At 36.5% G+C, this 57,671-nt stretch carries 52 protein-coding genes, 1 other RNA gene and 2 pseudogenes (1 of these 55 running past the window's edge); 42 read left to right on the top strand and 13 right to left on the bottom strand.

The features are described 5' to 3' along the window. The 6 genes from polA to NGR58_RS03140 all read left to right on the top strand — a co-directional run. On the top strand, positions 1-1,097 hold the final stretch of the coding sequence (gene polA, locus NGR58_RS03165; RefSeq protein ID WP_258088229.1) for a DNA polymerase I. Its footprint begins 1,603 nt before the window's first position; 1,097 of the gene's 2,700 nt are visible here — the last part of the coding sequence; the start codon falls outside the window, past its left edge; the stop codon is at positions 1,095-1,097. Between the two features lie 172 nt (positions 1,098-1,269). Continuing rightward, positions 1,270-3,159, top strand: coding sequence for a glycoside hydrolase family 2 TIM barrel-domain containing protein (locus NGR58_RS03160; RefSeq protein WP_258088228.1), 1,890 nt, complete (start codon positions 1,270-1,272; stop codon positions 3,157-3,159). Further along, positions 3,140-4,105 (top strand): beta-galactosidase small subunit, encoded by a 966-nt coding sequence (locus NGR58_RS03155; RefSeq protein WP_258088227.1) that lies wholly within the window; start codon positions 3,140-3,142, stop codon positions 4,103-4,105. Before NGR58_RS03160 ends, NGR58_RS03155 begins: the two co-directional genes overlap by 20 nt. 192 nt (positions 4,106-4,297) lie before the next feature. Then, entirely contained in the window at positions 4,298-4,939 is a 642-nt protein-coding gene (pnuC, locus tag NGR58_RS03150) for a nicotinamide riboside transporter PnuC (RefSeq protein ID WP_258088241.1), read from the top strand. Between the two features lie 542 nt (positions 4,940-5,481). After that, a complete protein-coding gene (locus NGR58_RS03145) occupies positions 5,482-5,616 on the top strand; it encodes a hypothetical protein (protein WP_258088226.1) in 135 nt (44 codons plus the stop codon). Positions 5,617-5,848: 232 nt separating this feature from the next. After that, positions 5,849-6,103: a hypothetical protein gene (locus tag NGR58_RS03140; protein WP_075269685.1), complete on the top strand. Its 255-nt coding sequence runs from the start codon at positions 5,849-5,851 to the stop codon at positions 6,101-6,103. 22 nt (positions 6,104-6,125) lie between these two features. Here NGR58_RS03140 and NGR58_RS03135 read toward each other — a convergent pair whose 3' ends face one another. Together NGR58_RS03135 and NGR58_RS03130 are read right to left on the bottom strand one after the other, a co-directional pair. After that, positions 6,126-6,452: a YjgN family protein gene (locus tag NGR58_RS03135; RefSeq protein WP_258088225.1), complete on the bottom strand. Its 327-nt coding sequence runs from the start codon at positions 6,450-6,452 to the stop codon at positions 6,126-6,128. Positions 6,453-6,524: 72 nt separating this feature from the next. Next, positions 6,525-6,743, bottom strand: coding sequence for an SHOCT domain-containing protein (locus NGR58_RS03130; protein WP_258088224.1), 219 nt, complete (start codon positions 6,741-6,743; stop codon positions 6,525-6,527). 749 nt (positions 6,744-7,492) lie between these two features. Between NGR58_RS03130 and NGR58_RS03125 the strand changes: the two genes are divergently transcribed. From NGR58_RS03125 to yidC, 19 genes and pseudogenes are all read left to right on the top strand, one after another. Continuing rightward, a complete protein-coding gene (locus NGR58_RS03125; RefSeq protein ID WP_258088223.1) occupies positions 7,493-10,855 on the top strand; it encodes a BREX-1 system adenine-specific DNA-methyltransferase PglX in 3,363 nt (1,120 codons plus the stop codon). 27 nt (positions 10,856-10,882) lie between these two features. Then, positions 10,883-11,197, top strand: a complete 315-nt coding sequence (locus tag NGR58_RS03120) for a hypothetical protein (RefSeq protein ID WP_258088222.1) — start codon at positions 10,883-10,885, stop codon at positions 11,195-11,197. Positions 11,198-11,404: 207 nt separating this feature from the next. After that, positions 11,405-11,752: a RinA family protein gene (locus NGR58_RS03115; protein ID WP_258088221.1), complete on the top strand. Its 348-nt coding sequence runs from the start codon at positions 11,405-11,407 to the stop codon at positions 11,750-11,752. A 260-nt stretch (positions 11,753-12,012) separates the two neighbouring features. Next, on the top strand, positions 12,013-12,147 hold the full coding sequence (locus tag NGR58_RS03110; RefSeq protein ID WP_258088220.1) for a hypothetical protein: 135 nt from the start codon (positions 12,013-12,015) through the stop codon (positions 12,145-12,147). Further along, positions 12,140-12,964, top strand: a complete 825-nt coding sequence (locus NGR58_RS03105; RefSeq protein WP_258088219.1) for a hypothetical protein — start codon at positions 12,140-12,142, stop codon at positions 12,962-12,964. The genes NGR58_RS03110 and NGR58_RS03105 overlap by 8 nt, the downstream gene beginning before the upstream one ends. 20 nt (positions 12,965-12,984) lie before the next feature. Beyond that, the gene (locus NGR58_RS03100; RefSeq protein WP_258088218.1) at positions 12,985-13,527 is read left to right on the top strand and encodes a hypothetical protein; all 543 of its coding nucleotides are present in this window, start codon (positions 12,985-12,987) and stop codon (positions 13,525-13,527) included. Positions 13,528-13,788: 261 nt separating this feature from the next. Beyond that, positions 13,789-13,956, top strand: a pseudogene (locus NGR58_RS03095) (terminase gpP N-terminus-related DNA-binding protein); the annotation flags it as partial. Positions 13,957-14,272: 316 nt separating this feature from the next. Next, entirely contained in the window at positions 14,273-14,446 is a 174-nt protein-coding gene (locus NGR58_RS03090) for a hypothetical protein (protein ID WP_258088217.1), read from the top strand. A 48-nt stretch (positions 14,447-14,494) separates the two neighbouring features. Further along, positions 14,495-14,902, top strand: coding sequence for a phage portal protein (locus NGR58_RS03085; RefSeq protein ID WP_258088216.1), 408 nt, complete (start codon positions 14,495-14,497; stop codon positions 14,900-14,902). A 750-nt stretch (positions 14,903-15,652) separates the two neighbouring features. Next, the gene (mutM, locus tag NGR58_RS03080; protein ID WP_258088215.1) at positions 15,653-16,489 is read left to right on the top strand and encodes a DNA-formamidopyrimidine glycosylase; all 837 of its coding nucleotides are present in this window, start codon (positions 15,653-15,655) and stop codon (positions 16,487-16,489) included. Then, positions 16,489-17,088, top strand: coding sequence for a dephospho-CoA kinase (gene coaE, locus NGR58_RS03075; RefSeq protein WP_258088214.1), 600 nt, complete (start codon positions 16,489-16,491; stop codon positions 17,086-17,088). Before mutM ends, coaE begins: the two co-directional genes overlap by 1 nt. A gap of 18 nt (positions 17,089-17,106) precedes the next feature. Beyond that, the gene (locus NGR58_RS03070) at positions 17,107-18,453 is read left to right on the top strand and encodes a replication initiation and membrane attachment family protein (RefSeq protein ID WP_258088213.1); all 1,347 of its coding nucleotides are present in this window, start codon (positions 17,107-17,109) and stop codon (positions 18,451-18,453) included. Positions 18,454-18,456: 3 nt separating this feature from the next. Next, complete coding sequence (gene dnaI / locus NGR58_RS03065) at positions 18,457-19,431, top strand: primosomal protein DnaI (protein ID WP_258088212.1); 975 nt, start codon at positions 18,457-18,459, stop codon at positions 19,429-19,431. Continuing rightward, a complete protein-coding gene (locus tag NGR58_RS03060) occupies positions 19,431-20,546 on the top strand; it encodes a YibE/F family protein (RefSeq protein WP_258088211.1) in 1,116 nt (371 codons plus the stop codon). Before dnaI ends, NGR58_RS03060 begins: the two co-directional genes overlap by 1 nt. Continuing rightward, positions 20,543-21,319, top strand: coding sequence for a YibE/F family protein (locus NGR58_RS03055; RefSeq protein WP_258088210.1), 777 nt, complete (start codon positions 20,543-20,545; stop codon positions 21,317-21,319). Before NGR58_RS03060 ends, NGR58_RS03055 begins: the two co-directional genes overlap by 4 nt. Before the next feature lie 91 nt (positions 21,320-21,410). Beyond that, positions 21,411-22,100 carry a response regulator transcription factor gene (locus tag NGR58_RS03050; protein WP_258088209.1) on the top strand — a complete coding sequence of 230 codons (690 nt, stop codon included), beginning with the start codon at positions 21,411-21,413 and terminating at the stop codon, positions 22,098-22,100. A gap of 15 nt (positions 22,101-22,115) precedes the next feature. Then, complete coding sequence (locus NGR58_RS03045) at positions 22,116-23,594, top strand: HAMP domain-containing sensor histidine kinase (RefSeq protein ID WP_258088208.1); 1,479 nt, start codon at positions 22,116-22,118, stop codon at positions 23,592-23,594. Between the two features lie 84 nt (positions 23,595-23,678). Beyond that, the gene (locus NGR58_RS03040) at positions 23,679-24,680 is read left to right on the top strand and encodes a nucleoid-associated protein (RefSeq protein WP_258088207.1); all 1,002 of its coding nucleotides are present in this window, start codon (positions 23,679-23,681) and stop codon (positions 24,678-24,680) included. 103 nt (positions 24,681-24,783) lie between these two features. Then, the gene (gene yidC, locus NGR58_RS03035; RefSeq protein WP_258088206.1) at positions 24,784-25,737 is read left to right on the top strand and encodes a membrane protein insertase YidC; all 954 of its coding nucleotides are present in this window, start codon (positions 24,784-24,786) and stop codon (positions 25,735-25,737) included. A 50-nt stretch (positions 25,738-25,787) separates the two neighbouring features. Here the strand turns inward: yidC and NGR58_RS03030 are convergent, their stop codons facing one another. The 5 genes from NGR58_RS03030 to mvk all read right to left on the bottom strand — a co-directional run bounded on the left by NGR58_RS03030 (position 25,788) and on the right by mvk (position 30,495). Continuing rightward, on the bottom strand, positions 25,788-26,339 hold the full coding sequence (locus NGR58_RS03030) for a TetR/AcrR family transcriptional regulator (protein WP_258088205.1): 552 nt from the start codon (positions 26,337-26,339) through the stop codon (positions 25,788-25,790). Positions 26,340-26,447: 108 nt separating this feature from the next. Next, positions 26,448-27,488, bottom strand: a complete 1,041-nt coding sequence (fni, locus tag NGR58_RS03025; protein ID WP_258088204.1) for a type 2 isopentenyl-diphosphate Delta-isomerase — start codon at positions 27,486-27,488, stop codon at positions 26,448-26,450. A gap of 6 nt (positions 27,489-27,494) precedes the next feature. Next, complete coding sequence (locus tag NGR58_RS03020) at positions 27,495-28,562, bottom strand: phosphomevalonate kinase (protein ID WP_258088203.1); 1,068 nt, start codon at positions 28,560-28,562, stop codon at positions 27,495-27,497. Beyond that, positions 28,559-29,539, bottom strand: coding sequence for a diphosphomevalonate decarboxylase (gene mvaD / locus NGR58_RS03015; protein ID WP_258088202.1), 981 nt, complete (start codon positions 29,537-29,539; stop codon positions 28,559-28,561). Before mvaD ends, NGR58_RS03020 begins: the two co-directional genes overlap by 4 nt. 17 nt (positions 29,540-29,556) lie before the next feature. Further along, entirely contained in the window at positions 29,557-30,495 is a 939-nt protein-coding gene (mvk, locus tag NGR58_RS03010; protein ID WP_258088201.1) for a mevalonate kinase, read from the bottom strand. Positions 30,496-30,754: 259 nt separating this feature from the next. Here mvk and NGR58_RS03005 point away from each other — a divergent pair, with 259 nt between their 5' ends. From NGR58_RS03005 to NGR58_RS02990, 4 genes are all read left to right on the top strand, one after another. Continuing rightward, on the top strand, positions 30,755-33,586 hold the full coding sequence (locus NGR58_RS03005) for a helicase C-terminal domain-containing protein (RefSeq protein ID WP_258088200.1): 2,832 nt from the start codon (positions 30,755-30,757) through the stop codon (positions 33,584-33,586). Positions 33,587-33,669: 83 nt separating this feature from the next. Beyond that, positions 33,670-34,182 carry a cell wall elongation regulator TseB-like domain-containing protein gene (locus NGR58_RS03000; RefSeq protein WP_075269661.1) on the top strand — a complete coding sequence of 171 codons (513 nt, stop codon included), beginning with the start codon at positions 33,670-33,672 and terminating at the stop codon, positions 34,180-34,182. Between the two features lie 27 nt (positions 34,183-34,209). Beyond that, a complete protein-coding gene (gene asnS / locus NGR58_RS02995; protein WP_115470428.1) occupies positions 34,210-35,505 on the top strand; it encodes an asparagine--tRNA ligase in 1,296 nt (431 codons plus the stop codon). Between the two features lie 177 nt (positions 35,506-35,682). After that, complete coding sequence (locus tag NGR58_RS02990) at positions 35,683-36,423, top strand: DnaD domain-containing protein (protein WP_258088199.1); 741 nt, start codon at positions 35,683-35,685, stop codon at positions 36,421-36,423. Positions 36,424-36,610: 187 nt separating this feature from the next. Here NGR58_RS02990 and NGR58_RS02985 read toward each other — a convergent pair whose 3' ends face one another. Together NGR58_RS02985 and recU are read right to left on the bottom strand one after the other, a co-directional pair. Continuing rightward, the gene (locus tag NGR58_RS02985; RefSeq protein ID WP_258088198.1) at positions 36,611-38,944 is read right to left on the bottom strand and encodes a PBP1A family penicillin-binding protein; all 2,334 of its coding nucleotides are present in this window, start codon (positions 38,942-38,944) and stop codon (positions 36,611-36,613) included. Then, a complete protein-coding gene (recU, locus tag NGR58_RS02980; protein WP_258088197.1) occupies positions 38,941-39,567 on the bottom strand; it encodes a Holliday junction resolvase RecU in 627 nt (208 codons plus the stop codon). The genes NGR58_RS02985 and recU overlap by 4 nt, the downstream gene beginning before the upstream one ends. A 113-nt stretch (positions 39,568-39,680) precedes the next feature. On the opposite strand from recU, the gene NGR58_RS02975 reads away from it, so the two are divergent. The 9 genes from NGR58_RS02975 (at position 39,681) to uvrB (ending at position 50,869) form a co-directional block, all read left to right on the top strand. Next, positions 39,681-40,250 (top strand): DUF1273 domain-containing protein, encoded by a 570-nt coding sequence (locus tag NGR58_RS02975; RefSeq protein ID WP_258088196.1) that lies wholly within the window; start codon positions 39,681-39,683, stop codon positions 40,248-40,250. Positions 40,251-40,337: 87 nt separating this feature from the next. Beyond that, on the top strand, positions 40,338-40,772 hold the full coding sequence (gpsB, locus tag NGR58_RS02970; RefSeq protein WP_258088195.1) for a cell division regulator GpsB: 435 nt from the start codon (positions 40,338-40,340) through the stop codon (positions 40,770-40,772). A 24-nt stretch (positions 40,773-40,796) separates the two neighbouring features. Next, positions 40,797-41,170: RNase P RNA component class B (rnpB, locus tag NGR58_RS02965), an RNA gene on the top strand. Between the two features lie 103 nt (positions 41,171-41,273). Beyond that, a complete protein-coding gene (locus NGR58_RS02960) occupies positions 41,274-42,407 on the top strand; it encodes a THUMP domain-containing class I SAM-dependent RNA methyltransferase (protein WP_258088194.1) in 1,134 nt (377 codons plus the stop codon). Between the two features lie 35 nt (positions 42,408-42,442). Next, positions 42,443-44,722 (top strand): DNA helicase PcrA, encoded by a 2,280-nt coding sequence (gene pcrA / locus NGR58_RS02955; protein ID WP_258088193.1) that lies wholly within the window; start codon positions 42,443-42,445, stop codon positions 44,720-44,722. Positions 44,723-44,736: 14 nt separating this feature from the next. Continuing rightward, positions 44,737-46,764, top strand: coding sequence for an NAD-dependent DNA ligase LigA (ligA, locus tag NGR58_RS02950; RefSeq protein ID WP_258088192.1), 2,028 nt, complete (start codon positions 44,737-44,739; stop codon positions 46,762-46,764). Positions 46,765-46,805: 41 nt separating this feature from the next. Continuing rightward, positions 46,806-48,005, top strand: coding sequence for a CamS family sex pheromone protein (locus NGR58_RS02945; RefSeq protein ID WP_258088191.1), 1,200 nt, complete (start codon positions 46,806-46,808; stop codon positions 48,003-48,005). Positions 48,006-48,106: 101 nt separating this feature from the next. Beyond that, the gene (locus NGR58_RS02940) at positions 48,107-48,742 is read left to right on the top strand and encodes a YfbR-like 5'-deoxynucleotidase (protein WP_075269650.1); all 636 of its coding nucleotides are present in this window, start codon (positions 48,107-48,109) and stop codon (positions 48,740-48,742) included. 111 nt (positions 48,743-48,853) lie between these two features. Then, a complete protein-coding gene (gene uvrB, locus NGR58_RS02935; RefSeq protein WP_258088190.1) occupies positions 48,854-50,869 on the top strand; it encodes an excinuclease ABC subunit UvrB in 2,016 nt (671 codons plus the stop codon). Positions 50,870-50,958: 89 nt separating this feature from the next. Here the strand turns inward: uvrB and NGR58_RS02930 are convergent. From NGR58_RS02930 to NGR58_RS02920, 3 genes and pseudogenes are all read right to left on the bottom strand, one after another. After that, positions 50,959-52,424: pseudogene (locus NGR58_RS02930) on the bottom strand (peptide MFS transporter). A gap of 237 nt (positions 52,425-52,661) precedes the next feature. Further along, positions 52,662-52,916, bottom strand: a complete 255-nt coding sequence (locus NGR58_RS02925) for a hypothetical protein (protein ID WP_258088189.1) — start codon at positions 52,914-52,916, stop codon at positions 52,662-52,664. A gap of 3 nt (positions 52,917-52,919) precedes the next feature. Continuing rightward, entirely contained in the window at positions 52,920-53,345 is a 426-nt protein-coding gene (locus NGR58_RS02920; RefSeq protein ID WP_258088188.1) for an HIT family protein, read from the bottom strand. 119 nt (positions 53,346-53,464) lie between these two features. On the opposite strand from NGR58_RS02920, the gene NGR58_RS02915 reads away from it, so the two are divergent. The 3 genes from NGR58_RS02915 to trmB are packed head-to-tail and all read left to right on the top strand — an operon-like array spanning position 53,465 to position 55,924. Continuing rightward, positions 53,465-54,163 (top strand): ABC transporter ATP-binding protein, encoded by a 699-nt coding sequence (locus NGR58_RS02915; RefSeq protein ID WP_258088187.1) that lies wholly within the window; start codon positions 53,465-53,467, stop codon positions 54,161-54,163. Positions 54,164-54,168: 5 nt separating this feature from the next. Beyond that, positions 54,169-55,278 carry an ABC transporter permease gene (locus tag NGR58_RS02910; protein WP_258088186.1) on the top strand — a complete coding sequence of 370 codons (1,110 nt, stop codon included), beginning with the start codon at positions 54,169-54,171 and terminating at the stop codon, positions 55,276-55,278. Further along, complete coding sequence (gene trmB / locus NGR58_RS02905) at positions 55,262-55,924, top strand: tRNA (guanosine(46)-N7)-methyltransferase TrmB (protein WP_258088185.1); 663 nt, start codon at positions 55,262-55,264, stop codon at positions 55,922-55,924. Before NGR58_RS02910 ends, trmB begins: the two co-directional genes overlap by 17 nt. Positions 55,925-56,000: 76 nt before the next feature. On the opposite strand, the gene NGR58_RS02900 is transcribed toward trmB, so the two are convergent. Further along, positions 56,001-56,426 (bottom strand): YslB family protein, encoded by a 426-nt coding sequence (locus NGR58_RS02900; RefSeq protein WP_258088184.1) that lies wholly within the window; start codon positions 56,424-56,426, stop codon positions 56,001-56,003. A 107-nt stretch (positions 56,427-56,533) separates the two neighbouring features. Here NGR58_RS02900 and NGR58_RS02895 point away from each other — a divergent pair, with 107 nt between their 5' ends. After that, complete coding sequence (locus NGR58_RS02895) at positions 56,534-57,439, top strand: ADP-ribosylglycohydrolase family protein (protein WP_258088183.1); 906 nt, start codon at positions 56,534-56,536, stop codon at positions 57,437-57,439. Positions 57,440-57,671 lie beyond the last annotated feature (232 nt).

Here is a 57,671-nt window from a genome sequence, read left to right as displayed (position 1 = left end):
GTGAACTTGAGCAGAAAATTTATCAACAAGCTGGCCATGAATTTAATGTGCAATCCCCTAAGCAACTTGGGGTCGTTTTGTTTGAAGAAATGAAATACACACCCATTAAGAAAACAAAAACTGGCTATTCGACGAGTGTCGAGGTTCTAGAAAAAATGGGAGATGTCCCAATTGTTGCTTCTATTTTGGCTTATCGACAAGTGGCTAAGATTCAATCAACTTATGTCGAAGGATTGTTGCGTGTGATTCATGGTTCTGATTCAAAGGTGCATACTCGATACTTACAAACCTTAACTCAGACTGGTCGTTTATCTTCAGTTGATCCTAATTTGCAGAATATTCCCGTACGAATTGAAGAGGGACGACAGATCCGTAAAGCCTTTGTGCCAAGTCAAGACGATTGGCAAATTCTTAGTGCTGATTATTCACAAATCGAATTACGTGTTTTGGCGCATATTACGGGTGATAAAAACCTACAAGCTGCATTTATAAATGGTGAAGATATCCACGCAGCGACGGCACGTCGTATTTTTGGTATTAAAGATGACGAACCAGTAGAAGGTAACATTCGCCGCCAAGCGAAAGCCGTTAATTTTGGAATCGTGTATGGTATTTCTGATTTCGGACTTTCAAAAAATATCGGTGTATCACGTAAAGAAGCCAAAGCCATCATTGAAACCTATTTTGACCAATATCCCGATGTTAAAAAGTGGTCAGATGACATTATTGCTTCTGCTCGTGACAAGGGTTATGTTGAGACGATTGCTCATCGTCGTCGTTATCTGCCAGATATCAAGGCAAAAAGATTCAATGCTAGGTCATTTGCAGAGCGTACAGCGATGAATTCACCAATTCAGGGTTCAGCTGCTGACATTATTAAGATTGCGATGATTGAAGTTCAGGACGCTATTGCAAAAGCAGGGCTGCAAGCTCATATGTTATTACAAGTTCATGATGAATTGATTTTTGAAGCACCTGAAAGTGAAATGGCCGACTTGGAAGAGCTCGTGCGAAACGTTATGGACAGTGCCGTAACATTAGACGTACCTTTGTTGGTTTCTTCTCATGTGGGTGCCTCATGGTATGACGCGAAATAAATTAGGATTTATAGATGTTATTCATTTGCTTTTCAAGTGAGTAGCATCTTTTTTTATTGATAATGTCTTATGATACAATTTAGGGGAATTAAAAGACATTGCATCAAATTTAAGTTACAATAGATAATTGAAAACGTTTCCAAGAACGTTGTATTTATTTTAGGGGGATACTATGACAGCAAAGTTAGAATGGTTAGATGATCCAACTGTGTTTAGAGTAGGTAAATTGCCTGCGCATAGTGATCACACAGTCTATCGCTCAGCAGCTGAAATAACGCAAGGTGAATCAAGTTTGATTAGTAGCTTGGATGGTACGTGGCGGTTCCATTTTGCAAAGACACCTGCCGAACGATTGCTTAATTTTGAAGATGTAAATTTTAATACCGAAAATTTTGATGATATTCAAGTGCCAGGGCATATTGAATTGCAAAACTTTGGTCAAATCCAATATATTAATACCTTGTATCCGTGGGAAGGAAAAATTTATCGTCGACCACCTTATGCATTAGGTCCCGATAAGACATATCCAGGTATTTTTAGTGAGGCCAGTGATAATACAGTTGGTCAATATGTCAAAACATTCACTCTCCCAGAAAACTTTAGTGGGCATGATGTGCATATTCAATTCGATGGTGTCGAAGAAGCCATGTATATTTGGTTAAACGGTCAGTTTATCGGTTATTCTGAAGATAGTTTCTCGCGTGCAGAGTTTGATTTAACACCATACTTAGTAGCTGGTGAAAATAAACTAGCAGTTGAAGTGTTTAAGTATAGTACAGCTGCTTTTATTGAAGATCAGGATATGTTCCGTTTTTCAGGTATTTTCCGCAGTGTTAATTTAATTGCTATCCCACAAGTTAACGTGGTAGATGTCCATCTGAAGCCGGTTGTGGCTGCTGACTTACATTCAGGAGACTTATCAATTGGTTTAACATTAGCGGGTGATTTAACTGATACAACAGCCCAAATTACTGTTAACAATCCGCGCGGAGAGACCGTCCTCGATCGCACAGTAACAGCAGAGCAGCACATTCAGCTTAGCGAGGCTTTTGATGATGTTGCACTTTGGTCGCACCGACAACCTGATTTATATGAATTAATGATTACTATTTTTGATTCAGATAAGCAGATTGTTGCGGTGGTACCATATAATTTCGGTTTCCGGCGTTTGGTTAAAGACGATGATAATCGTGTGACAATCAACGGGGTGCTTTTGCACCTAAATGGTGTCAATCGCCATGAATGGAGTCCTGTTGGCGGGCGCAACGTTACGCTTGATGAGATGGAAACTGATATTGAAATATTTAAAGAAAACAATATCAACGCTGTCCGAACGTCACATTATCCTAATCAAATCCCTTGGTATGGTATGTGTGACGAAGCCGGTATCTATATGATGGCTGAAACTAATTTAGAATCACATGGTAGTTGGCAAAAAATGGGGGCGGTTGAACCATCTTATAACATTCCTGGTTCAATACCAGAGTGGTTAGATGTTGTTTTGGATCGTGCAAAATCAAACTTTGAACAGTTTAAGAATCATCCATCTATTTTGTTCTGGTCATTAGGAAATGAATCATATACAGGTGATAATACTGTTGCCATGGATCAATATTTTAAGTCTGTTGATGATTCACGTTTGACACATTATGAGGGTATCTTCCAAAATCGTGTCGACGAGGACCGTATGTCAGATGTTGAAAGTCGTATGTATGCATCACCTGCGGATATTAAAGACTATTTATCAAATAATCCGAAAAAGCCATACCTAAACTGTGAATACATGCATAGTATGGGAAATTCAGTGGGTGGCTTTGACGAATATGTCCAACTATATGATGAATTTGATACCTATTTGGGTGGCTTTATTTGGGATTACATTGACCAAGCTTTGTATGTAACCGATGAAGTAACTGGTAAGCAGGTGCTTCGTTATGGTGGTGACTTTGATGAGCGCCATTCAGACTATGAATTTTCAGGGGATGGGATTGTCTTTGCCAATCGCCAACCTAAGCCAGCAATACAGGAGGTAAGCTATTATTATGGACGCTACGATAACTAATCAGTTACAAATTGTATATGGTGACGGATCCCTAGGTGTACAAGGCGAAAATTTCCATTATTTATTCAGTTATGAAAAGGGTGGTCTTGAATCATTAAATGTTAACGGTAAAGAATGGTTATATCGTGTACCCAAATTAACTTTCTGGCGAGCAACAACTGATAATGATCGCGGTAGTCATTTTTCAACCAAATCAGCAGCCTGGTTTGGTGCTGATATGTTTACTGAAGCAACTTCAGTAACAGTGAACGTTGATGGTAAAGAACTTGGCCTGCCAATTGCACCAGAAAACAATCGCTTTTCAGCGAATGAACATGCTGATTCAGTTTCATTGACATATACATTTTTAACAGCGACAACGCCGGAAACGACAGTTAAGGTTATTTACACAGTTGTCGCCAATGGACAACTCAATATCCAAGTTGATTATACTGGAAAGGCCGGATTACCAGAATTACCGACATTAGGATTACGATTTGTGATGCCAACAGTTGCGGATGGTTATAGCTATGCCGGATTATCTGGTGAAACATATCCCGATCGAATGACTGGCGGTCAAATTGGTACTTATGAGGTATCGGGCTTGCCATTAACGCCTTATATCGTGCCTCAAGAAATGGGGATGCATATGCAAACCTCAAGTTTAACGGTTAGTCGTTCAACGAGCTTGAATAATGCTGATACGTCGACAGAGGTGGGCTTACTAACCTTTAAACAATTAAACGAACCTTTTGCATTCTCTGCGTTGCCATATACGGCAATTGAAATAGAAAATGCCACTCATATCGAAGAACTACCAGTTTCAAGAAGAACAGTTGTTACCATATATGGTGAGGTTCGTGGTGTTGGTGGTATTGATAGTTGGGGGACAGATGTACAACCGCCATATCATATCTCAGCAGAAACTGATCACACATTTGATTTTACGATTCAACCAACAAAATAATAAATAAAATTAATAAACTTCATGCCGCTTAAATTTGGCATGAGGTTTTTAATTTCTCGAAATTTCTAACAATTGTACCAAAATTCTGATAAAATATATCTTTGTGTTCAAAAAAGAAAGAGGTATAAAAGATTGGCATATTTTAAATGGCTTTATAGAGAAATTACATCAATCAATACGGCTGGTAGTGTCATGCTGGCATTTATTTTTGGTGTGCAATTAGCATTGTTTTTGAGTAGCCCAATCACACTACTATCTGCGATTACGTTATTAGCGACTTTAATCGGCTCAGCTTGCACGGTTTATATGATGATTGGTAAACCAATAAATGGTTTATTAGGATTGATTAGTGCGCTAGGATATATTTACATTAATTGGCAAGCCGGACATTATGCATCTGTTCTTGACCAATTTGTGTTCATCTTATTGATTGATATTCCTTTGATCGTCACATGGAAATCATGGGGACACCGTATTGTTGGTGGTGTCAAATTCTTGCGCTTGCGGGGATGGGTATTAACGATTATTTGTATGCTATTACTATGGTGGCCAGTCTTTTGGATTTATACACAATTAGGCGATACTAATCCAGTTTGGGATGCGCTTGTCTTAATTATTGGTGGCACTGCCTCATTATATGTGTTCGTTGGCTATGGTGACTCATATACACTTTGGCTATTATCTGATGCAGTAAACATTTTGCTTTGGATCACAGCCCTATTTGCAGGCTATTCAGCCAGCTCTTTACCAATGTTGTTGACAATGTCCTTCTATCTAGCAACAGCATTGTATGGCCGTTTCTGGTCGATTTGGAGTAAGCCTAAGACTAATTAATTTTAGGCAACTTTAACTTTTGCGTATTAAAATTAATTATTGTAGGTAGTGAGATACTGCCTATATTTTTACTACAAGTGTACCTATCTTAGCTTCAGTGGCGGAGATAGGTATATTTTTTTACAAAAAAACGCCTACTCCTTGGCTGTGGGTAGACGTTTACGTAATTAGAATTGGGACTCTATTACACCCATAATATTAACATCAGGACTTCTGGTTTTCAATACTAAATAACAAAGAGTTGATTTGAAACATGATGATAATAGTTATTAGTTTCGATAAATAATAAATGGGTAATGCTATCGTCAGGTAGTTTCATATAAACCATGTTACAATGTATTTATAAGCAGATGATGAGCTTATTAAATAATATAGTGGAGGTATATCTATGAAAAAAAGTAAAGAAAAATCAAAATCAAGCCTTTTGGAAAAGATCATGCTAGCAATTACTGTATTTCAATTTATTTCAAATCTGTATGGAAAGTTTAAAAGGCATTCACAACGTAAACGTAACAAGTAATCTTGATATTTAGGAGAACATAATGGGAAAATTTTTGAAAGTTATATTATCAACTATTTTCATTGCAGGTGGTATTACCGCTCTGGCGACTATTTTTATCGTAAAGAAAATAGACCGTGCTGGTGACAAATTACAAGATAAAATTTACGATGATTAGCTTGTTGTTAATCATTTTATGATGTGTATTTGGGATTCAATGATATAAATAAACATCTAGGAAATTAGGGGACAACGTAAGTCATTTTGCCTAAAATGAATTTGAGTTGTCTCTTTTTATTTTGTTGTAGCAAAATTTTTATGGTGTATATACATTAATTACTATTCTCCATATCATTAATACCTGTTCTATCGTATAATGGTAGTGTTTAAAAATGAGGGGGTATTTTAATATGATTGGATTACATGTATTTTTTGGAGTAATGATTGTTGTAGGTGCAGTGATGTCTGCCGTTTCTTTTCAGGGAGACACTGACAAATTAACGAAATGGCAAAAGGTTTCACTAATTGTGACAACGTCAGCTATTGGCTTGACCATAGTGTCTGTCGTTTCAGTATATGCATCTATATATATTGGCTTGCTACTATTTGTTATGTTAGCTGCCTATGAATATTTTGCATTCTTACGAGTAGTACGTGAAAAGTAATATTTAATAAAGATAAAATGAGCTAGTTAATGAAACGGGTATTCTTAGCCTTCCAATCTTCTAGCTTTATACCGACCCAAAAACTATAAATACCCAATGTGATGATAATTAGAAATAACCACTTAATCCAATTACCAAATAGTCCAACAGCTGAACCATTGAATTGCATCCGATGACCATCAATCACGGTATGATTAATTTTCCATCCGTAGACCATAACTAGTGACCAAGGATACAAAATACTATCTGATAAAACCGTGACTAAAAATCCTAAAATTGTCCAGCCGATTAGGGGTAATAATCCGCCATCAAAAAATGATGATCGACCAAACTTCCTTTCTGAACCCATATCATTACTCCTAGATTGCTTTTAACGTGACTACTTCCTGCGCGTTGATGAGCGTTATCGGTAGGTTAGTTTTTATTTTGGTAATAATTTAGCTTTTTGATCATCAAACTCTTTCTGAGTTAACGCACCTCTATCGAGAAGTTCCTTATATTTTAATAGTTCATCGGCGGGAGACTGATTTGTTTTATTTTTTTCAGATCCATATTTTTTAAGCAACCAGGCAATGTACGGAATAAATATCGCTGTACATACAGTTATAATTGGTTCTATGGTTTTCCATGGTTGTGCCATCAGTTCTACTGAGAAACAAACGGCTAGGAATAAATTGACTACTACTACTAATATTTTTGTTAATTCTTTTGAATTCTTTTTTTTATCTATATAATCTATTAAATAATGCCCTTCAAAAAAAGCTAATTCAATAAAAATAAATATAGGGGCTACAAATGTTATTGAATTTACATGGTTCAGAAGTACACTATTATAAATATTAAGGTTATTATAGTTTTTACTATAAATATTTGAGTAGACATTATAAATTATAATAGCTATCAAAATTATAAGTGAAATTATCGTTATACCGATAAAGCGTTTTGTTCTATGCGAATGTTCCCACAATATTTTCAGTCGTGTTTTAATACCAGAATATTTTGCATAATAAGTATTTATTTGATTATTAGGTGATTTTCATAATCTAAAGTTTGTACGCGTGTGTCTTTTGTTATTGTTGTTTTAGTTTTAGCTTTATCTAACTTTTCTGAAGAACTTCTTAATTTTTTTTGCATATTAATCCTTTCTACACATAAAAGTATATACACTACAAGTATAGTTGCTTTTGTTAGCCTCTCAAAATTTCATCAATAATAAATTTCTTAATTGTTTTGTGACTACTTAGGTTAACATCTATTCCTATTTTAGAAATAACTAAAACTATATTCATATGCTGAGAAGAGTTTACATATTACTTTTTTTAATACATAATAAAAAAATATATAATGATATACTTATTGAGTATGTTTAATTGGAAAAGGAGTTTAGGCATGGCAACTTTGAAACCTGAGAATGTTATTAATAAAATGTTTTATCGTCTTTCATTGAGTGAAAGACAAAAAGCGGAAAACGCTAATTTACTAAAAAATTTAATAACAGATATTAAGATTGAAAATACTGAAGAAACTAATAAGGGCTATATTAGAGATTTTTTGAGAGGGATTGGATTTCAACGAGAAGGCTACAAGGTAAATGCAGAGGGGCGCATTGATCTATCAATTTCCAAAGCAAATGTAAATTATGTATTGCTAGAGACTAAAAAACTAGGTTCTTCTGACATGGTATCAGAGAGTAATCTGAATCATAAAGCTTGGCATGAATTAATTCTCTATTTTATAAGAGAACTGATTACCGGAAACAATACCAAGATGACATATCTCATTATTACAGATGGTATTGATTGGTTTGTATTTGATGCAGTTTTATTTAATAATCTTTTTGCTAAAGATAAACAATTTGCCAAAGATTATATTGACTCACAAGTTGAACAAGCAACATTAGATGTAACAACAGCAGATTTCTATCAAAATATTGCTGCTCCCTTCGTGGCTAAACATGAAAAAGAATTAGAATATGTTCATCTGAATGTCAAAGATATATTTCAAAAAAACAAAGAAATAAATGAATCAAAAGTAAGGGACTTCATAAAAATGCTTGCTCCTGAAACATTAATGAAACGATCATTTGTTGCTGATTCAAATATTTTAGATACAACATTTTATGATGAATTGTTGTATATTATGGGGCTTCAAGAACGTGCAGATGAAAAAGGAATTGAGAGAGTTCCAAAATCGGAACGTCAATCTGCTTCATTAATTGAACTAGTTTATGAGGCCTTTGATTCAACGGATTATCGTTTTAATAATGACGAACAAAAATTTGATTATGCGATTAATATTGTATCTACATGGGTCAATAGAATCTTATTCTTGAAATTACTTGAAGGTCAATTAATTAAATTTAATAATGACGATAAAGACTATAAATTTATGTCTGATGAAAACCTAAGTAATTTTAACAGAGTTAATGAATTGTTTTTTGGTGTCCTTGCAAAACCTGTCAATCAGCGAGGTAGTTTAACAGAACGTTACAAACATGTTCCTTATCTAAACTCATCTCTTTTTGAAAAATCAGTTACTGAATCTAAATTAGGTATTAAACCTTCAGATTTATCTGATGATGAAGAGTTAAAAATTAGGGATAGGTCCATCTTAAATAAGCGTGTATCAAAAGGGACAAAATCCTTACCAACACTTAAATATATACTTACATTTTTAGATTCATATGCGTTTAATACAGACGGAAAATCAACTGATAATGCTCGATTAATCAATGCATCTGTATTAGGATTAATTTTTGAAAAGATAAATGGTTATAAAGATGGATCATTTTATACACCTGGTTTTGTAACGTCTTTCATGACTAAAAAGGCAATAGATAGTGCCATTATCAACAAGTTTCAATCTGAAGGATTTAAAGTGAATTCTATCGATGACATTGCTGAAATCACGCCGGAACATAAAGAAGCGGTTTTAAGCGTGTTGAGAGACTTTAAGCTGGTTGATCCAGCTGTTGGATCAGGACATTTCTTGGTTTCTGCTTTAAATTATTTAGTGAAACTACGTTCTACGTTACGATTGCTACCTGCAGAAATACGAATGGATGTTAACATTGAAGTTGAAAATGATGAACTTGTTGCAATCATGCGTGATGAGGAAACTTATTTTTCTTACATACGTGGTTCTAAAACAAGGCAGTCAATTCAAGAGGCACTGTTCAAAACTAAATTGGATATTATTGAGCATAACCTATTTGGAGTGGATATTAATCAAAACTCGGTTAATATAACTCGGCTACGTTTGTGGATTGAATTATTAAAGAATTCTTACTATGAGGTTGACGGAAACCTTCGAACTATGCCTAATCTTGAAATGAATATTAAAGCAGGAAATTCAGTAGTTTTTAAATATGGTCTAGATAGAAATCTTGGAGATGTGACAGCTCACACTGACTTAACAGTTTCCGAATTTAAAGAGTTAGTCCAAAAATATCGAAATACAGATAATAAAGAAGCAAAGAAAAATATAGAATTTGCAATCAAAGAATTTAAGGATCAAATTATCAATCGAATTTTGGATAGTGGTGAGTACACCAAAATCCGTAATCTATATCAACAAAGAAATGAATTACAAGATGCTATTCCGTTATTTGAAACAAAAGATCAACGTGCGAAGCGTAAACAGAAAATTCAAAAATTAAACAAGCAGATTGCTGTAAAAGAAGCTCGTTTAAAAGAAGTAAATGATGCACCAATATTTGCAAACTCATTTGAATGGCGATTTGAATTTCCTGAAGTTCTAAATAACAAAGGTATGTATACAGGATTTGATTTAGTCGTGGCAAATCCGCCATATATTGGAATACAAGGGCATAAAGAAATCTTTGATGCTGTTGCGAAAACTGATTTTGGTGCTCAATGGGCACATGGTAGGATTGATTTTTTCTATTATTTTATTCACTTGGCAATGGATTTGTTAAATAAGAATGGTTCACTGGCATTTATTACCACGAATTATTGGTTAACTGCAACAGATGCTGCAGGACTACGGAATGATTTGATCAATCGAATGCAGTTAACAGATATATTGAACTTTAAAGAATTTAAAATTTTTAGCTCAGCACTTGGCCAACATAACGTTATTACTTTTGCAAGTAAAGCGCCATACAATAATGATATCAACACATTGGTAACCAATGAAACTGGATCAGCAAACAGTGAGAAATTTGAAGAAATTGTTAGTGGAAGTAATTCAAGTACTGATTATGGCCATGTTTCTCAAGATGATATCCAGGATAGTAGTACTGGATACTTCATATTAGATACAGCTTCGCGTAATGTATTTATTAACAACCTAGTTAATAAAATAAATAATCAAAAATCACTTACTAACTATGCCGAAATTAGTTTGGGAATTACAACTGGTAACAATAAAGTTTTTATTTGGTCAAAAAAGCAAATTAATGAACAGAAATTTAGTGAAAAAGAACAAAATTTATTTAAACCTTTGGTGAATGGTAGTTCATTAACAGACGTAATCGAACCATCGGACCCTGACAGCTATGTTCTATATATTAATAAAAGAATAGTGGAGTCAGATATACCAGGAGTTGTTAAGTGGATTAGGAATAATCCACTGTATCCTAAACTTTTAAAATCCAGGGCAGGTGGAAATATTCGGGATATAGACTTGATGAGGTCAAGAGAGCAGTGGAGATTTGAAAATGAATTAACAATTTATTTCCAAAAACGTTCTAAAACTCCAAGATTTACCCTTAACAATCATGGATATTAAATTAAGGATGATGCCTACTGTATAACTTTGAACAATGAATATACAACAAAGCCAAAATATGTTTTGGCAATTTTAACAATTTTAAATTCAACTTTGACTCATTTTTGGCTGGTAAAATTGGGACGAAAAAAGGGGAAAACTTTGGAGTTATATCCTGAGGTGCTTCGTACTGTTCCAATACCTGACATAGTTTCGATAGATGAAAACGATATAACTCAAATAAACAATGCGATTAACAATGGAACTTTACTTAGTTTAGCTGATACATTTGTTATGAAATGGTTTAATCTTGGTAGTGACGATATTGCAACGATGAAGGAATACATCTCAAACAATCAATAATTTAAAAAATAAGCTTTGAAATAAAGATTGGTACCAGATTGTTTAAAGAAAAAATTCGAAACTTAGTATAAATATTTAGCCGCTACATATTGTGTAGCGGTTTTATTTTAGCTATATTTATGGAATAACAAAGTGCTTGTAGATGTGCATATGCATATAAATTAGACGTAGCTATCCAGTTACGCCAAATGTAATTAACTTATAGACATGGAACAATATGAGAATATTGGCGGTGGCCGGAAACAAAATGATTACAACAACGTTATGGAATCACGAATGATTCATGAACAAAACGATCCTGAATTAAAACGTCTGCGTTATCAAAAGTTCATTATAAAGATGATGTTTGATTGTCTAATTAAAAGCCACCAAGATGTATTGATTGACAATTATGGTAATAAAAAATGTTGGGTGACGATTGGCATAGATAATCATATAGATAAAGGCACCGCCAGAGAGTGGCGAGGTAATTTTAAAGACGGCATTAAAGGTTATCTTTATACGACCTTCGAAGTAGTAGCCACTCGTTTTAGAACTGTTTACGCCCCAGTTTAGACCCGATTGAATACCAAAAACAGAAAAAATACAGGCATAATTAGTATTGTAGAACAGATGAAAAATAGTTGTATAGTTTCCTCTTATTTTGGTGATTACTCAACAAATCCCATTTCTGTTCCACATACATATTACTTAAGGTTATCCAATCGGTAGCCTTTTTATTTTGCAGAAATATAAATATTCCTAATTTGCTAAACATAAATAAATTAATATAAATGGTATAATTATTAAATCAATTGATTTAATGAGGGATTATTATGACTACAATGTTTGTTTTCAAGTTTAATCTGGGACCAGAAGCTTTAAATACTTATAGAGATGATATGGATAAGGCAGTTAAAGTAATTATTCCAGAAGCATTAAAAAAGGTATTTAATGAGATAGATGAATGAGATAGATGATGGAGAAGAATATTTAGTCTTAAAATCTAAAAATAAATATTCTGAAATAGTGGCATCTACTGATTATAAGGCGTTAATAGAATTAAACGAAAAATCACAAAACCTATATAAACAGGTTTTAGAAAAATATCAAAGTACCGGATCCATTAGTTATAGTTCAGACTATATGGATAATCGATCAAAATTAAAAGATGTGATTTTCAAGCTAACAGAAGATTATCCAATGTTAGAAGTAGCATTTAAACGTAAGAACATTCCTTTAATGACCAGTTACAGCGAGGTTAAAATGAACCTTGCATACATTAATAAGGCATTTAAAATACAGAATGAAGTTGAAGATTTAGGTAAAAATGAAGGCCTTTCATTTGAATTTGTCTATGATAAAAATACGGAAAACATTTATATTGATGCACAAATGGGCACTGAAAATGCAATGGAAGTTATATATTCCATTGAAAAAATTATAAATGCTAATATTGTTACGACAGGGATTGGAGAAATAAATATTCGTCCAATATATGGTCAGACAATTTCTATTAAACCTGGTAAATATAACATTGTTGAAGTTGAGACTGTGTTTCCCAATGGTTCTGCAAAACATCGTAGTGATGCAATTAGTAAGTACCGCCGTGCCAATGCAAAGAAAATTACTAAAAGTTATCAGGCAGAAAAGAATGAGTCAATAAATACTTCGGAAATTATTGATGATGAATTACAAAGTGATGCGAGTTCAGGGTATTTAAAAGTTACTTCAAAGGGGAAAAATATTATAAATAATTCAATTAAAATAATTGATATTGATATATAAAAAATTAAGAGGATTGATTTATGGAAAGTAAATATGAAATTAAAATTAACATATTCCAAGTTTTTGTTAAATCTTTTTCTAGTTTATGTAAAAACATTTTATTTTGGATTTGGATTTTATTATCTTTAGGCATATATGTTGGAATGAATCGTATAGGTATACAAAAAAATTTCCATGTATCTGTTTTTTTAACACCTGGAATTACAGGGCTTTCATTCACTCTTGCTTTAATAGCAGCAACAACTAGAATTTTTGATTATGACGATTTGGCGGCAATCTTTTTATATGAAGATCGTGTTAATGACGTAAAGTTAGGTCAAGAATATTATGATTTAATTGCTCCTTATTTACTTTCAAGTTTACTTTGGGTTACTACATCAATTATTGCCTTACTAGATTTTGCCTTTAATTTAGATTTTTACTGGGTAAAATTCACTGAATTGGTTTTTGTTGTAGGAGGAATTTTAAGCCTTTGGCAGCTACTATATGCACACTTGCAAGATGTTTCAGAGAAAGCACAAACTAAAATTAATGAATTTATTGAAGATGAAGATAAAAAGTGAATTACGAAATTATTAATTATAAAGAAATTCACAAAACATAGAAGGTGACAATCATTTAATTGTTGCCTTTTTATTTTGCACAAAATCAGGAGTGAACGAGAAATAGCCCCATGGTATCGAAAGGTTGAAGCATCCATTTTGGCAAATTGGATGAACAAGAATAAAAAATTAAAGAGACAACCCCAGATTAAACAACATAAGTCAGTTAAAAAGAAACGAAGTGGTGATATGTAATGAATCTAAGAATCTAAAAAACAGACTAATCAAGATTACTTAGCTGGTATGAAGATTAAAGATATTGCGCAAAAGATTGATAAATTTACCTCGACAATTCGTTCATGCAAATTACGTTACAAATGGGATGATGTTTCAGATAAAGTGGTTAAAATTGCGACAAAAAGTGTTGCAACATCTCAAAAGACGTGCTAAGTGATCGTGCTAAGTGATTAATGAGTTCCAAAGACGAAGTGCCACCATTAACCAATTAATTTGCTGGTATCGATTGGGGATATGAACATTAAGGCGTTATTCCAAGTACAAGTATAGTTTGAAATCGATAATCATAAATATTACTTAGTTGAAGAACATGCAGCATAACATGAAGAAATTGATTATTGGGTCTATATTGCCTTAGATGTTAAGAAACGCTTTGGCGACATCCCCTTTTGGTGTGATTTAGCGGTACCTGAACATGTCACTAGATTCATTAACGAGGATTTATATGCACATAATGCTGAAAAAAATCATGAAAGGTGTAGAAGATGTCGCCAAGATGATTAAAGCTAATCGCTTATTTGTGGTTCTAGCAGTAGCTAAAGAGTTTGAGAGTGAAATTTTTGATTATGTGTGGGATGAGAAAAAAGGTGTGTCTGTTAAGAAAAATCATCATGCAATGGATAACACGTTACGCAATACATAACCATATCAGCAATCATAATGAAGTTGAGAGTTTGGAGTGTATTTTCTAATGACGATAAATTTTAATAGTGATAGGTTGTCGTCTGACGAAAACCATGTCTTTTATTCTGAAAGAATTGGGGATGACTTGCTAGTTGAAAGTGATGAAAATGAGTTGATTAATGTTCATACTAATCGACTGAATAATCGTTACAATCGTTTGATGAATTATTATTTGGGTAAGCATAGTATCAGCCGTAAATTAGCTAAAGCAAAGGGAAAGCCTGATAACCGATTAGTCATTAACTTTGCTAAAGAGTTAGTTGGGTTCTTTGCTGGAACACCAGTAAAGTTTGACTATGATGATAATGGTCAAAAAAATAATGAACTTTACCAGAGGATTGATAATTTTGTGGCAATTAATGATTTAACAGACATGATTGCTGAGTTAGCCAAGCAGGTTGATATATTTGGTTGACCATATACATTGAGATAGCAATACGAGAGTGACACCGCTTGACCCACGAAATGCCTTTGCGGTTTATGGCACACAAATCGGTGCGCCCATTGAATATGCCGTGTATTACATGCAACGACAACGCAATGAAGCGATCAGTGGCACGCTATAAACGAAATATTCGGTAGGACGAAGTAACCGAAAACCTATTTACTAATGTACCACTGGTTGAGTTCTATGCATCTATTGAGCATTTGAGAAAGTTATTAGATTGGTGCTGTGGATATGGCAATGAGTAACAAGGAAAATGATAATGACTATTTTAGCAACACGAACATGAAAGTTGTGAACGCTAAAATAAAAAAGAAATAGTTAATGAAATGGCTGACAAGCCACTGACTACAGCAACAATAAAGGAATGTCCCATAAATTGTTTGACAATAAAAAGTCTGTGAATGCGTTCTGGTAGTCGTTTGACAAGATACTTGCTATCTTATCGATTGATCTAATTAAATTCGTCAAAGTTGAATGGTCGGTGTTTTCTTTAGTGTTTAGTGCTGCCATGGCTGGTGCTATTCAAACCCACTGAACTATGCTAACTTGCATAACTTGGTGGGCTTTTTTTCATGTATCGGATAAGATAGTATAATACTATATAGGATTAAAATAATAAGGATAAACTTAATACGTTTAGTGTCTCTAATGTGCTAGTACACATGAAATAACACATGAATAAATAAAAACATTGACACAAAGGGGTTTACAAGAGATATGCCGGAGCTACCAGAAGTAGAAACTGTTCGCCGTGGATTGACCAATTTAGTTGCAGGTCGCACAGTTGAAAGTACAGAAGTTAGATGGGAGAAAATTGTTGGCGGTTTGACAACGGAGGAATTTGACCAAGCGCTACATAACCAAACAATTCTAAAAATTGATCGTCGTGGGAAGTATTTATTGTTTAGATTTACTGGTGATATCACGATGGTGTCACATCTTAGGATGGAAGGGTCATATTACACCGTACCAGCTGGGACAGAGCCAGGTAAGCACGACTTAGTGACTTTTCACTTAGATCAAGGTGTTGATTTATTCTACAGAGACACCCGTAAGTTTGGCCGAATGAACGTTGTACCAAATGACCAGGTCATGAGCGTTGCAGGATTAGCGACAATCGGGCCTGAGCCAACAGAATCAGATTTGACGATAGATTATATGATTTCTGAATTTGGCAAGTCAAAAATGCACGTGAAGCCTTTTCTATTAAATCAAAATCATATTGCTGGACTTGGGAATATATATGTAGATGAGACGCTTTGGCAGTCAAAAATCCATCCCCTGACAGCAGCTAACCAATTAACCGTAGAAGAATTAACTATTTTACGTAAAAATATCATTGCTGAACTAGCCAGAGCAACTGAACATCACGGCACGACCGTACATAGTTTTACAAATGTGTTTGGTAATGCTGGTGAATTCCAAAATGAATTACAGGTATATGGTCGTGTCGGCGAACCTTGCCTACGTTGTGGGACACCATTAATCAAAACTAAGGTTGCGCAACGAGGGACGACCTATTGCCCAACTTGTCAGGTTGAAAGGACAAAATAATGTTTAAATTAGGTCTTACAGGTGGTATTGCGACCGGCAAAACAACGATTTCAAATTATTTGAAGTCAACTGGCATTCCAGTATTAGATGCTGATGAGTATGCTAGACAGGTTGTCGAACCAGGTACTCCCGGATTAGCTGAAATTACTAATACTTTTGGGGAGCAAGTCTTACAGCCAGATGGCTCTTTAAATCGAAAGCTTTTAGGACAAATTGTATTTAATGATGCATCAGCACGTCAAAAATTAAACGATATCACCCATCCTCGTATCCAACAGATGATGGCGGACGAACTGTATCGCTTAGCGGAACATCAAACACCATTAGTTATTCTGGACATCCCACTCTTGTTAGAAAATAAGAATGTTGCGGGCGCAGATGCTGTGATGGTGGTGACAGTACCGGAATCATTACAATTAACGCGATTAATGCAACGGAATAATCTAACTGAAAAAGAAGCTCAAAGTAGAATTTCAGCTCAGATGCCACTCGTTGAAAAGGAAAAATTAGCTGATTTTGTCATTGATAATTCAGGATCGATTTCGAGTACGCAAAAACAAGTGGAGCAGGTCATTCAAAAAATTAGACAGTCATTTTAGTAAAGGAGGCAGTGAATCATGGCAGAGTTTTCTATACAGCAGCGTTATCGATTAATATATGATGAATCAATTGATATGACAGCTGTACGGTCATTAACTAAGGTCTACTTACCAATTATTGGTCGTGACGCATACACTCTTTATTTAGCATGGGGAACTGTTGGCGAAACAGCAGAAGCCAAGAATAGACACGTCGATCTTTTAGATCAGCTAGCAATGAGTCAACAATCCTTTATGATTGCTCGTAGTAAGTTAGAGGGGATGGGATTAGTTCGATCATATAAACAGACAACTAATTTTGGCACACAATGGGTTTACCAGCTTTTTCCACCAATGGCGATACGAACCTTCCTGTCTGATGCTTTGCTTTCTAGTCTATTAGCACATTACCTAGGTGATGAGTTGTTCAATGACTTAGTAGCGGACGAATTACCAGATTCACGCCAAATTTCTGGTGAAAATGTGTCAAAGACATTCTTTGACTTAGTCGGGCAGGAAAATTTCATACATCGCAATCATGCACCGCTAACAATGTCTGACCATGATAAAAAATTGCCACATGATATTCGGGAGGCTGCGCAGCCTTTGAATTTAGGGCTGATGGCCGATATGTTGCAATCTTATGGTATTAAACAAAGAACATTACGTGATAATGAAGTTGATTTAATGATTCAAAAAACGTTGTATGGACTGTCTGACCTGGAATTAGTGAGAGTTATCCAAGCAACAACATCACCAAATAAACAAATTGATTTAGCTGCTATAAAAAAGGCATTAGAAGGTAATTTCAAACAGTCTCAGGTCAGAGCCAAGCATGTTGAGACAAAACCTCAGCAAGTCACAACAGAACGACCACAAAATAATGATGATGATCCAGCTACGCGTTTGATTCATACTGCGCAAACTGTAGCACCACTACAATTTCTAAAGAATTTGCGCCAAAAAGATAACGGTTTTGTGGCTGATAATGAGGTGAAAGCTATTTCAGATATTGCAAAAATGAATATTGTGACATCCGAGGTACTCAACATTGTATTATACGAATTAACAGTTATTGAAAAGAAAACAACGTTAAATAAAACGATTTTACAAACGCTTGTGAATGATTGGTCACAAAATCATGTCACTGATGCCCTTAGCGCGTTACAATATCTACAACGTCGATCGCAAAAGCAACAATCTCGACAGACAAAGCAATCATCTAAAAAGTGGTCACGTCAAAATAATGCAAGTAAGCAAGAAACACGACCCGATTGGGAAAATCAGCACGGTACTTCAATATCCAAAGCGGATGCTGCTTCGGCACGAGAAGCGCTAGCAGCAATGAGGGCTCGTCGTAAACAAAATAATTCAGAGGAGAACTAAACGATGGGTGAAAAAGACTTTGAAAAGGAAACGTCAGACGCATCTCCAATGAATGTGGGAGATGCATTACGCGACTTTATGGACCGAAAGCAATTAAATAGCCGATATGAAGCTTTACAACATGAGGTTTTTAAAGATCCGGAGATTCGCCGATTTTTTAATGAGTATAAGGAGAAACTATCACGTCAAATAATCTCGCGTGATTTTGCAGTTCTTTATGAGTACTACTCGCAACGAAATAATGCTAAACATGGTAAACCCGTGGTGCACAAAGGATATACCCCTGCATTAACGGTTGCAGAAGGCCGAATTGTCATTATTTATGAGCCAGATGAAGAAACACTCCTAGCCCAACGTATGAGTATGCAAGCGCATCTAGTTAAATCAATCGGTATGCCAAAGTTAATTAAAAAGGCACGTCTAGATGATTTTTCTGATAATGATGAGGAACGGCTTGCAGCACTCACTGGTGTGCTAAATTTTATCAACCATTACACACAAACACCTGATGATTATCATCGAGGCCTTTATATACATGGCTCATATGGTGTTGGTAAGACACATCTCATGGGTGCTATGGCAAATGAGTTAGCACTAGAGGGTATTCCGGTTACGCTGGTACATTTACCAAGCTTTGTTGTCGAAATTCGTGGGGCAATCGGTACGAACCAACAACCGCAAGAAATGATCAATACGATTAAACAAGTGCCTATTCTTGTACTAGATGATATTGGCGCTGAATCGTTAACAGCCTGGGTTCGAGATGATATCTTAGGTGTTATTTTAGAGTATCGTATGCAGAATGAGTTAACGACTTTCTTTACTTCCAATTTCTCTATGCAACAACTTGAACATGAGCATTTTACTGTCACAAAGGATGGGGCCGAACCGGTCAAAGCCGAACGGTTAATGCAACGAGTTAAGTTTCTATCAAAGGAAGTGCAAATGGCAGGCAAAAATCGGCGGGAGTTTGATTAATGCAACAAAAGAACACAAGTCATATTATTTTGAAATTTCTCGTTGTGTTCGTTTTAATGGTTGCCAGCTTTTTCCTATTAAGGAACAATGCAAGCTGGTATCAAGAGCCCATCGGAGAAGTTACGAGTGTTAAGCAATTGTCGTCTCAAACACTACAAGACCAATATGGTAATAAAATTAAGCAGCATGATGAACGTGTGCGAGTCAAAATATTAAATACTGAGAAAAAGGACCAAAGTATTTCATTTAAAAATACTTATGACGATGCAATGGCTATTACACAACCGTTACATCGACATGATCAGGTATTCCTATCCAAGTCAGAAAGCTCTTGGGGACTAAAAAACTTTAAGCGAGATACTTTTTGGGTACCTATTTTAATTCTAGTGATTGGTGTGCTACTCATTACGACAGGAAAAGCTGGTATGATGATGACCATCTCACTTTTTGTAAACGTCACGTTTTTCATTTTCACGATATACTTAAATCTCATAACAAAGGATGCAAATATTTTTTGGCTATTTATCTTGTTTAGTCTCATTGCATCGGCAGTCACCCTGATGTTTGTTATGGGAGCCAAGAATCGACTAACTTGGACTGTGCTATTGACTGTAATGACATCAACTACAATCGCGATGTTAATCGGTGTGTTGGTATTTAATGTTACAAATGGTAAAGGGCTTCATTTTGAACTGATGTCCTTTATTACCCAATTGCCGCAGCCGATGTTCTTATCAATGACACTTGTTGGTGTGCTTGGTGCTGTCATGGATGAAGCAACAGACATGATTGCAACTTTATTCAGTGTAGAGCGTGAACATCCCAATATCGGACTAAAGGAATTACTAGTTACTGGCCGTCATGTTGGTCAAGAAATTTTTGGTGCTCTAAGTAATACATTGTTCTTAATCTTTATCGCCGAGCAAATCCCGATGGCCGTTTTATATCTTAGAAATGGTAATAACTGGGGATTCACTTACACGATGAACCTTTCGTTGGGGATGATTCAAACATTAATTAGTGCCATTGGGATTGTCCTAACAGTACCAGCCGGTATTTTTTGGGTCTGGATTCTCCATAAACGACAACAAAAGAAGGCAGGTATCCAATCATGAGTGTTTTAATGATGTTATCAGTTATTTTATTTGTCTTAATGTTAGCTATCGGTGGTATTAAGGGAATTGGTGCCTTCATTAGCTTATGGATTAGTTTTGCCATTATGGTCGTGATGATCGTATTGATTAGTTTCCAGTTTAATGCTTTCTGGGTTCTACTTATTGGCGGCGCCAGCTTATTGACAGTAACTGTTTTAAGTGCAAGTGCTGATGAACGAACGACCGCAATTGCGCTAATTGCCAGCCTTATCGTGATGTTCATCTTATTAGCTGTCATTTTACCTACTGAGCAAATCACAATTGCACAAGGCTTTTCAGAAGAAAACTCTGAGGATTTAGAAGGTCTATCACTAGCAATTAATATTGACTTTGGTACGTTAGGGATAGTCGCTGCACTATTAGCTACCTTAGGCGCAATTGCTGAGGCATCGGTTGCCATCGCAACGGGTATTGGTGAATTACTAAATAGTAAACCATCACTTAAAAATAAAGACTTAATTGATGTCGGACAGGTACTTGGTAAGCAAATAATCGGTACTGCTGTTAATACCGTACTTTTTGGGTTTCTAGCAGATTTTCTCAGTTTAGCGGTGTTGTTTAACAAACTAAAATACAGTTTTGTTGAAGTCATCAATTCGAAATTATTTACATCATCAATGTTGTCACTTTTGTACGCGTTATTAGGTGTCATCATCACACTCCCAATTACAATAGGTATCTTTTTACTGTATCAAAAACACCAAAAAGTCGATTATAATAGGGAAGAGCTATGATTTATTAGAAAATCATGGTATGATTAGGTTAAATATGTCAGCGTAACAAATGACATGATAGCCTGTAAGAAAGTAACCAGAGGTATAACGTATGAGTAGTGTGCTTGTGATTGAAGATGAAGAAAACTTGGCTCGTTTTGTCGAGCTAGAGCTACAACATGAGGGATATGATACCCATGTTGAAGATAATGGACGTAGTGGGTTAGACATCGCCTTAGCAAATGATTTTGACTTGATTTTGCTTGATTTAATGTTGCCAGAATTAAGTGGTTTAGAAGTTGCTCGTCGTTTACGTGAAGAAAAAAATACACCAATTATCATGATGACTGCGCGTGATTCTGTTATTGATCGTGTATCAGGATTGGATTATGGTGCAGATGATTATGTTGTTAAGCCATTTGCAATAGAAGAACTATTAGCACGTGTTCGCGCATTACTTCGCCGTATCGATATTGAAACTGAAGAGCACAGCACACATCAAAGTGTTGTTCGTTATCGTGACTTAACAGTTGAAAAAGAAAACCGTATTGCTCGTCGAGGCAATGACATCATTAACTTGACGAAACGTGAATATGAACTATTGTTGATACTAATGGAAAACATTAACGTTGTTCAATCACGTGAAGAGTTACTTAAGAAGGTTTGGGGATATGATTCAGAAATCGAGACTAACGTTGTCGATGTTTATATCCGTTATCTTCGTAACAAAATTGATCAACCTGATTCAAGAGCATCATATATCCAAACAGTTCGTGGTACTGGATACGTTATGCGCCAGTAATTTGGAGGCACTTTAATGGATAGGCAATCATCCGTTATTAAAAAAACACCACAACGTAGAGGCCTTTCTTTAAAGTGGAAGTGGGCGCTCGGATCTGTTGCTGGTGTTTTTTTAATATTTATTATATTTACATGGTTTGTGATGCAGGCATTCGCTACACAAATGATGGACTCTGAAAAAGAACAAGTCTCGAGTTCACTAAATGCTGTAACTAATCGGCTAGAACATATTAATGAATCTCAGATGCTGCCTGCTGAAATTGATAAATTGTTACGTCCAGACAGTACTAATTTTGATCAGGTAGTCAACGATCCTGTTCTTCAGCAAATTGCTCGAAAAGATTATACAGTCCGTGTGTACAATGAAAATGGTGCCCAAATATATCCAGAAAAAGAGGCCAAAATAGCATTTCATGAAACAAAGAAACGGGTTATTAAAACAGAGCGTGTTCAAGGTGTAAAGATGTTAGTCGGTCGTGAAGAATTGCGTGATGATAATCATCAGATTATCGGTCACATTACTGTTGAAAATCATTTGACTAGCTACCATAAAACCTTTAACCGTGTCTATGCAATAATTGCCATTCTAATTGTATTAGGGCTATTTCTCATAGCATTATGGGGCTACTGGTTATCTGGTTTCTTCTTACGACCAATTGACAATATCAAAAAGACCGTCGACACAATCAATCGTGATCCACAGGCTCAGGTGCGTGTGGTAAATGAAGAACGTACACCTGACGAACTAACCGATCTATCAAATTTGTTAAATACGATGCTAGATCGCATGCAACGATTTATCTTACAACAGCATCAATTCGTGGAAGATGTTTCTCATGAATTGCGAACACCTGTTGCCATTGTAAAAGGTCATATGGAGCTATTAAACCGTTGGGGAAAAGATGATCCAAAGGTATTAGATGAGTCAATCACTGCATCGTTGAAAGAGATTAGTAGAATGGAAGTTCTCGTATCTGAAATGCTAGACTTAACTCGTGCTGACCAAGTAGAATTAACTTTCCGCGATGGTGATACCGATGCACAAGAATTGATAAATGGTATTTATACAAACTTTAAGATGATTCATCCAGATTTCACATTTCTAATTGACGATGACTTAAAAGGGCCCACAATTGTTAATATGAATCGCGATCATCTTGAACAAATATTGATTATTTTATCGGATAATGCTGTGAAATATAGTCAGGATCGTAAAGAAATTCATTTTGCTGCATCTCGTTCAGGAAATGTTGTTGAGCTAGCTGTGCAGGACTTTGGTGAAGGCATCAACCCTGAAGATGCCAGCCATGTCTTTGACAGATTTTATCGTGTTGATAAAGCACGATCTCGTAAACAAGGTGGTAATGGTCTGGGATTGAGTATTGCTCAAAAACTGGTTGAAGGATATGGCGGTCATATTCAACTTGAATCAGCAATTGGACAAGGTTCAATTTTCAGAATCACGTTACCGATTAAGCAAAAAGATCAAAATTAAAGAAGAAAGTAGGGCAGGATAGTGACAGGAGCAAGTTTTCTTATCTCTATTTAACCTTACTTTTTTATTGTGAAGGATACTAATATGATTATAAAACACGTCATTTTACACGTTTTAGATAAAAATAGCGGTAATTTGATTGCTTCTCAAAATGAATTGGATTTAAATCAGCCCAATTTACATGAATACATTGAAAAGTTAATTGAAAAATTTGAAAATAGTGATTACAAAGTCGGACAATTGACTGACAATGATGCAATTGGTGCGATTGTATCAGATAATGACACGCGTTCGTTTTCTGAAAAAGCAACATTCTTAGCTGAACAATTGTTTGATATTATTGCTCCAAGTGAATCAATCCCAGCTGGTGATTTACTAGTTGTCGAATTTTCGGAGGGAGAAAATGACTTTTTCTGTATCTTGAAATTAAATTTCACGCCAAGGTACACGCATGCTGTTGAGTATCAAGATGATAAATTAATCAATAATTTGGTATTAAATCAAGCAGTGTTACCGGCTGCTACTCAGACAGTCGATGAGGGTGTTATCATTAATTTAATGTCTGGCGCTTACAAATTAATCGAAAAGCGTTACTTGATTGACGGCCATCGTGTTAATTATTTTTCAGAAAATTTTTTGCAACTTTCACCAGAAAACTCAACCAAAGATAATATCCAAGTGATTAAACAAGCAGTTAAATCAGTCGCTGGTAAGTTTGATCTACCTGAACATGAAGTCTTAGCAGATACACAAAACTCAATTTTTGATACTGTTCAAGATGATGGTGAAATCAATACTGCTGCGATTGCTGAATCAGTCTTTAACGGTAATACTTCAGCACAGCAAGCATATCAGGAGATTATCGATAATAAACATTTGAACACGGATATTAGTGTGCCAAACACTGAGAAAATTGAAAAGAAATACCGATTGCAACGTTTTAAACTTGATTCAGGTATTGAAATATCTATTCCGATGGATATTTATCAAGACAAAAACAAAGTTGAATTTATTAACAAGCCAGATGGTACGATGTCACTGGTTATTAAAGACATTGAATCGGTTATTAATAAATTTAGCTCATAATTTTATCCTAAATTTTAGGACTAATTAAAGAATTACAACATATATTATGTTTCGTGATATAATTATTACTTGAAAAAATGAAATAGGTAGGATGACATACTCCATGAAAATTAAAGGTTTAACACCAATATTATTAATTGTGCTAGTCGTTTTGTTCGTTACGGGGCACGCAGATTTCCTGAAGGGACCCTTAGCTGACTTTATGAGCTGGTCAGAATCAACAATTGGGGGAGTAAATGCAGTTGGCTGGTCAATTATTATTTTGACTTTGGTAGTACGATTGATTTTGTTACCAATGATGGTACATCAACAACGTAATGCCACAATTCAGCAAGAAAAGATGCGTTTACTACAACCACAACTAAAAAAAGTGCAAGATGCACAAAAAAATGCGCAAACACAAGAAGAACAAATGTTAGCTTCACAAGCAATGATGACAATCTATCGTGAAAATAATGTCTCTTTGCTAGGTGGTATGAACTTTGCAACATTAATTATTCAATGGCCTGTATTTATGGGGCTGTATGCAGCCATTAGAACTTCTAATGACATTGCTAATGCATCATTCTTTGGCATTAGCCTTTCATCACATGCACCTGTCCTAGCAATTGCTACGGCTATCGCATATGGTGTCCAAGCATATCTATCGATGATTGGTATTCCTGCAGAGCAAAAGAAGCAGATGCAAATGATGATGTATGTTATGCCAATTATGATGTTGTTCATGACTTGGGTAACTAACGCTGGTATTGCGCTATACTTCTTTGCTGGTGCATTAGTTATGATCTTGCAAACATTGATTATCATTGTTTGGCGTCCAAAGCTAAAAGCACAAGTTGCTGAGACATTTGAAGTTAAAGATGTCGCTGATGATGCTTTAGCTGGTAAGATTAAGTCAAAGCCCACAGGAAAGTTTGCTGAAGCCATGCAAGCTGCTCAAGAGCAGCAACAACAGCAACAACAAGCTGCCGATCGTAAAGATATTACTAAATCAACGCAAGAACGTCAGAGTAACTCAAAGGGCGGTCGTAACGCTGGTAAACAACAACGAAAATAACATAATAAAAAGACTTGATGAATGTATGCCATCAAGTCTTTTTATTATGGTTAAATATTTGCATGTTGCGCAGTTGTCATTTCATTAGCAATTTCTACCATTTGATCAATAGATTCATGGGCACCAGTTGCAATCCAGCGAATAGCTAATGCAAGCATACCAGATGCAGTAAAGTCGGAAACGTAATCAATTGAACGATTAAACGAGACCTTACTTTGCAATAATTCAGCATATAATCCGTGTAGAATATCACGTAATGGTGGGTAGAATTGTTCACGTAAACCAGCATTAAGCAAAACAGCGATAGCAATACCATTCGCTTTGACAAAGCCAAAGAATGCTCGTGAAATTTCATTAGTGTCTAGGGGTAATGAGGCTGCCTCTGTTTCAAAATCTTGTGTTAGTTGAACAACAATAGCTTTAATGACTGCTTCTTTTGTACCAAAGTGGCGATAGAAAGCCATCCGTGACACGCCTGCCTTACGGGTGATCTCGGTAACCGCAAGTTGGTCATAGGATTGACTTTGCAACAATGTCAGCGTCGCGTCAATGATTTGTTCGTCAGTTTTTTGACGAATGCTTTCTGTTAACATATTTTTCATATCTTAATTCTACGCCTTTGCATGTAAATTAGGTGACAGATTAGATAAATTGAAGATTCATTTTAAAGGTTTAAGAAAACCTTTGCAAACACTACCAAAACATTAAATTTATAAGTTTCGTTGATTTTTATAATTTTGCAATTCGGTTGAGAGAACATAGGGGACATTGACCAAATCATCTGCAGAACGAGCACCAACAAGCGCATACAATTCAGTCAATTGCTGTTGCCAATGGGTAATTTCATTGACTAAACCAGCTGTACCATCTTGAAGTGTTGTGTGAAGAAAGTGTCCCGCAATTCCAACAGCTTTTGCACCTAATACTTGCGCTTTAAGTACATCCAAAGGATTTTGAATCCCACCAGTTGCAAAAATAGTTGGTTTTTGTTCTAGAGACTGTGCTTCCAATAAACTTTCGGCCGTCGTTTGGCCCCAGTCATATAGGAAATCATAGTTGAAGTCTTTATCTCGATACCGACGATTTTCAATAACCGCAAAATTGGTACCTGAGCGACCGCCGAGATTAACATATTTTGCGCCACAATCATACAATTTTTTAATAGTCGCCTTGTCCATACCAAAGCCAACTTCTTTAATAATAACGGGCACTGAAACTTTTTGAATAATATCAACAATATTATCAAGCCATAAAAAATTTTGGTCACCCTCGGGCATAACAACTTCTTGTGCCACGTTAACATGAACTTCAAGTGCATTAGCACCGATCATCTCAACAACTTGTTGCGCTGACTGTGCTGTATGACCCGCACCGATATTGGCTATAATAAAACCATCGGGATTTACTTTACGAGCGATAGTGAAGGTTTCAATAGCATGAGGATCTTTTAAAGCCACGCTCTGAGAACCAACGGCCATTGCGATACCTGTTTCCTTAGCTGCTTCAGCCAGTTGTTGATTAATTCGACCGGTACGAGTACTACCACCAGTCATTGCTTCAATGTAAAAAGGGGTAGCAAAATTAAATTTTGCATCCCTAATCGTTGTTGAAACATCACTAATTTTTATTTCTGGTAAGCTTTGGTGAATCAGGCGAACTTGTTCTAATGATGACGCCGGTTGCTGCCTGCGATATTCTGCTTCAGCTAATGCCAGATGTTCATCTTTACGATGTGCGTGCGCTGATTCCATAATACTTTATTCTCCTAATGATGCAATTTTTAATGGCAATGGAATGATTCCTTCATCGCGCCAGTTTTGACGAAGCTGGTCAGCTTTTTCAGCGTCGTCTGTGACAGCAATAACATTATCGCCACCACCAGCTCCTGAAACCTTTGCTGGGATACCAACAAGTGTGGCAGTGAAAATAGCGTTTGATAAATTCTCCGTTAAATAGTTAATACCCACACGTTGCGTATAATCCATTAAGAACGTTAGATTATAAAAAATGTTGGTATCAATTAACGAATAATCTTTATTACTGATACCCAAGCTAATTTCCGAAATAACGTCTTTTGTATTTAACGCTAACATTTCTTTAGCTTTTGCCTGTTCTTCTGCCGATACTGCATTAAGTAATTCCTGAGTATCGGCAACCTCTCCAGTCCAGCCAACCAAAAGTTGCCATTCTGATGGCCAAGTTAATTGTTTAACCTCTAAATATGGCCAAGACGCATTTATTATTGTCTGATAATCAGTATGTTGTTGCAGCAACTGCTTAACAAAATGATCATCAAACTTACGATAGACAATCATCCCACCGTAAGTTGCGACAGCTATATCTCCCATTGAACCCTTATCAAAGTGGGGGAGAGTTAACATAATTATCGCACCAAGTTTAAATTGTTGTTCCTTAGTCACACTAATGTCGAACAACTTATGAAATGCTTTAATAATTGACATGACGACGGCAGCCGAAGAACCTAGTCCTAGTTTTTTGCCCTCAAAAGTAAGATCACTTGTGAGGGTTACTTTAATACCGGATAAGTTCTCGACATCAGTCATATAGTATTTATACAGTACTTGAATTGTCCGTACAACCAAATGCCAGTCTTTTGGACAAGATACTTGGTCGAATTGGTCTACTGAAACAGTAAATTTTCCTAACTGATCACTATTTAATTGAATTTCCTGAATATCAAGGAATTCAACCGTGGCTGTAACGTACTTATCAACGGCAAAAACAATTGCACTTTGATTTGGTAGAGTAATTGCGTATTCACCAGCAAGGTATAATTTACCTGGCGCTTGGGCAGTTGCTATCATATTTTATCTCCTGAAGTAACTTTGATTCCCGGACCGGGACTAGCAATAATAATTTGTGCACTTGTCACGACGTCGGTGAGTGCTTTCTTTATAATTGAGGTATCTTCAGGTCGAGAAATTAATTTTACATTAGGTCCTGCATCCATGGTTGCATAGACAGGTATGCCTTGATTTCTTAATTCTTGAGCAATCATAATAACTTCCCAACTTTTATCAGTTAAGTAATTGAAAGGGGGAACAGATGTTGCGTTCATAGCGTGCATCTGCAAAGCATTTGCTTCGGCAAGCTCACCCAATTTTACTAAATCATGTTGCTGAATTGCTGCAATCATGTCATCTACCTGACTATTTGCCAGTTTTACCCATTTCTCGTAAAAAGGAGCAGTATTTTTGGCATGTTGCATCCCTAAACGTGACCCAACTTTTTTAGGTTGATCGTTAATTATCACCGTCATTAATTGAATCGGCCAGTCGACTTTCTCAAATATTGGTGTTGCGAACGAGGTTCGATCATCACCAGGCACCCATTTTGCAAAACCACCAAATATTGATCTTGTTGCCGAACCAGAACCATGACGCGCTAATCTCGATAATTCTGTAACACTTAAATCTAATCCCGCAGCTTTACTAGCCGCACCCGCTAAAGCGGCGAAGGCAGAAGCAGATGAAGCTAGTCCAGCGGCGGTGGGGACATTATTAGTTGAAATAATATACGCTTTGTCGTTAAAGCCAGCCATATATCGGACGATATTTAAAAATCGACTAACTTTTTGGGTTGCAGTACCAGAAATTGTTTCACCGTCAAGAACTAATTGATCACTTGCTAACGTTTTATCAAACCAGACAGTTGTATCTGTATAAAATTCATCTAGAGTTAATGAAATTGAAGTTGTTGTCGGTGTAATAATTTCTTCATCTACTTTGCCCCAATACTTTAATAATGCAATATTTGTGTGCGCCCGAGCAGTGTAATGCATGATAAATGCTCCTCAAACTATTTGTTATTGGTATAATTTTGTGTCCAAACTTCTTGTGCACCAGCATCTTCTAACGCTTTAATAACGCGAGTGGTTTGCTCTTCATTCGTTGTAAGCGCAATCATAGTACCGCCAACACCACCACCGGTTAATTTTGCTCCGAGAGCACCAGCATGACGTGCCGCATTAATAAGTTCATCTAATTTTGGATGAGAAATACCTAGGGCAGATAAATGACTTTGTGCGTCATTCATATAATTACCTATTTTAACTAGGTTATCTTCAGCAATTGCTGTTCGAGTGTTTTTAGCGATTTCACCAATTTGATTAATATGGTATTGTCCAGTCTCAGGATCATTTGTCAAATTTTCACGAACAACTGAAATAGCTAATCCAGTTTGTCCTTGAATTCCAGTATCAGCTAAAATTAGCGTACCATCTAGTGACATATCAATCTTTTCAGGTTGTTGCCCTTTAATAAACCAAACCGCTTCATCATGTGCTGCCGTAGCTGTATCTAAGCCAGAAGGTGAGCCATGTGTAATAGACTCTTCAATACTTGCCCAACGTTGCAAATCCTGCTTGGGTAATGGTTCATCAAAAAAATTAAAAAATGCTCGAACAATGGCAATTGCCGTTGCCGCTGATGAGCCCATTCCACGTTCCTGAGGAATATTTGAGGTAATTGTCATTGTAAAGGGCATATCATCTGCTCTAAAATGCTTCAATAACCGATTAATAAGTTGGCGAATACCTTCATAGACTTCGGCCATTGCTACTAATGGTCCCTGATAGGCCTTTGACAATACAACTTGTCCGGCTTCACGTGATTCGATTTTCACAGTCATTGCCAAATCCGTTAAAGGAAGTGCAATAGCTGGCTGGCCGTATACGACCGCATGTTCGCCAAGTAAAATAACTTTGGCATGGCTGACGCCAATTCCTGGTTTTTTCACTTTGAAATTACCAATCCATTCTATTCTTTATTTTAGCTTTCTTAATCATACCAAATTCAGTGATTAATTACACCCTAGATATTACGATTCCAAACTCAAAAATTATTATAATCATTAGTTTTAAAATATTCTTAACAGTTAATCTTTGATATGTTTTATATGTTTAGAAAATCACATAGTGACAGTCTATCTAAATTTCATTAGATTAATATGCTATAATCAACATAAGATTACTAAGAGAAAGTCGTGGTACGTCTCGATGCTAAATAAGGACATCTATGCGGTTGTCGATCTAGAAACAACCCGTACAACGAGCGAATCAGGTCGCATTATTCAAATTGCGATTGCGTTCGTACAAAACAACAAAATAATTAATCAATTTTCAACGCTAATAAATCCTCGTGAGTCTATTCCTCGTAATGTTGTCCAACTAACAGGTATTGATTCAGAAATGGTAACGGGGGCGCCTGCATTTGAAGATATGGCTGAATCAATTCATACGATGTTATCTGGTACTATCTTTGTTGCCCATAATGTTAATTTTGATTTACCATTTTTGAACGCAGAATTTCAGCGCGTGGGTATGCCGACTTTAGACGTTATAGCCATCGATACTGTTACGCTGAGCCAAATTGTTTGGCCAACTGCACCAGGATTTCGATTGGTCGACCTGACGTCTTACTTATCATTAACACACGGAAGACCACATCAAGCAGATAGTGACGCATTAGCTACAGGAGCGCTATTGGTTGAAATTTTTGCGCGCCTCGAAAAATTACCAATGGTCACGCTACAGTCACTGGTCGATTTACCGTTAGTATTACCTCAGAACACAAAAATTGTATTCGAAAAGGTGCTTGCTAAAGCAAAAATATTGCGGGAACCACTACCAAAACAATTACAAGTCATTGATGGTTTAGCAATTCGTCGTTTTAGCAATCCGGAGCCACTGGTTAGTAAGTCAAATATGGTTTATCCGGCAAAACGATCAGCTAAACAACAGTTATATGGTAAAAAGTTGGTCTATCGAGAGCAACAAGCAAAATTAATGAATGCTATTAATAAGCACTATACCAGTGATTCATTATCAGAAAAGCCTGGTGAATCAGCCTTTATAGCTGAAGCACCAACCGGTATGGGAAAGACGATAGGCTTCTTACTACCATACGCTTATCTTGCTAATCAAACTCAAAAGAAAGTAATTGTTACAGAACCAACTATCACACTTCAAACGCAAGTGACAGAAACAGTCAATTCAACATTGCATGACATTCTACCATTTGAAATCCGCGCTGTTAGTCTTAAAGGGCGTCGACAATATTTGAATTTACAGAGCTTTAAACGTTCACTACAAATTGATGAAGGAACAACTTCATTACAATTTATCAAAGCACAAATTTTAGTTTGGTTAACGGAAACAGTTAGAGGCGACTTTGATGAATTGCATTTAATGAATGCGCAAGATAAATTTATTGCAAAGTTATCTCAGAATGCCAATAATCCAACAGGTTCACCCTTCTATGGTTATGAATTTTTTGAGCGACAGTATGTACTTGCGGAAAATGCGCAGTTTTTAATTGTTAATCACAATTATTTAGCGGAGTATGCCAACGAATTGGGTACCTCGCAAAACAAGCCTTATCTTGTTATTGATGAAGCACAAAACTTGCCGGACGCTGTTTTAAATCAAAGTCGTCATCAATTACCAATCCAGACTTGGCTTGCACGAGTACAAACTGCTATTAATTTAATCCTGCAAGATGCTAAACCTGCTATTGGTGATATTTTGCGACACATCATTGGCGGTGATCAACTAAAAAACCGTCTACTACGTTCTTTAGAAACACTGTCAGCTAAGATACCACAACTACAAGTCTCTCTATACCGTCGTTTTTTACTAAACAAAAAAGCACCTGCAACACAAGGTAGTTATGAAATAGCCTTGTCGAATAATGATTTTGCACAATTTTGGGTCGATCAAGCTAACCATGTCAAAAGTATTCACAAAGCTGTTTTTAATCTTGAAGACTCATTGCAATCATTATTGACCCAATTCAGTGATGCAAAAGGGGTGTTCTCATTAGGAGAGCGGCAACAACTAGCTGATTTTCGACGGTTGTTAGATAGCATTAGTCAGTATGAAAAACAATTAACCACCTTCCAGCAGGATTTAGTCGATTTTCCAGATGCTAGCATTTTTTGGATAACAGAAACACAAAGTCACGACAGTAGTAACCTGAAGTTGAGTGGGGGATTGTTACACACTTTGAATTATTTCGAAGAACAAGTTTATCCACATTTTATGTCACCCACAATTATTGGCGCAACGTTATTCACATCAACAAAATCTGGATATTTATATGATCGTCTGAATTTAGATAAAGAAACGGCCACAGTACGCCATTATCCTGATATTTTGGATTTTAAAAATCAAGCTGATTTAATTATGGTGAAAAATGCACCCTTGCCAACCAGTAAAGATTTTTCAAACTATCTAGCAAGACAATTAGTAGATATCACAACTTCTGTTAATGAAAACACACTTGTTTTGTTTAATTCATTAGACACTATCCAGCAAGTCTATACACAAATACTATCAAACCAAAAATTTCAAAGTAGTTCACTGACATTATTAGCCCAAGGAATTACTGGTACCCGTGGTAAAATAAAAAAGCGAATGCAGTCTGAAGATGGACTTGTTGTACTGGGTGCTGCAAGCTTTTGGGAGGGTATCGATTTACCTGGTGATCAGCTAAGACTACTTGTTATTGCACGGTTACCATTTGATCGTCCCAATACAGTGCTGCAAAAAGCAGAGGAGGCAGTCATAAGTTCAGAAGGTAAACATCCGTTCTACCAAAGCACTTTACCTAAAGCAGTTTTGAGATTGCGCCAGGGTATCGGTAGGTTAATTCGAACACCTACGGACTATGGAGCGGTCATTATATATGATGCACGTATTTTGACTAAATCATATGGGAAAACATTACGAAAAATGCTGCCATCAAACTTGCCACAAAAAGAATTAAAAGATTCTGAAGTAGGGCAAGAACTCAAAGATTTCTTTGATACACATCATAAATATCTTTAATAAGGTGGCGAATTTTGGTAAAGTAATAAGTGGTTTATTTTTACAGTGGGCAGGAACTATTCACAGCAAAGGAGCTTAGTAATATGGAGATGCGCTCAACGGTACACGGACGCCGTGGTAAGCGGCTTCGACGCTGGTTACTTGGTATTCTGATATTTTTAGTCATTATTTTGATCGGTGTATCAGTATTAGGTGAAGCACAAAAGCCTGTTGATACAGCAAAAGACCGTGTCACAAAAATTGCAAAGCAGTCAGGCAAATTGACTACAGTATCAAAATTTTATCGTATCTCTAGACAGAAAGTTTACTACAGTGCTGTTGGAGAAAATAAAAAGAACCAGAAAATCGGTGTTATTGTTCAGGGAAAGTCGGATAAACTAACAACTATTAATATGACGGATGGTTTATCTGAAAAGCAAGTTAGAAACTTACTAAATAAACAACTGCATCCAAAAAAGATAACAAGCATTGGCTTAGCGCTTTATAAAAAAGTGCCAGTTTGGCAATTAACTTTTGTTGATAAGGACGATAATTTAAACTTCATTACTTATCAGTTCTCAGATGGTAAACAAGTTCAGTCAATTCGTCATTTATAAAAATAAATAATAAGGGAGCTCAAAACGATGGAGACAATTCGCATTGAAGACGCGAAAAATTATGTTGGCCAAGAGGTACGTCTAGGTGCCTGGTTAAGAAACAAACGTGGATCAGGTAAAATGCAATTTTTGCAATTACGTGACGGAACGGCTTTTTTTCAAGGAGTTGTTGTAAAATCAGTAGTTGGTGAGGAGATTTTTGCTAAGGCAAAAGCACTTTCACAGGAAACAAGCATGTACTTGATCGGAACAATTGTTGCTGATGAACGCTCACCATTTGGCTATGAGTTACAGGTTAAGGACCTTACAGTCGTTGGCGCTTCAGAAAATTATCCAATCACACCTAAGGAACATGGGACAGATTTCTTGATGGATCACCGTCATCTTTATTTGCGCCATATTCAACCGTTTGCAGTACTACGCATTCGTAATACCTTGATTGCTGCAACTTATGAGTTCTTTAATAAAGAAGGGTTCATTAAAATTGATTCACCACTTTTGACTGGTTCAGCTCCTGAAGGAACAACAGAATTATTCCATACTGAATATTTTGATGAAGATGCCTATCTATCTCAAACAGGTCAATTGTACGCAGAAGCAGGTGCGATGGCTTTCGGTCGTGTATTCACTTTTGGGCCAACGTTTAGAGCTGAAAAGTCTAAAACACGACGTCATTTAACTGAATTCTGGATGATTGAGCCGGAAATGGCTTGGATGGACCAAGAAGATTCACTTAAGATACAAGAACGTTATATTTCATACCTAATCCAATCAGTATTGGATCGAAATGAATATGAATTGGACTTACTTGGTCGTGATAAAGACTTACTAAAGTCATACACACAATTACCTTATCCACGTGTATCTTACGATGATGCCGTTGAACTATTGCAAGAAAATGGCTTCGATGTAAAATGGGGTGTTGATTTTGGTTCTCCTGAAGAAACTTTCTTAGCTAACCACTTTGCTAAGCCAGTCTTTATCACGAACTTCCCAAAGGAAATCAAGGCATTCTACATGAAACGACACCCTGATCGTGATGACGTTGTTATTTCAGCTGATTTACTAGCACCGGAGGGCTACGGTGAAATCATTGGTGGATCAGAGCGTGATACTGACTTTGATTACCTGGAGAAGCGAGTTAAAGAACAAGGACTCGATGTTGAAGAGTACTCTTGGTATCTAGACTTACGTAAGTATGGTTCAGTACCACATTCAGGATTCGGGCTAGGTCTCGAACGTGCAGTCACTTGGATTACTGGTGAAGAGCATATTCGTGAGGCAATTCCGTTCCCAAGAACTATGAACCGCTTATGGCCATAAACTAAATACAAATACTATTAAACTGCTATAGATATTGTTAAATCAATGTTTGTGGCGGTTTTTGTTTGTTCTAATATTTTAAAAAAATAATCAATACACTATTAAACTCAGTATTCATTGTGACTTTTGACTATGTTATGCTTATAATTGATATTTATGAAAAGGTGGCCGACAAAAATGACAGTTGATCAAGATAACGTATTAGCATTTTTAAATAATGGTCATACGACATTAGATAATTTTCTACTCTTACATTACCGAGAAATCGGTATGAACAATGAAGAATTGCTTGTATATATCCAAACCAAGGTGGGTATTGATCAAGGTAATCGCGAACCTAGTACTGAGTTAATTAGTCAAGCGATCGGTTGGCCAGCTAAAAAGGTTTTTTCATATTTAGATTCGATGCGTAAAAAAGGGTTAGTAAACTTCAAGAGTCGCCATGCCAGTGATGGGAAAGTGACGACTGAATTAGACTTTAATCCGCTTTATATTGCCTTATTAAATATACAATCAAGTGGTAATAGTGCCAATGAACGGGTTGCTAATCAAGGTATGCCTAATTCAGAAAAGGAACAAACAGAACGGGCAGATATTTATAATTTGATTGAGCAAGAATTTGGACGGCCTTTAAGCCAAATTGAAATGGAAACAATTAAGCAATGGTTTGATATTGACCATTTTGAGCCAAAGTTTATTAAAGCTGCTGTCCAAGAAGCGGTTTTGAATGCAGCACTCAACTTGAGATATATCGAAACTATTCTTGTTTCGTGGCAAAAAAAGAATTATCATTCTCTCAATGATATTAAAAATGAAAGACAACAACACCGACAGTACCAACAATTACAAGATGATGAAGTTGTTGATATCCCGACAAATGTTGATATTTTAAATGTTGATTGGAATAAATTTAAATAAAAAGTGTTTATAAACACAAACATTAAACTTGATCCCGTAATTTACGTAAATTACGGGACTTTTTGTTTGGTTACAAAAGAAAAACTGGTCGGAAATATTTCAGTTTAATACTGAAACTTTTCCGACCAGTTAGTCGTTCAAACTTTACGTCAGTCTACTAACGTAAGTTCATATTTTTAAATTATGCTTATTGCACGTTATCTCCGCCACCATTGTCTGTGGATGGTTGGCTTGATTCACTTGGCTGACTTGGTTCTTCAGAAGTACTACTGCTTTCTGACTCTTCAGAAGAAGAAGTTTGCTCAGAAGACTCCGTTGTTTCTGATTCCTCTGATGACTCTGAGCTACTACTTGGTTCTTCGGAACTAGATGTTTCTGATGACTCTGAGCTACTGCTTGGTTGCGCACTAGATGAACTTCTTGATGGTGTAGACCTTGATGAGGACTTTTTAACCGCTTGACTAATTGTCTTTTCCGAAGAAGTATCTGCACCAACAACTGAGTATTCTTTGACACCATTAACGGTTGAACTCTTTACAGTATTTGGCATGTCCCAATCAGAACCATCTGCACCAGCGCCAGACATAATGTAATCCATCAACGCTTTGTATACACGAAGAGGGGTAAACTGTTGCTCACCAGATGCCAATGAATGTCCTTCTTCGTTTGGTTCATCATAACCTGTCCAAACGGAAATTGCGGCCGTCTTCGTAAAGCCAGTAAACCAAGCGTCTGAAGCAGATTTGTCTGGCATGTTCAATGAGTCATCATAGGCTGTAACACCAGTTTTACCAGCTTGCGCATAATCCGACGTGTTAATAATCTTAGCATATGAATCCGTAATTACTGACTTCATCATGTTCGTCAACATAAATGCGGTTGATGACTTCATTGCCGTGTCGCTTGAATTTTTAAATTCTTTCACAGCACCACTTTGATCGGTAATCTTTGAGATATACTGTGGCTTGTAATACTTACCACCGTTCGCAAATGCAGAGAAGGCAGCAGCTTCCTGCTCACTGGATACATCAATACCAATAGCACTTGAGGCAACTAGCTTATCACTATTAATCGGAATGCCTAATTTCTTTAGAAATGCTGAAGAATTATCATAGCCAACTTCTTGCAATGTCTTGATAGCTGGTATGTTTCGCGATTGGGCAAGTGCTTTACGCATGGTTATCTTACCTAGATAAGAACGGTCTGCATCATAGACTGGTGTATTAGTGCCAGGGTACGTATATGCTGAGTCATCAACAGAATGATTAGTTGACCAACTTAAGTTTTCAACTGCTGGTCCGTAATCAACCAATGGCTTAGCTGTTGATCCTGATGAACGATTTGTATTCGTTGCACGGTTTGAACCCTGGAGACCATTTTGCTTACGACCACCAATTTGGGCCATTACTTGTCCATTGCTTGGATTGGTAACAGTCAAACCTACCTGCATCAAATCGTCTTTCCATGACACATAATCATCTGTATTAGCAACATCATAGGCCCGTTGTTGCACATCAGAATCTAGATTAGTTTGTACGACTAAGCCATCTTTATTTAAGTCGTAACCTAAGCTAGTCAACTTGTTTCGTACAGATGTAATATACGCATCATCGACCTTAGCATCTTCACTTTCTGAATCAACTGCATCATGATCAGAAGTCAAACCAGTTTTGATTGATGTCTGACTATATTTCGTGGCATCTGACTGAGAAATCACATCATTATTTGCCATAGCTTTTAATACATCGTTACGGCGAGATGTGGCACCCTTAGGATTAGAGTAGGGATCATAACCAGATGGTGATTGAGGTAATCCCGCAAGCAATGCCATCTGTGGTACCGTTAATTCAGAAATGTCCTTATTAAAGTAATATTGTGCAGCGGTTTTCATACCGTATACACCGTTACCCATATATACCTTATTCATATAGAGGGTTAGTATCTGATTTTTCGAATATTGTTTCTCTAATTTAGTAGCCAACCAAGCTTCTTGTGCTTTACGCTTAAACGTTTGATCACTAGAATTAGTTGAAAATACTGTTAACTTAATTAATTGTTGCGTTAACGTTGATCCACCTTGAAGACCTAAGGAAGAACCTGTCACGTTAGCAAAGGCAGCCCCCAAAATACGACGAGGGTCTACACCATGATGTTTGTAAAAGCGACGATCCTCAATTGAGACAACTGCCATACGCATCTTTTTGGGAATCTCATTTTGCTTTGCCGTTTCTCGTTTTGATCCCGTTGAGTAGAAGACATCACCATCTTTATCTAAGAATTTAGTTTGTGATGTACCAACTAGCGCAGAATTAGTAACTTTAGGAGCCGAAGAAGCATAATATGCAAATAGTCCGGCACCCACAAAACCACCAACTACAATTAAAATAACTATCGTCCAAAATGTATACTTTAAAATACGCTTCCATTTGGAACCAGACTTTTTAGGCTTTGGCTGAGATGGCCGTTTATTATTTTTCGTGCTGTTACGTCCCCGTTCAACACGTGACATCTCTTCTGTCATACTAAGTTATCTCCTTTTTGTTCACGTCGTGCAAGAAGTTTATCCACTGCCACTAAATAGGGGGTAGTCGGACTGATTCTTTGCTCAATCAACTCACCTGATTTAACAACCGCTTCATATGGAATAGACTTTCTACCAGTAGCCTGATTGTCCCAGTATTGGAAAATGAGGTCTGCCCACACAACATAAGTTTCTTTTAAAACTGAAAATCTAATTATCATAAATGCCAATCCATGTTGTGCAGCAATGGCTTTCAAATGTTTGACTTGATGGTCATGGATATTATTTAACGGAAACGAACGTTTATGACTTGTTTCCTTAGCATCAAAATCAATATAATATCCTTTGTAGATGCCATTGTAATCTGTTGTTGAAGCTTGACTAAAATATGCTTCTGTAATTTTGGCTGCAGAACGAGCCGGATAATTTACATTAACAATTCGAATAGGCGTTGGTTTCTTATGGATAACCGCTTGCCCAGTTGCTAAGTAGTAACTATTCGCAGCATTTATATCAGTCTCTAATGACATTCCTCGCTTACTTTGCGAAACACCTTGGCTTACCCTTGGTTGTTTGAAAGATTTGCCGTTAAAGGAATGTCCGTTGGGATAATTAAAAGCCATGACACACTCCTATAATTAAACTTTATCTTTGTCATTATAACAAAAGTAGCGCAATAGTAACAGTTTCCGTAAACTGACTAAAAATATAAATACAGAAAGAGGTGCACGATTTAATGGATCGTATTTGGATAACTGGTTTCCGAAATTATGAATTAGGTATTTTTAACAATAAGGATCCAAAATTAACCATTATAAATTTTGCAATAAACAAACTTTTGACAAATGCCATTTATGACGATTGTAATTGGCTAATCACTGGTGGTCAGCTTGGTATTGAGCAGTGGGCAATTGAAGAAGCCTTAGATTTAAAGCAAACAAAGTTTCCAGACTTTCAAATTGCTTTAATGACACCATTTGTCGATTTTGGAAAAAATTGGAAAACAGATAAGCAAGAAAAACTAACTAAATTAAAGCAATCTGTCGATTTTAGTAGTTCTGTATTTAACACCCCTTATGAGGGGCCAAGACAACTAAAAGCGTACCAGCAATTTATGCTAGATCACACAGACAGGGCAATTATTTTCTATGATCGAGAGGCTGAGAATACGCGAGCTCGCTTTGACTATCAAGCGATGAAAAAATATGCTTCAGAACACAACTATCCGGTTATGTTAATTGATTTAGATCGATTACAAGATTATGCTGATGAATATCAAATGCAAAATTCTGATTATTTAGAATAAGAAATATTATTTTTTGCATAACTAACTTTGTCATCTATAAAGAAAGCTGGTAAACTAAGGTAAGAAGAAAACTAAGGAGTGCAAGTGATGGAAAACGTGCAACATACTCGTGAAGAAATTCTAAACAAGGATTTTAAGAAAACACGTATTGGTACCGGTTACGATATAACGGATGTAGATGCTTATTTAGATGAGATTATCTCTGACTATCAAGCTTTTCAAACTAATATTAGTGAATTAAATAATCAAAACCAAAAACTAAAGGATCAAGTTGCTGAATTAACAAAGCAAGTTTCAGCAGCTCCAACGACGACATCATCAACACCAAAAGCTTCGCCAGCTCCTGCTGTTAATACAAATATGGACATCTTAAAGCGTCTTTCGAATTTGGAACGCCGCGTATTTGGTGCTTCATCTGAACAATTTAAGAAAAATAAAGAAGCAGATAACGCAGATGATGATAAAGCAGAAGAAGTGGAAGATGTGATTGTTAAAGAAAATAGTACACAATCTGCTGAATAAGTGTATAATGGTTATTCGTGATGTGTTAGTGGGTGATTGCGTGTGGCTTATGCTGCATGAGGAAAGTCCATGCTCGCACTAACTGTGATGTTAGTAGTGTTCGCGCTAGCTGAAAAAATAAGGCTAGGCATTCAATGATTTGAATGATGGCCAGCCAAAGATCTAAGGATTTTATCTATGATTTAGTAAGCTGCTAAGGTGCCACAGTGACGAACCATCAAAGAAATGCGATGGATGGAACGCGGTAAACCCCACGAGCGGGCAACCCAAACTTTGGTAGGGGCGCTTGACCTAGCGAAAAGAAGTGATGGTCGGGGAAACAGAAATGTTTGAGATAGATGATTACCACCAAATAAAGATTGCCAATTTTTATTTGGAACAAAACATGGCTTACAGCTAATACATCAGGCAGCCGGCGTCCTTGTGGCGTCGGTTTTCTTTTTGCCCAAATTTTTAATCTCATTTATAATAAAAAGTATCAACTTGAAAAGAGAACTGAATATGAAAAACTTTAAATTAATGGCAACAATGGGTGCTGGTATGGAATCAGTAGTAGCCCGTGAGCTAAAAGAAATGGGCTATGCTACCGAAACAGAAAACGGACGTGTTTTATTTGATGGCACAGTTGAAGACATTTATCGCACAAACTTATGGTTACGTGTGGCTGATCGTATTAAAATAGTTGTGCAAGAATTTGATGCCAAAACTTTTGACCAATTATTCGAGAAGACAAAAGCTTTCCCATGGGAAGATTTATTACCTTATGATGCCAATTTCCCAGTAAATGGTCGTTCAAAGCACTCTATCCTACATTCTGTACCAACTGTGCAAGCAATTACTAAAAAAGCAATTGTTAAACGCTTATCTGAGGCTTATCACGCTCACAGTTATCTACCAGAAACTGGTCAACGCTATGTTTTGGAAACGGCAATCGATAAAAATCATGTCATGATTACCCTAGATACGACTGGTGACTCACTGTTTAAGCGTGGTTATCGTACCGAAAAGGGTGGGGCCCCATTAAAAGAAACCATGGCAGCCGCGTTGGTCAAATTAGCCCATTGGTTCACTGATAATCCATTTGTTGACCCAACAGCTGGATCAGGTACGATTGCCATTGAAGCTGCTTTGATAGGTCGTAATATCGCTCCTGGTTTAAACCGTGAGTTTGATATTACTGATTGGGACTGGTTTGATAAAAATATTGGTCAAACGCTAAAGGCACAAGCACGCAGTATGATTAATTTTGATGAACCCTTAGATATAACCGGCTATGATATCGACGAAAATATGATTGAGATTGCAAAAGCTAACGCTGAAGCTGCTGGTGTCGGCGAGGATGTAACATTCAAGCAATTAGCTGCAGCAGACTGGTCAACTGACAAAATCAATGGTGTCTTAGTTGCTAATCCACCTTATGGAGAACGACTTGGTGATGAAGATGCTGCCCGTCAACTTTATAGCCAAATGGGCCATATTTATAACAAGATGCCAACATGGTCTAAATATATTTTGACATCAGATGAAGAATTTGAAACTGCCTTTGGTAAAAAAGCAACTAAAAAGCGTAAGTTGTACAATGGTGCCTTAAAAGTTGACTTATACCAATATTGGGGTAAAAAAATTCGTAATTAATCAAGCGACATTTGCAATTCGAGAGGAGACAGACTATGAATCCGTTACTTGCGGGTATGAATGATAAGCAAGCTGAAGCTGTTAAAACAACAGAAGGGCCATTATTAATTATGGCTGGTGCGGGTTCTGGAAAAACACGTGTGTTAACCCATCGCGTAGCTCACCTGATAAAGGATTTAGATGTTTTGCCATGGCGTATTTTAGCAATTACATTTACCAATAAAGCTGCCCGCGAAATGAAAGAGCGTATTGGGCAACTAGTTGATGAAAATGATGCTAATGCTGTTTGGGTGTCAACTTTTCACGCCCTGGCGGTACGTATCTTGCGTCGAGACATTGATAAATTAGGATATAAAAAAGACTTTTCTATTATTGATGCTAGTGCCCAGCGTACTTTAATCAAGCGTACTCTAAAAGATCTTAACGTAGATATTGAAAAATATACGCCACGTTCAGTTCTGGGGGCTATTTCTAATGCTAAAAATGTCATGGAAACACCTGAAGAGTATGCTAAAAAAGCATCCGGTCCATTTGAAGAAATTGTTGGAAAAACATACAAAGAATATCAGCATCGTTTAGCTTTAGCCCAGTCATTAGACTTTGATGACTTGATTATGCTAACAATTGAGTTACTACACAAAGACCAAGAGGTACTTAGCTACTATCAAGAAAAATTTCTTTATGTGCATGTCGATGAGTACCAGGATACTAACGATGCGCAATATGAACTAGTGACATTACTTGCTGCTAAGCACCGTAATTTGGCAGTTGTTGGTGATTCTGATCAATCAATTTATGGTTGGCGTGGTGCGAACATGCAAATTATTTTGAATTTCAGTAAAGAATATCCTGATGCCAAAACAGTTATGCTGGAACAAAATTATCGATCAACGCAAACAATTCTGGATGCTGCTAATGCGGTGATTCGTCATAATAATGAACGAATTGCCAAAAAGCTTTGGACAGATAATGGTGAAGGTGAAAAAATCACCTATTATCGTGGTCAATCCGATCGATCAGAAGCACTTTTTGTTATCAAAGAAATTCGTGATGCGGTTAATTCGCAAAAATATGACTACAAAGATTTTGCCATCCTATATCGAACTAATGCACAATCACGTGGTGTCGAAGAGGCACTAGTTAAGGCAAATATGCCTTATACTGTTATTGGTGGTTCTAAGTTCTATGATCGTAAAGAAATTCGCGATATTTTGGCCTATTTGTCATTAGCCACAAATCCCGCAGATAACGAAAATTTCTTGCGTATTGTTAATGAACCTAAACGTGGTATTGGGCAAACTTCTCTAGAGAAGCTACGCCGCTTTTCTTTGGAAAAAGGTTGGACGTTATTAGATAGTGCAGCTAACGCAGCTCTAATTCCTAGTCTTTCTGCAAGAGCAGCCAATAAATTAACCGATTTTGCGACAATGATGGCAACATTTATTGAACAAATGTCGTTTGATTTGAGCTTGACTGATTTGACAAAATCTATTTTAGAGAAATCAGGCTATGAGGCACAACTTAAGAAGTCACCGACGCCAGAAAATGAGGGACGTCTAGAGAACTTGTCTGAATTTTTGTCAGTTACTGAAGAATTTGATAAAAATTATGAACCAACTGACGAAAGCATCTCAAAATATGTTGATTTCTTAGGTGAATTAGCCTTAGTTTCTGATTTAGACAATGTTGATGAAAATAGTAATAATCAAATCACGTTGATGACACTGCATGCGGCAAAAGGATTGGAATTCCCTGTCGTCTTTCTTGTTGGTATGGAAGAAAACATTTTCCCATTATCAAGAGCAGCTGCAGATGATGAACAACTTGAAGAAGAACGTCGATTGGCTTACGTTGGAATTACACGTGCCAAAGAAAAACTATTTTTAACAAATGCTTATTCAAGATTACTGTATGGTCGAACAACAAGTAACCCAGCTTCTAGATTCATTGATGAAATTGATGCACAATTAATCAATGAAAAATACGATGGTACTGGTTTCCAACCTACAAATCGTGAAAAGGATTTGCCATTTAACAAACGTTCTGTACCTGCACAAGGCGTCACTTTTAGTGGTCGTAAACGACAACAACCACTGCAACGTACCAGTCAATCAAAGCCAAACGTTACAAATACTGGCGCTGAGAAAAAAGATTGGGTAATCGGTGATGCAGTGCAACACAAAAAGTGGGGTATCGGTCACGTTATCAAAATTACAGGTGAGGGTGAAGATAAAGAATTAGATATCGCTTTTCCAGATCAGGGTATTAAGCGTCTATTAGCTGCCTTCGCGCCAATCAGTAAAGTTGAAAAATAGACAGGAGATCGATCATGACAGAGGTTGCACAAATGGACTCAACTGAAGCTGCTGAGCAAATAGAAAAATTACAAAAGCAGTTACAACAATGGGCGAAAGAATATTATGAAAATGATGCACCAACTGTTGAAGATTCTGAGTATGACCAAGCTTATAAAAATTTACAAGAGCTTGAGACAGCCTTTCCAGGATTAGTCAGTCCGGATTCTATAACACAACAAGTTGGTGGACATAAAACAAAGTCAGAACTACCCAAAGTTGTACATGAAGTACCAATGCTCTCCTTGGGTGATGTCTTTTCATTTGATGAATTGACTAACTGGATGGTAACCACTCAAAAATCATTTATCGAAAAGCTAAGCTACAATGCAGAGTTAAAAATTGATGGTTTGGCAATAAGTTTGGTATATGACAATGGTAAGCTGGTACAAGCTTCCACACGTGGTGATGGAAACATTGGAGAAGATGTCACCAACAATATTCAATACGTCAATGACATACCTAAACAGTTAAACGAACCATTGTCCATTGAAGTTCGTGGTGAAATATACATGCCTAAACAGGCCTTTGTTAGCTTAAATGAAAGTCGTGAACGTGAAGGTTTGCCAACCTTTGCAAATCCACGTAATGCAGCAGCTGGTTCACTGCGCCAATTGGATCCACTCATCACGAAGCAACGTAAATTGTCAGCATTTCTTTATCAGGCAATTGATGCAACACAAATTTTAAATGTTACCTCGCAATCTGAATTACTAGAGCGACTACGTGATTTAGGACTACCGACAAATACTACAAATGCTGTCGTGACTAATATAGAAGATGTTGAAAATTATATCGTGTCGCAAACCGATAACCGTGACTCACTATCATATGGTATCGATGGCATTGTGATTAAGGTTAATCATTTAGATTATCACGAAGAGTTGGGGAACACAGTTAAAGTGCCAAAATGGGCAATTGCATACAAATTTCCACCTGAAGAGGCAGAAACAGTTGTTCGTAATATCGAATGGACCGTTGGACGTACAGGTGCGGTTACGCCGACTGCAGTCATGGACCCAGTCCAATTAGCAGGAACAACAGTTTCTCGAGCCTCGCTACACAATGCTGATTATTTGCAATTAAAAGATATTCGTATTGGTGATACCGTAACGCTCCATAAAGCAGGTGATATTATTCCCGAAGTCGGGAAGGTTATCATCAACCAACGACCAGATACAAGTGTCGTCTATGAATTACCGAATGATTGCCCAGCTTGTCATCAATCACTTGTGCATGTTGATGGTGAAGTTGCCCTAAGGTGTATTAATCCAGCTTGTCCTGCACAAGTACAAGAATCATTGACTCATTTTGCTTCGCGAAACGCTATGAATATCGATGGATTAGGTCCAAAAATCATTTCACAATTATTAGTAAATGGATTGATTACGAAAATAACCGATTTATATCGCTTACGCTATGATGACTTGATCAATTTAGATAAATTCGGTGACACGGCCGCAAATAACTTATTAAATGCCATCAATTCATCCAAAAGCAATTCTGTAGAACGTTTATTATTTGGTTTAGGTATTCGAAACGTGGGTGCAAAGGCTGCTAAAATAATTGCGGCAAAATTTGGTAATTTAACTACAATATCGGAAGCAACAGCTGACGATATTGCCCAACTACCCGGTATGGGATTAACAATTGGCGACAGCATTGCGCAATATTTTGCAACAGAACAAGCAAAACAATTATTAAATGATTTTGTAAATCTTAATGTTAACCTAGAATTTACTTCTCAAACAGCAACTATCGATAATCCATTGTTCTCAGGTAAAAAAATTGTATTAACTGGTGCATTATCTCTATTTTCAAGACGTGATGCGTCAGCATGGCTAGAGTCACAAGGTGCTACGGTAGCAAGCTCAGTTTCTAAAAAAACAGACTTGTTGATTGTGGGTGAGAATGCCGGCTCTAAACTTACAAAAGCCCAAGATTTAGGCATTGAAATTTGGTCAGAAAAACAATTGCGTGATACTATGGATAGTAATCAATAAATTTCTAAGCGAAACGCGGTTTAGATTAAAGGAGAACACGTATGCGTGCAGTAAAATGGCTTTCTACCATTGGTGTTGTTGCGGTGTTGATTGCAGCACTAGTCTTCTTTGGAAACTTCTTCTCTAAGAATTCTTCCTCAGTTTCAAATTCTAATAATAGTGGCAAGACAACAACCACGGCAACAAAATCAAGTAGTTCAAAAAAGGGAATTCAGATAACTGAAAAAAATAACAACTCATCTTATCAAACAGTGATTAAAAATGGTCGTTATTTAACGAGTAAAGCCAGAGGTGTTTCTGCAACCCAACAAAACAACACCTATAACCAAGTTAGTTTTGAAAACGGGCTACAAGACTTTGCAAAGGAACATTTTAGTACTTCTAAGTATATTTTCCAAGAAGGACAGTATTTAACAACTGATACGGCGAATAATTGGTTAGACCGTAAATCAAACGATAACCCAACTGGTTTAAATCCTGCAGATAATGGTAAAACCGATAATAGTCGTAATCCAATCTACTTACAAACGATTGAAGAGCAAGACTTTATGACTAAAGATGGTAATAATTTGAAGTTAAACGGAATTGTTCTTGGACTTGCTATGAATACACAAGACACTTACCAAAAAGAGCAATATGGTTCTAATTATACGCAGGACATCAGCAATTCTGATCGTATTCAACAAGGTAAGCAAATGGCCCATGAAGTTGTTAAACGGTACCGTAAAATGAATGGCATCAGCAATGATATTCCGATTTATGTTGCCATGTATTCGCAATCAAAGGATGATTCACTAGCCGGTGGTAGCTTCTACAGTTGGAATGTTTCAAAGTCAGGTAACAACCTTGGTAGTTGGACAGATATTAAGGATCAAACCGTTGTATTACCTATGCAAACTGGCACTGACAATGAGAAGTCTGTCGCAACAAAGTTAAATAAAAGTTTCACTAGCTTCTCAGAAAATATTCAAAGTTTCTTCCCTAATCTATCTTCAGTTACCGGACAGGCATCATACGAAGGTAATAACTTAAAGGGATTGGTGGTTGACGTTTCAACACAATTCTATTCAGCAACTGAAATAGAAAGTTTTGCTAATTATATCGCACAGAGTGCACCTAATTATCTACCAACAGGTGTACCTGTAAAGATTAAGATCGAAGCTTCAACTGGTATGCAAGCATACTTAATTCAGGGATCAGATGATAGTAAATACAAGGTTACTATCCTAAACTCATATTAATACAGTGAAAGAGCCACAGTGATGTGGCTTTTTTTCTTGCTTTTCTATACACTTAACAGTAATATGATACAAATGTATATTTTATGAGGAGGCATATACTAATGGGAATGCATCAATATTTATCAGGATTGAATGAGTTAGAGATGATTACTCGTGCGCCAGGATATTTTAAATACCAACCACATTCGGTTGCAGCTCATTCTTGGAAAGTAACTGAGGCAGCTCAATTTCTTGGAGATATTGAAGAGGCACATGGCAAAGACGTTGATTGGCGTATGTTATATGAAAAGGCATTGAATCACGATATTACAGAACGTTTTATCGGTGATATCAGAACACCCGTTAAATATGCATCATCTACTTTGAGACATATGCTTGCCGATGTTGAAGACACTTTGTCTGATAATTTCATTAATACTGAAATACCTGAAGAGTTACAAGATGTCTATACCCGTCGGTTACATGAAGGTAAAGACGATACTCTAGAAGGTCGCATTCTTTCAGTTGCAGATAAAGTTGATTTGCTATATGAAGCATTTGGTGAATTACAGAAGGGGAACCCCGAACCTGTATTTACAGAAATCTATAAAGAAAGTCTTGAAACAATTTTCGCTTTCCGTGATATGCCAAGTGTCGCTTACTTCATCAAAGAAGTATTACCTGAATTACTCAACGAACATTTTCCCGGTTCTGAAAAATTACAACGTATTTATATCGGTATTTTTAATGCTGATTAGTTTGTTATAATAGTGTTAGTAGTTTGCAAATTAGAATTAATAAGAGCAGCTGCAGGATATGAACTAAATCAGCTGCTCTTTTATTTTTAGCAAGAAAGTAGGATAGCATAAATGTTTAATCGTGATACTGATAATGAATACGATTTAGTTTCGAAATATCAACCCACCGGTGATCAACCTGAGGCGATTAAAAAATTAGTCAACGGTTTAAAAAATGGTATCAAAGAACAAGTCTTACTAGGTGCTACCGGAACGGGGAAGACATTTACTATTTCAAATGTCATTGCACAAGCAAATAAACCAGTTTTAGTATTATCACACAACAAAACCTTGGCGGGACAATTATACGGTGAATTTAAAGAATTTTTCCCAAATAATGCTGTTGAGTACTTTGTTTCTTACTATGATTACTATCAACCTGAGGCTTATGTTCCTTCATCAGATACTTATATTGAAAAAGATTCATCCATTAATGATGAGATTGATAAGCTCCGAAATTCCGCAACTGCATCGCTACTAGCACGGAACGACACAATTGTGGTTTCATCAGTTTCGTCAATCTTTGGTTTAGGTAGCCCAGAACAATATTATGACCATGTTATTAATGTCCGTGTTGGAGATATTTTAGAAAGAAATGATCTCATGCATCGGTTAATAGATATTCAATTCCAACGTAATGATATTGATTTTCAACGTGGACGCTTTCGTGTTAGAGGTGATGTTTTAGAAGTATTCCCGGCATCATCTGATGCTAAAGCACTGCGAATTGAATTTTTTGGGGACGAGGTAGATCGTATTCGCGAAATTGATGCGCTTACCGGAGAAATAACTGCTGAACTAGATTTGGCAACAATTTTCCCAGCAACGCACTTTATGACAAATGATGCAATTCGTGAGCGTGCTTTAAAAACAATTCAAGCCGAATTAGATGACCAGTTGCAAAGTCTTGAAAAAGATGGCAAATTACTTGAGGCACAACGCCTTAAGCAACGAACTGAATATGATATTGAAATGATTCGAGAAATGGGGTTCACCACCGGTATTGAGAATTACTCACGTCATATGGATGGTCGTAAACCTGGTGAACCACCATTCACATTGTTAGACTTCTTCCCAGATGATTTCATCATTATCGTCGATGAGTCCCACGTTACGATGCCACAAGTTCGTGGTATGTATAAAGGTGACCGTGCTAGAAAAGAAACCTTAATTAATTATGGTTTTCGACTACCATCAGCCCTTGATAACCGACCATTGCGCCTCGAAGAGTTTGAAAACCATGTTAACCAAATTATTTACATGTCTGCTACACCAGGTGACTATGAAAATGAACGTGTACCAGAAGAGAACGTCGCCCAACAAATCATCCGTCCAACTGGGCTACTTGATCCTGAAATTGAAGTCCGGCCGGTTATGGGACAGATCGATGATTTAATTGGTGAAATCAACAAACGCGTTGCTAACGAAGAACGTGTTTTTGTAACCACCTTAACCAAGAAAATGGCTGAAGACTTAACTGACTATCTAGAAGACGTTGGTATTAAGGTCAAGTATCTACATTCAGACATTAAAACTTTAGAACGTACGGAAATTATTCGTGATTTACGAATCGGTAAATTTGATGTGTTAGTTGGAATTAATCTATTACGTGAAGGAATTGACGTTCCTGAAGTATCATTGATCGCCATTCTAGATGCGGATAAAGAAGGCTTCTTACGTAATACCCGGTCGTTGATTCAAACAATTGGTCGAGCAGCACGTAATGAAAATGGTCATGTAATTATGTATGCAGATTCTGTTACCGCTTCAATGCAATCGGCTATGGATGAGACATCTCGCCGTCGTCGTATTCAAATGCAATATAACGAAGAACATAACATTACGCCACATACCATTAAAAAAGATATTCGAGACTTGATTTCTGTTAGCCATGACGTGGATAATGATTCGAAAGAAGAGGGTAGCTTTACTGATGTTGCCTTTAAAGACATGGCACGTGATGATCAAAATGCCATGATTGCCAATCTTGAAGACCAAATGCGCGCTGCTGCCAAGCGCCTTGACTTCGAAGATGCTGCTAATCTACGTGATGCTGTCATGGAATTAAAATTACAAATAGGCAAATAATATATTTAAACTAATTAAAACGCCCCATAAGTATTAAGCTTTTATCGCTAATACTTATGGGGCGTTTTGTATAAATGTGTATTTTTTATTTAATTAGTTGCACTTAAACTATCATTCAAAATTTTTATTTTCTTAGTTGCAACCCATAACAAAAGACCAGCCAACACAGTAATAAAACCAATGATCAAAAAGTAGGCAACTTCTGTATCAGGTGAATAAAGCTTTACTAATTGTGCATTAGCAGCTTGTGCAGTAGCATCTGATAAATTCCAAACTGTTAACATTTGCGCTTGGAATGCAACTGGTGCCATTTTCGCTGATGCTGATAAACCAACTGGCGAAATCAGCATCTCTCCAACTTCAACTAATGCCCAAGAGGCAACTAACCACAGTGGATTGAAATGATTGTTTACACCAAATAGCATTCCTGGGAATGCCATCCATACGTATGATAATCCTGCAAATACTAGACCCAAGGCAAATTTTACGCCAGTTGCTGGTTGTTTATCACGTAATTTTTTTGACCAAAGCCAAACGAAGAAAGGCGTGAAAAGCATAATAAACAATGGATTTAGTGACTGAAACCAAGAAGCTGGGATACCATGTAGAGCCGTTTGATTTGCTGCAAATAGTGCCAGAACAACTGATCCTTGTTCTTCAATAATCCAGAACAACATAGCAGCAATAAACAATGGAATATAAGCAATGACTTTACGACGTTCAAATTTTGTTGTCTTACTTGACGTCAGCATGACGACAAAGTAAACAACCGGTACCAAAATAGCCACAGCAGTTAACACATTAATAATCGAGTCAATATTTAATGCATCTGAAACCTTTAAAGTAAATAAGATTAAAATAATTGCAATAAGTATCAGGCCAAGTTTCCAACCTAATGATTTCATTTCTTCAGTTTGTAATGGTGATGGCGCTTTTCTTGACACATTACTTAAATGCTTACGTCCATCAACCGTATATTGAACTAAACCAATAAACATACCAATGGCTGCTAATGAAAAGGCAACATGAAAGTTAACGTTAACTTGGAACCAGCCTACCAAAATAGGTGAGACAAAGGATCCTAAATTAATACCAAAAACATAAATAGAAATCCTGCGTCTCGACGTTCATCATCCTTATCATAAAGATTTCCAACCATCGTAGCAACATTAGGCTTCAATAATCCTGTTCCTAAGGTAATTAGGACAATAGAACCAAAGAGGCCTGGTGCTCCAAGTGGCATTGATAAAGCAATGTGACCAAACATAATGAGCACACCACCGTAAAATACTGTCCGCCAAGAGCCTAAGATACGATCTGCCAAATAGCCACCAATTATACCTGATAGGTAAACCATCGATCCATAAATGGACATAATTGCTGCACCAGTTACCGCGTTAAATCCTAGGCCACCTTTATCAGCAGCGTATATCATATAAAATAACAGTATGGCTCGCATACCGTAATATGAAAAGCGCTCCCACATTTCAGTAAAGAACAAAGTCATTAAGCCTCGTGGTTGACCGAAAAATGAGGCGCTATCTTTCTGATTCATCAAAAAAACCTCACTTCACATTAAAAAATGTGCATATTTATTCTAAAAAACGAACGTTTGTAATTTTACGCTCATTCAAAATGAAAATCAATTGCATAATTAACCACGTGAAGAGGAGGTGAACTACATCACTACTTTAAGATTTAAACGATCAAAATATGTTTATATCGCTAACAAATCCTTGACTAAGAATTAAAAAAAGCTGAGACATTTTTTGTCCCAGCCTGTTCAACATATTTATTTTTTATTTTTTGGAAAAGCAGCCAGAGTGTCTGTAATTCGTGTCTGTGCCTCGTTAATGCGATCAAGATGTGGTTTATTTTTAAAATCTAATTTTTTAAGTTGAACTTGTAAATCGCTCGCCAATTCATTAATATCACTAACAGAATCTTGGATATCTGACACTGACTTTTTTATCGAATTAACAGCATCTTTTTCACCTTTAACTGCATTTTTCAAATCGTGAAATCGTATTTTTGCTTTTTCAAACATAAATTAATCCCTTTCAAATTGTTCAGCAATCTTTTGTGCTCTTTCTTGATAGATTTCTTCTGTCATCTTATCACTATTATCTAGTACAGGGATATCATAACCATCATCAACATAACGTGGTAATAAATGAAAATGTGAATGGAAGACTGATTGACCAGCAGCTTCACCATTATTATTAATGATATTTAATCCAATAATTCTATCATCACTTGCTTTAATTGCACGCGCAATTTTAGGAAGAACACCTAATACACGCGTAGCTAGTTCTTCATCATATTCATAAATATCAGCAACATGTTTCTTAGGAACAACTAGCGTATGACCAGGGGTTGCTTGCGTCAAATCTAAAAATGCTAATACATCATCATCTTCATATACCTTATATGAAGGAATCTCACCATTAATTATCTTATCAAATACATCTGACATCTTATATCCCTCCTCTAACTTTACCTACATTATACAGTTAATTATAATTTCTGTCTGGTATAAATAATGATATGTTTTTTGGTAAAATAGAATAAACAATAGAAATACAGGTATATATCATGAGCTTAGAAATTAAAAACTTATCTGGCGGATATGGCAAACTAACCGTTTTGAAGGACATTTCATTTACCGTTCCCGATGGTACATTGACTGCCTTAGTCGGTCTAAATGGCTCTGGAAAATCAACAACGATCAATCATATTATTGGGCTACTACAACCGAAGCAGGGTAGTATTATCCTCAATAATTTGCTATTGAACCAAGAGCCTGTTACCTATAAATCACAACTTGCATACATCCCTGAGCAACCAGTCGTATATGAAGAACTCACCTTAAAAGAACATCTTGAATTAACAATTGCTGCTTATCATTTAGATGAAAAAATTGCTTGGCAAAGGGCCGAAGAGCTGTTAAACACCTTTCGACTGAACGATAAATTAACATGGTTCCCAACGCATTTCTCAAAAGGTATGCGTCAAAAAGTAATGATTGTCATGGCTTTTATTACAGATGCAAAATTATTCATCATTGATGAACCATTTTTAGGTTTGGATGTCATTGCCGTCAATGATTTATTAAAATTAATTGATAGTCGAAAAAAAGAAGGGACTAGTTTTTTACTTACGACACATGTTTTAGACACGATCGCAGGTCATGCTGATCAATTTGTCTATCTTAAGGATGGCGAAGTAGCTGCTGCAGGTGCAGCAAGTGAATTTACGAAACTCGTACCAGAATTAGCCGTAAGTAAGGAATAATGTCAATGAAATTAACTCATCTATTTAAAGATCGCATTGCGAAGAGGTGGCAACAGTATCTCAAATACCTCAGATATGTTTTTAATGACCATGCTGTATTAGCATTGTTTATTTTAGCAGGAGCAGGCGGTCTAGCGTATCAATCACTATGGCAAAATGCACCTATCAATATGTGGACCAAAAGCATACTGCTTATTGTTATTTTAGTGACCTTCATTTTTTTCAAAAACCCAACCAATTTCATCAAACAGGCAGATCCAACGGCCTTACTAGGAGACGAAACGGTTCTACGTACGCTACTAAAACAAGCAACAATATATAGTATGATTGTTAATGGTATCGTTGAAGGGATTTTGTTAGTCGCATTGTGGCCGATGATGTTTCACTTACTCACAAATTCACTAACGTTAATTTTAATTTCAACTGTGATTTTAATTGCATTAAAAATATTGCTTACCTATATTATTGCAAGTAAGCAGCGTCTATTTCCAGATGCAAAGGGTTCAAAATTAATCAATTGGCGTCATCTGGTTACGACAGAAGAAAATCATCAGTTCATCGTCTTATCATTTTATAATCTATTTATTGATGTACCAGGAATTACACCAAAAATTAAGCGGCAATCTTGGGCTGATTCATTCATTAAAGTTTGGGGCAGACATAGTCGTAATCCACTGACTACTCTCTATGTCACAGCATTTATCCGCCGAACACAATATGTTAAACTATGGTTCCGTCTGACTATTTTCGGTAGCCTGGCTGCCTGGTTCACTACGGGGTGGCTACAAACAATTCTATTGATAATATTGTTTTATTTACTAGTGTTACAGTTAATGCCACTAAGCAATCTGCACCAACATATCGTCTTTAACTTTCTATATCCAATCACAAGCCGCCAACGCATACAAGCATTTCAGTACGCCATCTTACCATGGCTAGTGATAACCCAGTTAATCTGGCTAATCATTGCATTTGTGGCTACTACTAGCATTAATTTGTTGTTACAAAACCTAATTTGCCTTGTCGTCATAGGGGGCGTTTTGGTATTCTTGTATACGAAACAAAAAATAAATAAAAGCACACAAAGGAGAATTACTCGTGCGTTTAAGAAATAAAAAATGGGCACAACCATGGTTAGAAAGTCATACAGATCTCGTGATCAATCAAGACCGAGCTGTCTCATTAAAGGGTAATTGGCAAAGCGTTTTTGAAAAAGAACAGCCTTTGCAAATTGAAATTGGTACTGGTAAGGGGCAATTCATTATCGGTATGGCCAAAAAATACCCAGAAATTAATTTCATTGGTATGGAAATTCAGGAAGCTGCAATAGCCGTTGCTGGTCGAAAAGCGGATGAAGATGAAGCATTATTGCCAAACTTAAAATTTATCTATGGTGATGGTGCGGGAGTAGATACTTACTTTACTAAGGGTGAAGTCAGCAAGCTATTTTTGAATTTTTCTGATCCTTGGCCAAAAAAACGTCACGAATCGCGACGTCTCACGTATAAATCATTCCTAAAAAGCTATCAAGCTGTACTCCCTGAAGGCGGTGAAGTTGAATTCAAGACCGACAATCGAGGACTTTTTGAATATTCACTTTATTCCTTCGCTAACTTTGGTATTCGTTTTGAGCCAACCAGTATATCTTTAAACTTACATGAAGATGACGATAAGATGGCTGACAATGTCGAAACCGAATATGAACATAAATTTGCATCTCAAGGGTACCCAATTTACAAATTTGTTGGTTCATTTAAATAATGTCATGATAAAAAGACCTACGACTAACTCGATGTTTAAAAATCTATGTTAATCATGGGTCTTTTAATTTTATTTATTAATTTGGCATATCGACAGGTTCCTCTGTCATAACGGTAATCGTAACTGAATCTTTACCAGCATCCCATTGGGCTTCTGCACCAGTATTCGTTAATTGCTGAATTGCTTGTGCCAAAAACCCAGCCTCTAGTGCAAAAATTGCATTAGGATGCTTACGCAATCTTTCATCAATAACAGGACCATTTAGTAACCATTTTTGCTCAGACGATTTTTGATCAGTATTGGTAAGATAACCAAATCCCGCTGACATGAAGAAATTTTGAATTTCATTAATTCCTGCGAGTTGAAACTCGCTTGCAATTGATTTGCCGGCCCAATATGTAATCTCAGATTGGTCCTCTTGTAATAATTCAGGTAATAGATGATCGCGTAATAATACTAGTGAAAAGATGTCAAATTCCTGGACTTGTCGTGATTCTGTCATTTTTTACTCCTTTTAACGTACAAAACTAATTATAGTGTATTCCAGCTTAATTTGCCAACAGTTTACATGAGTGTTACAATTATGTTCTTGAAAGGATGGAGTTTTACATGGTTTTACCGTATAGTCCACTAAATAACAGTACACTAGGTTTAGTTACTGGTGATTTAATAGCACAACGGCAAGTTGATGGTAAGCGAACATCATGGAGTGGAGACTCCGCTTTAACTTTAGCAACAATCAGCAGTTTATCATATGGATATAATCTAACTGACATGATGGATCGGTATCTGAGTTGGTATCAGTCTGGTGAATACACTAATCACGCTGAAAAACCAATCGCAGTCGGTAGTACAACAACATTTGCGTTAGATAAGTATGAACGGACAAGTGACCCCTTTAATTCAGGGGGACGTGAAATGTCAGACAATGGTAACGGTGCATTAATGCACATTACCCCCGTCGTACTATACTTACGGGCACAGTACGGTGAAGACTTTGCCTCTCATGCACCAGCGATGTTAATGTTACACCAAATCACTGGTTTGACCCATAATCATCCCCAGTCACTAATTGCCAGTGGCTTATATGCGATGCTTGTCAATAATTTGTTACAAAATATGCCACTTATTGAAGCAGTGGATCTAGCTGTCAGTAGTTCATATGAATATTACTCACAGCATCAAATCTTTGCTCAATTTTTACCAGCATTCCAAGCTCTTAATAAACCTGACTTAAAGAGCGAGTCTGCCAATTCATTGCGCACATCAGGTTATGTTGTTGATACACTAGAAGCGACTATTTGGGTTATACTAAATAGTACAAGCTTTGAAAGTGCAATATCACTTACAAAAACTTTACCAGGCGAGTCAGAGCGCATTATGCCACTTGTGGGTGCATTAGCGGGCATACTATACCATCAAGAATTTCTTGATGCGTATCAAACAAATGATAAAGAATTAGAATTAGTGATGGAAACACTGCACCTAGCAAATAAAAGCCATAATTTTAATTAATTCTGTTGCAAAAAAGATGGCGAAATTGGCCATCTTTTTTTTAGTCATTTTAGAGGCTCTGTGTCAAATAGCGTGAAAAACAGTAAAATCGATTAATTAGGTTTGTGAAAAGCGACTGTGAATCTGACAGATTATGTCAGATTCATGGTCGTGTTTTTTGTTAATAAGTTAATGAAGTTTAATTTAATTTTGTGACGATTAAATATTTTTTTACCTATTATTAAAAAATAAA

The sequence above is a fragment of the Weissella fangxianensis genome (genome assembly GCF_024718545.1).
Classification (GTDB): Bacteria; Bacillota; Bacilli; order Lactobacillales; family Lactobacillaceae; genus Weissella; species Weissella fangxianensis.
Note: the sequence above shows the minus strand (reverse complement) of the source record. Positions and strands in the feature narration are given on the sequence as shown.

What these genes read in the sequence shown, in the direction of transcription:
- NGR58_RS03110 (WP_258088220.1), top strand. Translation starts at nt 12,013, where the DNA reads ATGACTACAATGTTTGTTTTCAAGTTTAATCTGGGACCAGAAGCTTTA.
- NGR58_RS03090 (WP_258088217.1), top strand. Translation starts at nt 14,273, where the DNA reads ATGAAAGGTGTAGAAGATGTCGCCAAGATGATTAAAGCTAATCGCTTA.
- uvrB (WP_258088190.1), top strand. Translation starts at nt 48,854, where the DNA reads ATGTTTAATCGTGATACTGATAATGAATACGATTTAGTTTCGAAATAT.
- fni (WP_258088204.1), bottom strand. Translation starts at nt 27,488, where the DNA reads ATGGAATCAGCGCACGCACATCGTAAAGATGAACATCTGGCATTAGCT.
- NGR58_RS02920 (WP_258088188.1), bottom strand. Translation starts at nt 53,345, where the DNA reads ATGTCAGATGTATTTGATAAGATAATTAATGGTGAGATTCCTTCATAT.
- yidC (WP_258088206.1), top strand. Translation starts at nt 24,784, where the DNA reads ATGAAAATTAAAGGTTTAACACCAATATTATTAATTGTGCTAGTCGTT.
- gpsB (WP_258088195.1), top strand. Translation starts at nt 40,338, where the DNA reads ATGGAAAACGTGCAACATACTCGTGAAGAAATTCTAAACAAGGATTTT.
- NGR58_RS03130 (WP_258088224.1), bottom strand. Translation starts at nt 6,743, where the DNA reads ATGGCACAACCATGGAAAACCATAGAACCAATTATAACTGTATGTACA.
- NGR58_RS03020 (WP_258088203.1), bottom strand. Translation starts at nt 28,562, where the DNA reads ATGATAGCAACTGCCCAAGCGCCAGGTAAATTATACCTTGCTGGTGAA.
- NGR58_RS02985 (WP_258088198.1), bottom strand. Translation starts at nt 38,944, where the DNA reads ATGACAGAAGAGATGTCACGTGTTGAACGGGGACGTAACAGCACGAAA.
- NGR58_RS03040 (WP_258088207.1), top strand. Translation starts at nt 23,679, where the DNA reads ATGATTATAAAACACGTCATTTTACACGTTTTAGATAAAAATAGCGGT.
- NGR58_RS03115 (WP_258088221.1), top strand. Translation starts at nt 11,405, where the DNA reads ATGGAACAATATGAGAATATTGGCGGTGGCCGGAAACAAAATGATTAC.
- NGR58_RS03045 (WP_258088208.1), top strand. Translation starts at nt 22,116, where the DNA reads ATGGATAGGCAATCATCCGTTATTAAAAAAACACCACAACGTAGAGGC.
- NGR58_RS03140 (WP_075269685.1), top strand. Translation starts at nt 5,849, where the DNA reads ATGATTGGATTACATGTATTTTTTGGAGTAATGATTGTTGTAGGTGCA.
- NGR58_RS02925 (WP_258088189.1), bottom strand. Translation starts at nt 52,916, where the DNA reads ATGTTTGAAAAAGCAAAAATACGATTTCACGATTTGAAAAATGCAGTT.
- NGR58_RS03105 (WP_258088219.1), top strand. Translation starts at nt 12,140, where the DNA reads ATGAATGAGATAGATGATGGAGAAGAATATTTAGTCTTAAAATCTAAA.
- NGR58_RS02960 (WP_258088194.1), top strand. Translation starts at nt 41,274, where the DNA reads ATGAAAAACTTTAAATTAATGGCAACAATGGGTGCTGGTATGGAATCA.
- NGR58_RS03030 (WP_258088205.1), bottom strand. Translation starts at nt 26,339, where the DNA reads ATGAAAAATATGTTAACAGAAAGCATTCGTCAAAAAACTGACGAACAA.
- coaE (WP_258088214.1), top strand. Translation starts at nt 16,489, where the DNA reads ATGTTTAAATTAGGTCTTACAGGTGGTATTGCGACCGGCAAAACAACG.
- NGR58_RS03005 (WP_258088200.1), top strand. Translation starts at nt 30,755, where the DNA reads ATGCTAAATAAGGACATCTATGCGGTTGTCGATCTAGAAACAACCCGT.
- NGR58_RS03100 (WP_258088218.1), top strand. Translation starts at nt 12,985, where the DNA reads ATGGAAAGTAAATATGAAATTAAAATTAACATATTCCAAGTTTTTGTT.
- NGR58_RS02940 (WP_075269650.1), top strand. Translation starts at nt 48,107, where the DNA reads ATGGGAATGCATCAATATTTATCAGGATTGAATGAGTTAGAGATGATT.
- pcrA (WP_258088193.1), top strand. Translation starts at nt 42,443, where the DNA reads ATGAATCCGTTACTTGCGGGTATGAATGATAAGCAAGCTGAAGCTGTT.
- NGR58_RS02945 (WP_258088191.1), top strand. Translation starts at nt 46,806, where the DNA reads ATGCGTGCAGTAAAATGGCTTTCTACCATTGGTGTTGTTGCGGTGTTG.
- asnS (WP_115470428.1), top strand. Translation starts at nt 34,210, where the DNA reads ATGGAGACAATTCGCATTGAAGACGCGAAAAATTATGTTGGCCAAGAG.
- mvaD (WP_258088202.1), bottom strand. Translation starts at nt 29,539, where the DNA reads ATGCATTACACTGCTCGGGCGCACACAAATATTGCATTATTAAAGTAT.
- NGR58_RS03135 (WP_258088225.1), bottom strand. Translation starts at nt 6,452, where the DNA reads ATGGGTTCAGAAAGGAAGTTTGGTCGATCATCATTTTTTGATGGCGGA.
- NGR58_RS03070 (WP_258088213.1), top strand. Translation starts at nt 17,107, where the DNA reads ATGGCAGAGTTTTCTATACAGCAGCGTTATCGATTAATATATGATGAA.
- NGR58_RS02975 (WP_258088196.1), top strand. Translation starts at nt 39,681, where the DNA reads ATGGATCGTATTTGGATAACTGGTTTCCGAAATTATGAATTAGGTATT.
- NGR58_RS02895 (WP_258088183.1), top strand. Translation starts at nt 56,534, where the DNA reads ATGGTTTTACCGTATAGTCCACTAAATAACAGTACACTAGGTTTAGTT.
- NGR58_RS03050 (WP_258088209.1), top strand. Translation starts at nt 21,411, where the DNA reads ATGAGTAGTGTGCTTGTGATTGAAGATGAAGAAAACTTGGCTCGTTTT.
- dnaI (WP_258088212.1), top strand. Translation starts at nt 18,457, where the DNA reads ATGGGTGAAAAAGACTTTGAAAAGGAAACGTCAGACGCATCTCCAATG.
- NGR58_RS03055 (WP_258088210.1), top strand. Translation starts at nt 20,543, where the DNA reads ATGAGTGTTTTAATGATGTTATCAGTTATTTTATTTGTCTTAATGTTA.
- NGR58_RS02915 (WP_258088187.1), top strand. Translation starts at nt 53,465, where the DNA reads ATGAGCTTAGAAATTAAAAACTTATCTGGCGGATATGGCAAACTAACC.
- NGR58_RS03000 (WP_075269661.1), top strand. Translation starts at nt 33,670, where the DNA reads ATGGAGATGCGCTCAACGGTACACGGACGCCGTGGTAAGCGGCTTCGA.
- NGR58_RS03155 (WP_258088227.1), top strand. Translation starts at nt 3,140, where the DNA reads ATGGACGCTACGATAACTAATCAGTTACAAATTGTATATGGTGACGGA.
- recU (WP_258088197.1), bottom strand. Translation starts at nt 39,567, where the DNA reads ATGGCTTTTAATTATCCCAACGGACATTCCTTTAACGGCAAATCTTTC.
- NGR58_RS03125 (WP_258088223.1), top strand. Translation starts at nt 7,493, where the DNA reads ATGGCAACTTTGAAACCTGAGAATGTTATTAATAAAATGTTTTATCGT.
- NGR58_RS03085 (WP_258088216.1), top strand. Translation starts at nt 14,495, where the DNA reads ATGACGATAAATTTTAATAGTGATAGGTTGTCGTCTGACGAAAACCAT.
- NGR58_RS02900 (WP_258088184.1), bottom strand. Translation starts at nt 56,426, where the DNA reads ATGACAGAATCACGACAAGTCCAGGAATTTGACATCTTTTCACTAGTA.
- NGR58_RS03145 (WP_258088226.1), top strand. Translation starts at nt 5,482, where the DNA reads ATGGGAAAATTTTTGAAAGTTATATTATCAACTATTTTCATTGCAGGT.
- NGR58_RS03060 (WP_258088211.1), top strand. Translation starts at nt 19,431, where the DNA reads ATGCAACAAAAGAACACAAGTCATATTATTTTGAAATTTCTCGTTGTG.
- NGR58_RS02990 (WP_258088199.1), top strand. Translation starts at nt 35,683, where the DNA reads ATGACAGTTGATCAAGATAACGTATTAGCATTTTTAAATAATGGTCAT.
- mutM (WP_258088215.1), top strand. Translation starts at nt 15,653, where the DNA reads ATGCCGGAGCTACCAGAAGTAGAAACTGTTCGCCGTGGATTGACCAAT.
- pnuC (WP_258088241.1), top strand. Translation starts at nt 4,298, where the DNA reads ATGCTGGCATTTATTTTTGGTGTGCAATTAGCATTGTTTTTGAGTAGC.
- NGR58_RS03160 (WP_258088228.1), top strand. Translation starts at nt 1,270, where the DNA reads ATGACAGCAAAGTTAGAATGGTTAGATGATCCAACTGTGTTTAGAGTA.
- ligA (WP_258088192.1), top strand. Translation starts at nt 44,737, where the DNA reads ATGACAGAGGTTGCACAAATGGACTCAACTGAAGCTGCTGAGCAAATA.
- NGR58_RS02910 (WP_258088186.1), top strand. Translation starts at nt 54,169, where the DNA reads ATGAAATTAACTCATCTATTTAAAGATCGCATTGCGAAGAGGTGGCAA.